Source organism: Photobacterium sp. DA100, from assembly GCF_029223585.1.
Classification (GTDB): Bacteria; Pseudomonadota; Gammaproteobacteria; order Enterobacterales; family Vibrionaceae; genus Photobacterium.
Genome location: NZ_CP119423.1, coordinates 1,899,224 through 1,956,370, shown reverse-complemented (window position 1 = coordinate 1,956,370; position 57,147 = coordinate 1,899,224). Strand labels below are relative to the sequence as shown.

The 57,147-nt window shown below is 44.7% G+C and carries 64 protein-coding genes (1 of these 64 running past the window's edge); 33 read left to right on the top strand and 31 right to left on the bottom strand.

The window, feature by feature from the left end; genetic code table 11:
* Positions 1-36: 36 nt before the first annotated feature.
* Entirely contained in the window at positions 37-1,521 is a 1,485-nt protein-coding gene (locus tag PTW35_RS09170; protein ID WP_281024721.1) for a carboxypeptidase M32, read from the bottom strand.
* 309 nt (positions 1,522-1,830) lie between these two features.
* Here PTW35_RS09170 and PTW35_RS09165 point away from each other — a divergent pair, with 309 nt between their 5' ends.
* The 6 genes from PTW35_RS09165 (at position 1,831) to PTW35_RS09140 (ending at position 7,109) form a co-directional block, all read left to right on the top strand.
* Entirely contained in the window at positions 1,831-3,006 is a 1,176-nt protein-coding gene (locus tag PTW35_RS09165) for a D-alanyl-D-alanine carboxypeptidase family protein (RefSeq protein WP_281024720.1), read from the top strand.
* A gap of 246 nt (positions 3,007-3,252) precedes the next feature.
* A complete protein-coding gene (gene ttcA / locus PTW35_RS09160; RefSeq protein ID WP_281024719.1) occupies positions 3,253-4,146 on the top strand; it encodes a tRNA 2-thiocytidine(32) synthetase TtcA in 894 nt (297 codons plus the stop codon).
* 242 nt (positions 4,147-4,388) lie between these two features.
* The gene (locus PTW35_RS09155) at positions 4,389-4,931 is read left to right on the top strand and encodes a mobilome CxxCx(11)CxxC protein (protein ID WP_281024718.1); all 543 of its coding nucleotides are present in this window, start codon (positions 4,389-4,391) and stop codon (positions 4,929-4,931) included.
* Between the two features lie 241 nt (positions 4,932-5,172).
* Positions 5,173-6,093 carry a LysR family transcriptional regulator gene (locus PTW35_RS09150; protein ID WP_281024717.1) on the top strand — a complete coding sequence of 307 codons (921 nt, stop codon included), beginning with the start codon at positions 5,173-5,175 and terminating at the stop codon, positions 6,091-6,093.
* Positions 6,094-6,291: 198 nt separating this feature from the next.
* Positions 6,292-6,567, top strand: a complete 276-nt coding sequence (locus tag PTW35_RS09145; protein ID WP_281024716.1) for a hypothetical protein — start codon at positions 6,292-6,294, stop codon at positions 6,565-6,567.
* Between the two features lie 281 nt (positions 6,568-6,848).
* Positions 6,849-7,109, top strand: a complete 261-nt coding sequence (locus PTW35_RS09140; protein WP_231569014.1) for a hypothetical protein — start codon at positions 6,849-6,851, stop codon at positions 7,107-7,109.
* 33 nt (positions 7,110-7,142) lie between these two features.
* Here the strand turns inward: PTW35_RS09140 and uspE are convergent, their stop codons facing one another.
* The 10 genes from uspE to ccoN all read right to left on the bottom strand — a co-directional run bounded on the left by uspE (position 7,143) and on the right by ccoN (position 16,267).
* On the bottom strand, positions 7,143-8,084 hold the full coding sequence (gene uspE / locus PTW35_RS09135; protein ID WP_281024715.1) for a universal stress protein UspE: 942 nt from the start codon (positions 8,082-8,084) through the stop codon (positions 7,143-7,145).
* 260 nt (positions 8,085-8,344) lie between these two features.
* Positions 8,345-9,100 (bottom strand): FNR family transcription factor, encoded by a 756-nt coding sequence (locus PTW35_RS09130; RefSeq protein WP_039461230.1) that lies wholly within the window; start codon positions 9,098-9,100, stop codon positions 8,345-8,347.
* 75 nt (positions 9,101-9,175) lie between these two features.
* Positions 9,176-9,853 carry a sulfite exporter TauE/SafE family protein gene (locus tag PTW35_RS09125; RefSeq protein WP_281027474.1) on the bottom strand — a complete coding sequence of 226 codons (678 nt, stop codon included), beginning with the start codon at positions 9,851-9,853 and terminating at the stop codon, positions 9,176-9,178.
* Positions 9,843-10,052, bottom strand: coding sequence for a cbb3-type cytochrome oxidase assembly protein CcoS (ccoS, locus tag PTW35_RS09120; RefSeq protein WP_044623360.1), 210 nt, complete (start codon positions 10,050-10,052; stop codon positions 9,843-9,845). Before ccoS ends, PTW35_RS09125 begins: the two co-directional genes overlap by 11 nt.
* Positions 10,045-12,438 carry a heavy metal translocating P-type ATPase gene (locus PTW35_RS09115; RefSeq protein ID WP_281024714.1) on the bottom strand — a complete coding sequence of 798 codons (2,394 nt, stop codon included), beginning with the start codon at positions 12,436-12,438 and terminating at the stop codon, positions 10,045-10,047. Before PTW35_RS09115 ends, ccoS begins: the two co-directional genes overlap by 8 nt.
* Entirely contained in the window at positions 12,435-12,926 is a 492-nt protein-coding gene (locus tag PTW35_RS09110; RefSeq protein WP_039461225.1) for a FixH family protein, read from the bottom strand. Before PTW35_RS09110 ends, PTW35_RS09115 begins: the two co-directional genes overlap by 4 nt.
* A 120-nt stretch (positions 12,927-13,046) precedes the next feature.
* Positions 13,047-14,027 carry a cytochrome-c oxidase, cbb3-type subunit III gene (gene ccoP / locus PTW35_RS09105; RefSeq protein ID WP_281024713.1) on the bottom strand — a complete coding sequence of 327 codons (981 nt, stop codon included), beginning with the start codon at positions 14,025-14,027 and terminating at the stop codon, positions 13,047-13,049.
* Between the two features lie 5 nt (positions 14,028-14,032).
* On the bottom strand, positions 14,033-14,206 hold the full coding sequence (locus PTW35_RS09100; protein ID WP_039461220.1) for a CcoQ/FixQ family Cbb3-type cytochrome c oxidase assembly chaperone: 174 nt from the start codon (positions 14,204-14,206) through the stop codon (positions 14,033-14,035).
* 9 nt (positions 14,207-14,215) lie between these two features.
* Complete coding sequence (gene ccoO / locus PTW35_RS09095) at positions 14,216-14,827, bottom strand: cytochrome-c oxidase, cbb3-type subunit II (RefSeq protein ID WP_281024712.1); 612 nt, start codon at positions 14,825-14,827, stop codon at positions 14,216-14,218.
* Positions 14,828-14,839: 12 nt separating this feature from the next.
* Complete coding sequence (gene ccoN / locus PTW35_RS09090) at positions 14,840-16,267, bottom strand: cytochrome-c oxidase, cbb3-type subunit I (protein WP_281024711.1); 1,428 nt, start codon at positions 16,265-16,267, stop codon at positions 14,840-14,842.
* A 234-nt stretch (positions 16,268-16,501) separates the two neighbouring features.
* Here ccoN and PTW35_RS09085 point away from each other — a divergent pair, with 234 nt between their 5' ends.
* Complete coding sequence (locus PTW35_RS09085; protein ID WP_281024710.1) at positions 16,502-16,996, top strand: hypothetical protein; 495 nt, start codon at positions 16,502-16,504, stop codon at positions 16,994-16,996.
* 100 nt (positions 16,997-17,096) lie between these two features.
* Here the strand turns inward: PTW35_RS09085 and PTW35_RS09080 are convergent, their stop codons facing one another.
* A complete protein-coding gene (locus PTW35_RS09080) occupies positions 17,097-17,819 on the bottom strand; it encodes an SDR family oxidoreductase (protein ID WP_281024709.1) in 723 nt (240 codons plus the stop codon).
* A gap of 291 nt (positions 17,820-18,110) precedes the next feature.
* Here PTW35_RS09080 and PTW35_RS09075 point away from each other — a divergent pair, with 291 nt between their 5' ends.
* Together PTW35_RS09075 and PTW35_RS09070 are read left to right on the top strand one after the other, a co-directional pair.
* On the top strand, positions 18,111-19,289 hold the full coding sequence (locus PTW35_RS09075) for an FIST N-terminal domain-containing protein (RefSeq protein ID WP_281027403.1): 1,179 nt from the start codon (positions 18,111-18,113) through the stop codon (positions 19,287-19,289).
* Positions 19,290-19,292: 3 nt separating this feature from the next.
* Positions 19,293-21,380, top strand: a complete 2,088-nt coding sequence (locus tag PTW35_RS09070; RefSeq protein ID WP_281027402.1) for a PAS domain-containing hybrid sensor histidine kinase/response regulator — start codon at positions 19,293-19,295, stop codon at positions 21,378-21,380.
* Between the two features lie 280 nt (positions 21,381-21,660).
* Here PTW35_RS09070 and PTW35_RS09065 read toward each other — a convergent pair whose 3' ends face one another.
* A complete protein-coding gene (locus tag PTW35_RS09065; protein ID WP_281027401.1) occupies positions 21,661-22,017 on the bottom strand; it encodes a DUF3693 domain-containing protein in 357 nt (118 codons plus the stop codon).
* 115 nt (positions 22,018-22,132) lie between these two features.
* On the opposite strand from PTW35_RS09065, the gene PTW35_RS09060 reads away from it, so the two are divergent.
* From PTW35_RS09060 to PTW35_RS09005, 12 genes are all read left to right on the top strand, one after another.
* The gene (locus PTW35_RS09060) at positions 22,133-22,342 is read left to right on the top strand and encodes a hypothetical protein (protein WP_281027400.1); all 210 of its coding nucleotides are present in this window, start codon (positions 22,133-22,135) and stop codon (positions 22,340-22,342) included.
* Positions 22,326-23,597: a replication initiation factor domain-containing protein gene (locus PTW35_RS09055; RefSeq protein ID WP_281027399.1), complete on the top strand. Its 1,272-nt coding sequence runs from the start codon at positions 22,326-22,328 to the stop codon at positions 23,595-23,597. Before PTW35_RS09060 ends, PTW35_RS09055 begins: the two co-directional genes overlap by 17 nt.
* Positions 23,598-23,619: 22 nt before the next feature.
* Positions 23,620-23,922 carry a hypothetical protein gene (locus tag PTW35_RS09050; RefSeq protein WP_039461205.1) on the top strand — a complete coding sequence of 101 codons (303 nt, stop codon included), beginning with the start codon at positions 23,620-23,622 and terminating at the stop codon, positions 23,920-23,922.
* A 210-nt stretch (positions 23,923-24,132) separates the two neighbouring features.
* On the top strand, positions 24,133-24,333 hold the full coding sequence (locus tag PTW35_RS09045) for a hypothetical protein (RefSeq protein ID WP_281027398.1): 201 nt from the start codon (positions 24,133-24,135) through the stop codon (positions 24,331-24,333).
* 38 nt (positions 24,334-24,371) lie between these two features.
* A complete protein-coding gene (locus tag PTW35_RS09040; protein WP_281027397.1) occupies positions 24,372-24,593 on the top strand; it encodes a hypothetical protein in 222 nt (73 codons plus the stop codon).
* Between the two features lie 182 nt (positions 24,594-24,775).
* Positions 24,776-26,371, top strand: coding sequence for a hypothetical protein (locus PTW35_RS09035; protein ID WP_281027396.1), 1,596 nt, complete (start codon positions 24,776-24,778; stop codon positions 26,369-26,371).
* Complete coding sequence (locus tag PTW35_RS09030; protein ID WP_281027395.1) at positions 26,371-26,772, top strand: DUF2523 family protein; 402 nt, start codon at positions 26,371-26,373, stop codon at positions 26,770-26,772. Before PTW35_RS09035 ends, PTW35_RS09030 begins: the two co-directional genes overlap by 1 nt.
* 2 nt (positions 26,773-26,774) lie before the next feature.
* On the top strand, positions 26,775-28,205 hold the full coding sequence (locus tag PTW35_RS09025; RefSeq protein WP_281027394.1) for a zonular occludens toxin domain-containing protein: 1,431 nt from the start codon (positions 26,775-26,777) through the stop codon (positions 28,203-28,205).
* 137 nt (positions 28,206-28,342) lie between these two features.
* Positions 28,343-28,579, top strand: a complete 237-nt coding sequence (locus PTW35_RS09020; protein ID WP_281027393.1) for a hypothetical protein — start codon at positions 28,343-28,345, stop codon at positions 28,577-28,579.
* Between the two features lie 608 nt (positions 28,580-29,187).
* Positions 29,188-29,850 (top strand): hypothetical protein, encoded by a 663-nt coding sequence (locus tag PTW35_RS09015; RefSeq protein ID WP_281027392.1) that lies wholly within the window; start codon positions 29,188-29,190, stop codon positions 29,848-29,850.
* A gap of 110 nt (positions 29,851-29,960) precedes the next feature.
* Positions 29,961-30,482, top strand: a complete 522-nt coding sequence (locus PTW35_RS09010) for a hypothetical protein (protein ID WP_281027391.1) — start codon at positions 29,961-29,963, stop codon at positions 30,480-30,482.
* Between the two features lie 128 nt (positions 30,483-30,610).
* Positions 30,611-31,276, top strand: coding sequence for a hypothetical protein (locus tag PTW35_RS09005; protein ID WP_281027390.1), 666 nt, complete (start codon positions 30,611-30,613; stop codon positions 31,274-31,276).
* Between the two features lie 314 nt (positions 31,277-31,590).
* On the opposite strand, the gene PTW35_RS09000 is transcribed toward PTW35_RS09005, so the two are convergent.
* The 3 genes from PTW35_RS09000 to PTW35_RS08990 all read right to left on the bottom strand — a co-directional run bounded on the left by PTW35_RS09000 (position 31,591) and on the right by PTW35_RS08990 (position 33,405).
* Positions 31,591-32,217 (bottom strand): hypothetical protein, encoded by a 627-nt coding sequence (locus tag PTW35_RS09000; protein WP_281027389.1) that lies wholly within the window; start codon positions 32,215-32,217, stop codon positions 31,591-31,593.
* 107 nt (positions 32,218-32,324) lie between these two features.
* Positions 32,325-33,002, bottom strand: a complete 678-nt coding sequence (locus tag PTW35_RS08995; protein ID WP_281027388.1) for a hypothetical protein — start codon at positions 33,000-33,002, stop codon at positions 32,325-32,327.
* A 181-nt stretch (positions 33,003-33,183) separates the two neighbouring features.
* Positions 33,184-33,405 carry a DUF3653 domain-containing protein gene (locus PTW35_RS08990; protein ID WP_281027387.1) on the bottom strand — a complete coding sequence of 74 codons (222 nt, stop codon included), beginning with the start codon at positions 33,403-33,405 and terminating at the stop codon, positions 33,184-33,186.
* Positions 33,406-33,788: 383 nt separating this feature from the next.
* Here PTW35_RS08990 and PTW35_RS08985 point away from each other — a divergent pair, with 383 nt between their 5' ends.
* Both PTW35_RS08985 and PTW35_RS08980 read left to right on the top strand, forming a co-directional pair.
* Positions 33,789-34,115: a helix-turn-helix domain-containing protein gene (locus PTW35_RS08985; RefSeq protein WP_281027386.1), complete on the top strand. Its 327-nt coding sequence runs from the start codon at positions 33,789-33,791 to the stop codon at positions 34,113-34,115.
* Positions 34,116-34,450: 335 nt separating this feature from the next.
* Positions 34,451-35,140 (top strand): hypothetical protein, encoded by a 690-nt coding sequence (locus PTW35_RS08980; protein WP_281027385.1) that lies wholly within the window; start codon positions 34,451-34,453, stop codon positions 35,138-35,140.
* A gap of 37 nt (positions 35,141-35,177) precedes the next feature.
* On the opposite strand, the gene PTW35_RS08975 is transcribed toward PTW35_RS08980, so the two are convergent.
* Together PTW35_RS08975 and PTW35_RS08970 are read right to left on the bottom strand one after the other, a co-directional pair.
* Positions 35,178-35,573 carry a hypothetical protein gene (locus tag PTW35_RS08975; protein ID WP_281027384.1) on the bottom strand — a complete coding sequence of 132 codons (396 nt, stop codon included), beginning with the start codon at positions 35,571-35,573 and terminating at the stop codon, positions 35,178-35,180.
* Positions 35,574-35,794: 221 nt separating this feature from the next.
* Positions 35,795-36,205, bottom strand: coding sequence for a hypothetical protein (locus tag PTW35_RS08970; protein WP_281027383.1), 411 nt, complete (start codon positions 36,203-36,205; stop codon positions 35,795-35,797).
* 287 nt (positions 36,206-36,492) lie between these two features.
* Here PTW35_RS08970 and PTW35_RS08965 point away from each other — a divergent pair, with 287 nt between their 5' ends.
* The 7 genes from PTW35_RS08965 (at position 36,493) to PTW35_RS08935 (ending at position 41,167) form a co-directional block, all read left to right on the top strand.
* Entirely contained in the window at positions 36,493-36,747 is a 255-nt protein-coding gene (locus tag PTW35_RS08965) for a hypothetical protein (protein ID WP_281027382.1), read from the top strand.
* A gap of 602 nt (positions 36,748-37,349) precedes the next feature.
* Positions 37,350-38,018 (top strand): outer membrane beta-barrel protein, encoded by a 669-nt coding sequence (locus PTW35_RS08960; protein ID WP_281027381.1) that lies wholly within the window; start codon positions 37,350-37,352, stop codon positions 38,016-38,018.
* Positions 38,019-38,114: 96 nt separating this feature from the next.
* Positions 38,115-38,462, top strand: coding sequence for an antibiotic biosynthesis monooxygenase family protein (locus tag PTW35_RS08955; RefSeq protein ID WP_281027380.1), 348 nt, complete (start codon positions 38,115-38,117; stop codon positions 38,460-38,462).
* A 12-nt stretch (positions 38,463-38,474) separates the two neighbouring features.
* Positions 38,475-39,137: a hypothetical protein gene (locus tag PTW35_RS08950; RefSeq protein ID WP_281027379.1), complete on the top strand. Its 663-nt coding sequence runs from the start codon at positions 38,475-38,477 to the stop codon at positions 39,135-39,137.
* Positions 39,138-39,270: 133 nt separating this feature from the next.
* Complete coding sequence (locus PTW35_RS08945; protein WP_281027378.1) at positions 39,271-40,047, top strand: winged helix-turn-helix domain-containing protein; 777 nt, start codon at positions 39,271-39,273, stop codon at positions 40,045-40,047.
* The gene (locus PTW35_RS08940) at positions 40,040-40,486 is read left to right on the top strand and encodes a hypothetical protein (RefSeq protein ID WP_281027377.1); all 447 of its coding nucleotides are present in this window, start codon (positions 40,040-40,042) and stop codon (positions 40,484-40,486) included. Before PTW35_RS08945 ends, PTW35_RS08940 begins: the two co-directional genes overlap by 8 nt.
* Before the next feature lie 297 nt (positions 40,487-40,783).
* Positions 40,784-41,167, top strand: coding sequence for a response regulator (locus PTW35_RS08935; RefSeq protein WP_281027376.1), 384 nt, complete (start codon positions 40,784-40,786; stop codon positions 41,165-41,167).
* A gap of 18 nt (positions 41,168-41,185) precedes the next feature.
* On the opposite strand, the gene PTW35_RS08930 is transcribed toward PTW35_RS08935, so the two are convergent.
* Complete coding sequence (locus tag PTW35_RS08930) at positions 41,186-41,629, bottom strand: flagellar brake domain-containing protein (protein ID WP_281027375.1); 444 nt, start codon at positions 41,627-41,629, stop codon at positions 41,186-41,188.
* A gap of 262 nt (positions 41,630-41,891) precedes the next feature.
* Between PTW35_RS08930 and PTW35_RS08925 the strand changes: the two genes are divergently transcribed.
* Entirely contained in the window at positions 41,892-42,155 is a 264-nt protein-coding gene (locus PTW35_RS08925; RefSeq protein WP_281027374.1) for a hypothetical protein, read from the top strand.
* Here PTW35_RS08925 and PTW35_RS08920 read toward each other — a convergent pair.
* The 4 genes from PTW35_RS08920 to matP form a co-directional block, all read right to left on the bottom strand.
* On the bottom strand, positions 42,152-42,640 hold the full coding sequence (locus PTW35_RS08920) for a hotdog fold domain-containing protein (RefSeq protein ID WP_281027373.1): 489 nt from the start codon (positions 42,638-42,640) through the stop codon (positions 42,152-42,154). The two genes, PTW35_RS08925 and PTW35_RS08920, sit on opposite strands and share 4 nt — an antisense overlap.
* Before the next feature lie 79 nt (positions 42,641-42,719).
* Positions 42,720-43,124 carry a PPC domain-containing DNA-binding protein gene (locus PTW35_RS08915; RefSeq protein WP_281027372.1) on the bottom strand — a complete coding sequence of 135 codons (405 nt, stop codon included), beginning with the start codon at positions 43,122-43,124 and terminating at the stop codon, positions 42,720-42,722.
* A gap of 93 nt (positions 43,125-43,217) precedes the next feature.
* On the bottom strand, positions 43,218-43,523 hold the full coding sequence (locus tag PTW35_RS08910; RefSeq protein ID WP_281027371.1) for a DUF3634 family protein: 306 nt from the start codon (positions 43,521-43,523) through the stop codon (positions 43,218-43,220).
* Between the two features lie 170 nt (positions 43,524-43,693).
* Positions 43,694-44,146 (bottom strand): macrodomain Ter protein MatP, encoded by a 453-nt coding sequence (matP, locus tag PTW35_RS08905; RefSeq protein ID WP_281027370.1) that lies wholly within the window; start codon positions 44,144-44,146, stop codon positions 43,694-43,696.
* Between the two features lie 220 nt (positions 44,147-44,366).
* Between matP and PTW35_RS08900 the strand changes: the two genes are divergently transcribed.
* Entirely contained in the window at positions 44,367-46,055 is a 1,689-nt protein-coding gene (locus tag PTW35_RS08900) for a Lon protease family protein (protein ID WP_281027369.1), read from the top strand.
* Positions 46,056-46,123: 68 nt separating this feature from the next.
* Positions 46,124-46,639 (top strand): 3-hydroxyacyl-[acyl-carrier-protein] dehydratase FabA, encoded by a 516-nt coding sequence (gene fabA / locus PTW35_RS08895; RefSeq protein WP_281027368.1) that lies wholly within the window; start codon positions 46,124-46,126, stop codon positions 46,637-46,639.
* 220 nt (positions 46,640-46,859) lie between these two features.
* Here fabA and rmf read toward each other — a convergent pair whose 3' ends face one another.
* From rmf to PTW35_RS08855, 8 genes are all read right to left on the bottom strand, one after another.
* Positions 46,860-47,033 (bottom strand): ribosome modulation factor, encoded by a 174-nt coding sequence (gene rmf / locus PTW35_RS08890; RefSeq protein WP_082008520.1) that lies wholly within the window; start codon positions 47,031-47,033, stop codon positions 46,860-46,862.
* A 170-nt stretch (positions 47,034-47,203) separates the two neighbouring features.
* Entirely contained in the window at positions 47,204-49,261 is a 2,058-nt protein-coding gene (locus PTW35_RS08885) for a DUF3466 family protein (RefSeq protein ID WP_281027367.1), read from the bottom strand.
* Positions 49,261-51,183, bottom strand: coding sequence for an ABC transporter ATP-binding protein (locus tag PTW35_RS08880; RefSeq protein ID WP_281027366.1), 1,923 nt, complete (start codon positions 51,181-51,183; stop codon positions 49,261-49,263). The genes PTW35_RS08885 and PTW35_RS08880 overlap by 1 nt, the downstream gene beginning before the upstream one ends.
* Entirely contained in the window at positions 51,170-51,427 is a 258-nt protein-coding gene (locus tag PTW35_RS08875; RefSeq protein WP_039461158.1) for a glutaredoxin family protein, read from the bottom strand. The genes PTW35_RS08880 and PTW35_RS08875 overlap by 14 nt, the downstream gene beginning before the upstream one ends.
* Positions 51,428-53,566: a bifunctional 23S rRNA (guanine(2069)-N(7))-methyltransferase RlmK/23S rRNA (guanine(2445)-N(2))-methyltransferase RlmL gene (gene rlmKL, locus PTW35_RS08870; protein WP_281027365.1), complete on the bottom strand. Its 2,139-nt coding sequence runs from the start codon at positions 53,564-53,566 to the stop codon at positions 51,428-51,430.
* 1,127 nt (positions 53,567-54,693) lie between these two features.
* The gene (locus tag PTW35_RS08865; protein WP_281027364.1) at positions 54,694-55,239 is read right to left on the bottom strand and encodes a cell division protein ZapC; all 546 of its coding nucleotides are present in this window, start codon (positions 55,237-55,239) and stop codon (positions 54,694-54,696) included.
* Between the two features lie 264 nt (positions 55,240-55,503).
* Positions 55,504-56,514, bottom strand: a complete 1,011-nt coding sequence (pyrD, locus tag PTW35_RS08860) for a quinone-dependent dihydroorotate dehydrogenase (protein WP_281027363.1) — start codon at positions 56,512-56,514, stop codon at positions 55,504-55,506.
* Between the two features lie 293 nt (positions 56,515-56,807).
* On the bottom strand, positions 56,808-57,147 hold the 3' end of the coding sequence (locus tag PTW35_RS08855; RefSeq protein WP_281027362.1) for an NAD-glutamate dehydrogenase. Its footprint extends 4,490 nt past the window's final position; only the last 340 of its 4,830 coding nucleotides appear in the window; its start codon lies beyond the right edge, outside the window; it ends in the stop codon at positions 56,808-56,810.

The following is a 57,147-nucleotide window of genomic DNA, read 5'->3' as shown; positions in this document are numbered from 1 at the left end:
CTATTGTTTAGCGGCTTTTTATTATCAGACAAGGTGTTATTTCAAGTAGCGCTGTTCTAAATGCTGCTTGAAGAACTGGGCATTGAGTCTTTCGCCGGTTGCGTCAATCAGTAGCTGATCGGTTGATACTGTCGACGCACGCTTCCAAACATGGCGATCAAGCCAGTTGAAGATTGGTTGAAGGTTGCGCTCACGAATTAAGCTATCAACATTCATTTCTTTTTTGATCGCCGCCATAAACTGCGCTGCATAGATGGCACCTAGGGTATAAGAAGGGAAATAGCCAAAAGCTCCCATGGTCCAATGGATGTCCTGCATGCAACCGTCAGAGAAGTTACCCTTCGTTGATATTCCCAAGTACTCGGACATTTTTTTGTCCCACAGCTCGGGAATATCTTCGACTTCAATTTTACCCTCTACCAGATCGCGTTCGATCTCGTAGCGCAGAATGACATGTGCCGGATAGGTCGCTTCATCAGCGTCAACGCGAATAAGCCCGGGTTTTACTCGGGTGTTGAGCAAAGTGAGATTTTCAGAGGACAACGCTGGGTCATCATTGCGTTGGAATATATCAGCGGCCAGCGGTGCCAAAATATCGATAAAGAGCTCGCTTCTGGACAATTGCATCTCAAAAAACAGGCTTTGAGATTCATGAACTCCCATTGAACGGGCTTTGCCAGCGGGCAGGCCGGCCCACATTTCCGGGAGGCCTTGTTCGTAACGGGCGTGACCGGTCTCATGGATAACGCCCATCAGTGCCGATGTAAAATCGGATTCATCATAGCGTGTGGTAATACGTACATCGGTTGGCACGCCACCGCAGAAAGGGTGGATACTCTTATCGAGTCGGCCGTGATTGAAGTCAAAACCCAGCCGAGCCATTAAAGTGTGGCTCAGCGCCTGCTGCTGTTCGACAGGAAAAGGTCCAACAGGCTGCATAATAATATCTTGGCTCTGCCGTTCCATGATTTGTTGTATGAGCTCAGGCAACCAGCTTTTCACATCACTGAACAGCTCATCAAGCTCAACGGTTGTCATACCCGGCTCATACAGATCGAGTAGGGCGTCATAACGGCTTAGGCCAGTCGCTTCAGCACGAATCTGTGCCTCTTGCCTTGTCAATGCGACGACCTCTTTTAGATTCTGGCTAAATCGTTGCCAGTCATTGTTTTCCCTTTGCGTGCGCCAAGCATGTTCACACTTGGAACAGGCCAATGACTTCTTTTCTACCAACTCGGCCGGGACAACATTGGCTTGTTGCCAGCTTCGCTTCATTTCTCGGAGGTTGATTGTTTCATCTGCGTCTAGTTCTTCGCTGGCTGCTTGCCCAAACCATTCGCCGAGGAAAGGAGCGATGGATAGTTCATGCTTGATAACGGCCAGCTCGGCCAACGCTTCTGAGCGGGCGGAATTTCCGCCTTCAGGCATCATCGCAGCCTGATCCCAAGAACAAATTGCCTCGAGGTGTTCGAGCCGTGAAATTTTCTTATTATGGTGTACTAATTTTTGATAGAAAGTCATTGTCATTCCTTAAGTTGACTCATCTCTGCCTGAGAAAGTGCCTCGTTACTTCATCCTAACGGCATTTTAGCGCATCCGCCATGCCTTGATAGTTGGGTTCCGGTCTTGTTTGAATCCATTTAGCATCGAAATACGCGAAGTTAAGCAGGAAATCTTGCTCAAAATTTTATATCTTGGGTTAAAAAACACGCTAACTTAAATGCCCAGTTGTAACGGATTTTACAATAACGTAAGACTTCGTAAAGCATACGAGATTTCATGCTTGGGTTAGATATACTGCTCCCAATGACACCATCGACGGCGAGAAAAATGAAAATACAACTGAAACACACTTTTCGCACCTTAACTGCAGGTACACTCTGTCTTTCGGCCTCTGCCTTTGCTGCACCTACAGTCATTCCTGATGCACCGGTTCTGGGGGCAAAAGGTTATGTATTGATGGATTACCATACAGGTCAGGTATTGGTAGAGAAGAATGCCCACGAGCAACTTAACCCGGCAAGTTTAACAAAACTAATGACTAGCTATGTGGCCGGCCAGGAAATGAAAAGCGGCAACATTAGTGAAGATGATCTTGTTGTGATCAGTCGCAATGCTTGGGCCAGGAACTTCCCGGACTCATCAAAAATGTTCATTGAGGTTAACACCGAGGTTAACATGATGGATTTGTATCGTGGCTTGATTGTTCAATCAGGCAACGATGCCAGTGTTGCCATTGCAGAGCATGTTGCGGGTTCAGAAGGGGCGTTTGTTAGCCTGATGAACTCTTGGGCCAAAAAACTCAATATGAACAACACGTCATTTTCAAACCCGCACGGCCTTGATAGCGATAAGCTGTATTCGACACCGTATGATATCGCGTTGCTGGGCCGGGCCTTGATTAATGACTTGCCAAATATCTATTCAATCTACAGCGAGAGGTCGTTTACCTATAACAACATTACTCAGCGAAACCGCAATGGGTTGCTAGGTGACCGTAGCCTTAATGTTGATGGTATGAAAACCGGCTATACGGGTGGGGCAGGTTACAGCCTTGCGAGCTCTGCAACCGAAGGGGACATGCGTCTGATTTCGGTTGTAATGGGATCGAGCAGCCCGAAAGCCCGAGAGGCAGAAAGTAAGCAGCTACTGAATTATGGCTTCCGCTTCTTCCAAACGGTTTCTCCGCATAAACAAGGTGATGAGCTGATTAAAGAAAAAGTGTGGATGGGCAATACTGATACCATCTCGCTGGGCACAATGGAAGATACATACGTGACCTTGTCACGCCGTGACGTGAGCAAGATGAAGGCTTCCGTAGAACTGACATCTGAGTTGACAGCACCGATCAATGAAGGGGAAATTGTCGGCAAGATTTTCTACCAGGTAGATGGTAAAGACGTTGCTGAAGTGCCTTTGGTTGCGCTGGAATCCGTTGAAAAAGGTGGGCTGTTCAGCCGTTTGATTGATTACATCAAGCTTTTCTTTATTGGCCTGTTTAAGTAACCGATAGCCCTAGTAGTCAAAGAGTAGAGAGCCGTATCAGTTTGGTACGGCTTTTTCGCAAACATGCATTACTTGTGGTGGGCTGCCCGTCATGTAAATGCTGGTTGCATATCAGGGCGTATCGAGGGATCGCACCTATCGCAGACAAATATTTCAACTGGCTTAAAAAATCCGTATAATCCACGCCTTACGAAAATCCAATCAGGAAATCAACAGCCGGTACTATCGGTAGTGTGAGAAATCGCAATGAATCAAACAGATACTAGAAAAGAAACACTTGAGTTCAACAAACTTCAGAAGCGCCTTCGAAGGAATGTTGGTAATGCCATTATTGATTACAACATGATTGAAGAAAATGATGTTGTGATGGCATGCATCAGTGGTGGCAAAGATTCATTTGCGATGTTAGATATCCTATTGAATCTTCAAAAAGCGGCACCAATTAAGTTTGAAGTTGTCGCGGTAAACCTTGATCAGAAACAGCCGGGCTTCCCTGAACATATCCTGCCGGACTATTTTGAGACCCTCAATATTCCGTACTACATTGTGGACAAAGATACCTACTCTGTTGTTAAGGAGAAGATTCCTGAAGGCAAAACAACTTGCGGTCTTTGTTCTCGCCTACGCCGTGGTACCTTGTACTCGTTTGCTGAAAAAATTGGCGCGACAAAACTGGCTTTGGGCCACCATATGGACGATATCGTAGAAACTATGTTCTTGAACATGTTCCACGGCTCGCGTCTAAAAGCGATGCCGCCTAAGCTACGTTCTGATGATGGCCGTAACGTTGTGATCCGCCCTCTAACATACTGTCGTGAAAAAGATCTGATCAAGTACGCAGAGCATAAGGAGTTCCCAATCATTCCTTGCAACCTATGTGGCTCGCAAGAGAACTTACAGCGTCAGGCGATCAAGGCAATGCTGATTGATTGGGACAAGAAGACGCCGGGTCGTGTCGAGAGTATCTTCAAGTCGATTCAAAATGTTAGCCCAAGCCAGCTGGCTGATAGAGATCTGTTTGACTTTGTGAATCTTCCGCTAGATCGTGAAGGTGAGCGAGAAGAATACCAATTCAGTGAAGCCACTGTTTCGTCTACGAATATTGACGAGTCTATGTTCATTGATGTGACAAACATCTAATATTGAAGGGGAGAATAGTCATTATTCTCCCTTCTTTTATCCCGCTTCATGCAATTCCTTTGCAACTAGTCGGTTTTTAATGCCTGTTAAGTTAACGATAGCCAGCTAATTGCCTCTTCTTCTTCCGTTTAGTGAAGTGCAAGATGTTATACCAAGTAACTTGAAGTCACTTGGGTATATATGACATATAATCTAATAATTACTGGACGTTGCGTTTCAGCTATATGTCGTTTGAGGTGGGTATGCCTATACATCTGATGGAAATGAGGTTTCATACTTATGGGGCAATTGAAATCTTTGAGAAAAGAAAACGAAGGCTGTGTCGACTGCGTAACGTTATTGTGTATTTGGGACTGGCAATCCCAGTCTCTTTACTATGTTTAGTATTATTTGATAATGAACATCCAGCGATTAAAAGCACTCTTATCGCGATTATATCTATAATTTTGTTGGTTCAGCTTATAATGTCCCTCTGGGCGCTTATTGCCAAATGGGAAGAGAAATACGAGTATTCAATAAGTGCCATGACCTCAAGCCGAATCATTTATGAGCGATTGAACTCTCTAATTAACAGTAATAAATCCATTCCTAGCGATGTTATGTTGGCAATAAGCGATGATTATCACTCACAGTTTTCTGATGAGTTAGCGCATGAAATAACAGCCAAAGAAAAGTGCTATGGCTATCGAAAAAGCTTGATAAAATTTTCTAAGGTTTGCCCTCTATGTCAATCTAAGCCAATAGATATGAAGCCTTCTGGTTGTAAACTCTGTGGGAAGTTTTAGCGGTAAAGTCTCTCTACAGCTGGCCCCCAATAATAAATATATTCGGCTTATCGCTATTGATAGCTTGAGCGAATAGCTCTACAGAAAACCAGCCAGGGGGTGAATATATTAGATTATCTTGACTCTACTCGCATAGGCGATGAATTAATGGTCAATCAATGTTTATGGCAGTGATTAGGCTGGATATCACTTTAATAATACGCTTAGTATATAAAATCAGCATGGGATGAAAGGGATATGAATGAACCTCAATAACCTTGACCTTAATCTGCTTAAGGTATTACTTGTTTTACTGGAAGAGAAAAACACCCACCGTGCAGCAGACAAACTGGATACCAGCCAACCGGCAGTGAGTAGGGCGCTGGGGCGTCTTCGTGAAGCGTTTGATGATCAGCTTTTTGTTCGCCATAATCGGGGACTTAAATTAACCCCTCGAGCAGAAGAGCTAGCTGCTGTATTGCCAGGGATCTATACACAACTTGAGAAAGCATTAGAAAGCAAGCAATTTAACCCCGCTGAAATGGAAGGCCGGTTCCGAATAGCACTTAACGGTTTCTTGATTGAGAGTTATGGAACTGAGATATATCACTTATTTAATCGTCATTGTCCAAAAGTTGAACTTGAGTTATATAGTTTTGGTTCCAGCACTTTAAGCCAACTCCAAGATGGCCGCTGCGATTTGGCGATCACTTACCAGCCTTTAACGACACCAAAAACTATCTACCAGAAGAATATTGCTAAGAGCCAATTTGGTTTTATCTGTCGTCGCGGACTCATTGAGGAGCACAGGACGATTCCCATTGAAGAGCTGGATAACTACCGCTGGGCCGGTATGGTAGTGCCAGGGTTTAATGAACAAATGGAGCTGGTAAGAAAGTATGTAAATTTGAATGTTAAGCCAGCATTTCGTAGCCAGCACGCCATACCGATCCTGCAAGCTATTAGAAGTGAAGATATGCTGTTTATCGCCCCGCGCGAGCTTTATCATATCGTCGACCAAAATAAATACCAATTCGTTGAGATGGATGAGCAGGGGCATGCATTTCGACGTGACATTATGGATATTGTCATCGCCTATAACCAGAAGCACTGGAATACTGAAAAGTATCGCTGGATAGAGCAGTTGCTCAAGGAGATCAAGGTAACTCGGCATAATGAGTGAAAGTGAAATAGCAAATTAGCATTAAGCTTTCATTCAGAGATGCGTTGATGATATTTCACTAATCCATTTCTGCCATGGGTTTAAGACACGAGCCACCATACAATGTGTACATCAAGTGAGGGAGTTCAAAACTCACTGAAAAAATTTCTCAACACTCTCATGGACAGAGGGTACTGATAATACACACAGAGGTAGGTTATGAAAAAATCAGCTTTCGTTATCATCAGCGCTTTGGTTCTGTCTTCTCAGGTAATGGCAAACGATGTACTTGACTATCACCTATCAACAGCAGGCGAACGTAGTGCACCAACAACACATCTCATCCAGCAGGCTAACACACCAGCGATGAGTGTACTGCAAGCCCAGTTGAACACTTCAGGTGATGCATCGATGCCTGCTGGCCATGTTGGCGATGCCCGAGTTCATGATTCAAGCAAGTCAGTGTTTGAATACCACTACAATACTGCTAACTAAATCCCCAAAATCGAATCCTTTTTAGGGCTGATGTGTGCTCATCAGCCCTTTTTTATCGGCAATATTTGATGCTATGCCGCTGGCTCATAGCAAAGAGACTAATTAAGATTGGATGTAAGTCGTAATCGGTTATAATGGCGAAAGACAACAAATCATTATAAATCAATATTATGCTTATACCATCCATGATTCGCCGCTCAAAGCCTATCAAAACAGCGCTTGTTGCATTTTGCTTATCTATCTTGGCAGGCTGCTCATCATCTCAATCCCAGCAGCTAGGTATGCGCAGCAGTACTGTGACCAAAACACCTCAGCAAATGACCAACCTTGAAATATGCGAAACTTACGCCTTTGGACGTCGATCCACGCATACTCGGGTTGCTATTGCCAGTGAGTGGAACCGTCGAAACATCAGCCATGCTTACTGCAATAAGATTCGTAATGAACTCTACATAACGGCTTTCTTGAAAAAACTGGCTGATGCAGAAGAAAGGCCGCCGAGTAACCAGGTTCAACCGGTACAGCCCATCGAATTACAGTAGTTATAAAAAAAAGCCTCTTGCGAGGCTTTCTTCTTACGGAAGGTTAGGACTCAAAGGGCTGATATAGCCTTCCGGTTTTAATGCTAGCAGGTCGCAATTCAGACTGTCGATGGTGTGCTCAGCGGTATTACCAATGAAAACAGCAGAGAGTCCAGTACGTCCTGTTGTCCCTAAAATCACCAGTTCTGCATCGATATCTTCCGCAACCTGGGGAATGATGTCTTCAGGCAGCCCTTCAAGGACATGGGTCTGCTCTTCGGGTAATCCGTGCTTATGACGAAGTGCTTTCATGGACTTGAGATGGTGCCCTCTGACAGCATCGGTATAAGAGGCTGGGTCAAACTCCGGCAACTCAATAGTGATGTTAACCGGGGTTGCAGGATAGGCATTCACCAAATTAACTTCAGCCCCGAGTAGATCAGCGATAGACTTAGCTTCTTCTACAATGGCGTCGTTAAGCTGTTCATGAGTTTCATCATCAGCGGCAAGATTCACGCTGGCTAGAATTTTTCCGTTTTCCGGCCAACTGTGATCCTTCACCATCAGAACTGGACAAGGGCACTTACGTAACAGGTGCCAATCGGTCGGGGTAAAAATCACCGAGCCAATCTTATCGTGATCATGGGTTGCTTTGATGAGCAGGTCGTGGTGGTTGCTAAAGATTTCTGCAATGATGGCTTCATAAGGTCGGTTATGCCATACAACAGTGAGTTGGATGTTGAAACCGTCGTCCGTGTAAGGACGGATAAGATCTTTGAGCCATTCTTCTCGTTGCATCACGACACCGCGGCGCATAGCCTGGCGCTCATCTGCGGAAAGCATCGAGGTCATCTCGTAGGAGAAGTCATAGATTGCAAGGAAAAGGGTAATTCTTACATCGTCTGAACGACGAGCAAGGTGTATAGCGCGAGACAATGCTGGTTGATGATCCTGTGCAGGATCGGCAACAACGAGGATATTGCTGTACTTGGTCATAACTGCCCCCTTACACTAACCGTGTTGGCATCTAAACCAGTCTCTGTTCCCTCAAAGGAATGATATCAATCTGTCACTTTTGGGCAGAGAAACATTCAGAGTTATTTTACCCAAATCAGGTTCTTGTTATGAATATGTCACAAAAAGCGTCTTTGGATACTAATAACTTTAACGTAAAGGGAAAGAATAGGGGAGTGACGGTATGAAATTAATATAAAAAAAGTGATACGGCTCGCGTATCACTTTTTACAATCATTCACTTAGGCGATAGTGTTTTTATTTACACCAGCAAGCTTCGCTAGCTCTTCGTGGTTAAGGATCGTGATGTACTTACCTTTGACACTCAACATTTCAGACTTCTGGAAACGACCGAGTAGACGGCTGATTGTTTCAACGGTTAGGCCTAAATAGTTCCCGATATCACCACGTGTCATCGTAAGGCGGAATTCACGCGGTGAGAAGCCACGCTGTGAAAAACGAAGAGACAAGTTGTACAAGAAGGCAGCAAGGCGCTCCTCGGCATTCTTTTTGGAGAGCAGCAAAATCATTTCCTGATCGCCTTTAATCTCATTACTCATCAGACGCATGATTTGCTGACGAAGTTTTGGCATTTTCCCTGACAGATCATCCAGAATTTCAAACGGAATTTCACATACCATCGAAGTTTCCAAAGACTGGGCAAAGCTCGGGTGCATCATTTCATTGATAGCATCGAAACCGACGAGATCGCCGGCCAAGTGAAAGGCAGTGATTTGCTCATCACCTTGCTCAGTAATGGTGTAGCTCTTGATGGTACCCGAACGAATTGCATATAGCGATTTCAGCTCATCACCGGCTTTGAAAAGTTCTTGGCCTTTCTGGATGGGCTTCTTGCGTTCGATAATTTGATCTAGCTGATCTAGCTCAGACTCATTCAACGTAAATGGAATACACAACTGACTGATGCTGCAATCCTGACAGTGGATCGCACATCCGCCTGATTGGATACGTTTGGTTGTTAGTTTGTCTGAAATCATAAGCCTGTCTAACCAATTTGATGTAGGTCAATATTTTAACATAATATGAATCATTATGACGAGTATTAAAAAAGCCTACATTATTTGTTTGATTGCGATATAACCAGTATGAACCCCGTAGGCCAATAACAGCAAGGCGCTCGCTCTCTTAAAGTATAGATTTTTAAGCCACTTTTGCAGATGACTCGCCATTGAGCCAACCGCGAACATAGCGGGCAATGTACCTAATCCAAAGGCCAGCATCACAGTAGCGCCTGATGTGGCACTACCTGCAACCGCTGCCCAGCTCAGCGTGGAATACACCAAACCGCATGGTAGCCATCCCCAGATCACACCGAAGGGGATAGCCGCCAATGGGGTGCGTAAAGGTAGCAGGTTCTTGGCTGCCGGCGATAGGTATCGCCATAGACCTTTACCCAGCCCCTCGATTTTGCTGACACCATGCCACCATTGGCCTATATATAACGCAAGCAAGATCATCATAGCCGCTGCAAGCAAGCGCAGTGATGCTAGAGCTGCTGCTTGCCCACCATAGTTTGCCAAGCTTGCAAATGCACCACCGATAATCGCACCGGCAATCATGTACGACGCGATTCTGCCGAAATTATATAACACTAAATATGGCCAACGTGAAGACTGTTGATTGTTCTGTATGCCCAGGGTGATAGCAGCAGAAACACCTCCACACATCCCTAAACAGTGGCCAGCCCCCATCAGGCCTATGATGAAAGCAGCATAAAAATCAACGCTCACCATGGGAACCACTTATTTTAGATGCAGGCTTTTCCGTAGTGCTTTCGGTTGGTTTTGACTCATCTTCATCAAACAGAATGTCGTATCCTTGTCGCTCAAGATCTTCAAACTGCTCGCTGCGAACAGCCCAGAGAAAAATCCCTACGGCTATACATACGAAGACAATCGCGATTGGGATTAACAAGTAAAGACTAGCCATTTTCTTTTAATAACCTTAAAGAATTTGAAACAACGATGATAGAACTGCCAGACATGCCTACGACCGCGATATAAGGGGCCACAAAACCTGCGACGGCTAGGGGCAGGATGATCAAGTTGTAACCAAGCGCCCAAGCCAAGTTTTCTCGGATAATCTTGCGCGTTTTTTGTGCCAGCTTTCTAGCACGCAAAATGCGAGACAACTGATCACCCAGTAATACCATATCAGCCGATGATTTGGCTATATCCGTGCCTCCACCCATAGCAACAGAAAGGTGTGCACCAGCGAGTACAGGGGCATCGTTAACACCATCACCGATCATTAGGGCAACTTTATCTTTATCTAGGCTTCTCAGGTAATCCAGCTTACCTTCCGGAGATACGCCGGCTTCAAGGTGATCAACACCCAATTTATCAGCCACAAGTTTGGCTGATGCAGAATGATCGCCTGTCAGCATCGTAACTTGCATCCCTTGGGCCTGAAATTGCTTGATAAGCTCAGGGCTGTCTTCGCGGATTGGATCATCCAGCATAAAGCCTGCGACTAACTCGGCATTGCAACTTAGCCAAACTTGAAGGCGGTTGTCACATGCAGCAAGGAGTTGCTCTTTATCGGGATTCAGCTCTAGGGCAAAACTCGCTTTACCAATTCGCCACTCGTTACCATCTAGCGATCCCTTTAGGCCACTACCGATGACATTCTCAACATCACTGAATAGGGGAACCTCTTCGCGGTAAATTGAAAATGCGCGGGCAATTGGGTGATTAGCAAAACGCTCCAATTCAGCAGCGATGATTAGGGCCTGCTCATTACTATGGTTATTGAAGACCTGTGTTTGGACAAGTCGAATATTACCTTCGGTCAGGGTACCCGTTTTATCAATCACGATCTGATTAACATTACACAGGGTTTCCAACACATGCCCGCGTCTTAACAGTATTCCCAGTCGTCCCAAACTAGACGTTGAACAGGTGAGCGCTGTAGGCGTTGCAAGGGAAAGAGCACACGGACAGGTTGCAACCAATACCGCCAGCGTGATCCAGAGAGCATCTTCTGGGCGGTGCTGGTACCAGTAAAGCCAAGTAGCCGCAGAAATGATCAAGATGGCAGCAACAAAATAGCGGGCGACAATGTCTGCAATCTCTGCCACTTTGGGCTTAGAGCTCTGTGCTTCGTCCTGGAGGCGAACGATATTGGAAATCAAAGAGTTCTGCCGATCTTTGGTTACTTTCAGCGTAATATGGCTGTCGCCATTGATCGTTCCGGCAAAAACCGCATCGCCAACTGTTCTGGTAACCGGCATTGATTCGCCGGTCAGCATTGATTCATCAATAGCCGTTTGGCCTTTCACTATCTCCCCATCCGCAGGCAGGCTTTCACCTGGCAATACCGTGACAACGTCACCGACCTTCAGTGTTTTTGCTGCTATCTGGGAGCCATCTTCCAATGTGGCCATTGCAGGAACAAGCTTGAGCAGGTTGGCACTGGCTGCTGCTGCGTGGCGACGAGCTCGCATCTCGAGAAAACGTCCTAGCAAAAGGAAAAATGTAAACATCGAAATCGATTCGAAGAATACTTCGCCTTTTTCCATTACCGTAGCGTAAAGACTGGCGACGTATGCGAACAGTAAGGCAATGGAAACAGGGACGTCCATCCCTAGGGTTCGCGCCCTCAGGTTACGCCATGCGTTGAGATAAAAAGGAAGCGCAGAATAGAGAAGCACCGGTGTAGCGAAAATCAGGCTTACCCAGCGAAGGTAGTTTTTGAACTCGGCATCTAGATCACCAAAGATTTCAAAATACAGGGCTACTGCCAGCATCATCACCTGCATAGTGGCGATTCCGGCAATACCGAGACGATAGAGGTAGCCCTTCATGGTGCGGTGGTACTGCTGTTCTTGAGCGTCTGCTTCAAAAGGAGCCGCTTTGTAGCCTAGGCGGTGGATAACCCCCAAAAGATGGCTGAGTTTTACGCTGTCAGGATCCCAAGCGAGTAGAGCTCGGTGCGTGGTTGTATTGACTTTGATCGAAACAACACCAGGCTCACGCATTAACTGTTTTTCAATCAGCCATGCACAGGCCGCACAGGATACGCCATCGAGAGAAAGCGATGCTTCTTTGCAATTTTCGTTGTCACGGACGAACTCTTGCTGAATTTCGTCATGATCATAGAGGAGGAGTGATTGTAGTTGCTGTGGTACCAAGTCTGCTTTTTCTGCCGGTGCAGTGCGGTACTCGTAATAAGAGGTGAGGCCACTATCAACAATGGTTTGTGCCACGGCTTCACAACCTGGGCAGCACATTTCACGAGTTTGGCCAAGAATTTCTACATGGTGATGGCAATCCTGTGGAACAGGATCGCCGCAGTGATAACAGTCTTTCGTCATTCCTTAATCTGCCCGTACAGCGAAATCGGGTCGGATGTTGGCAGGTTAACACGTCCTTGTAACATCCAGTCTCCATCAAATGGTTCTAGCTCAACAAACCATGGACCTTCAATAACCTCTGGAGATTCAAAGCGATAAGTCCCTGATAAATCGGCGCTCACCATTTGAGTAAAATCTTTATTAGCTAGAGTACGGTGTGTGAATGTCACACGCAAATTTGGATAGTTATCTAGATCACCTTTATTGAAAAAAACGTTGATGTCTTTGTCACTAACAGCAACTTGCGCTTTTAAGTTCAATGCATCGGCAACGCGAAGGCGTGATAGGTCGAGGTTAATCGCCTTGCCTTTTTTGTAATAATCTTCAGCGACTAGATCGACTTTGTTCTGAGAAAAGATATAGACAGCTGTCAGGCTATAAACAATTGAAGTAGCAGGGATGGCAAAAACGAACCATGGCCAGAACTGCTTATACCAAGGTTTACCCATATTGATTACCTATGTCGCTTAGAGGGATTTAGCCCCTGAAGATAACAGGGGCTTGTCGTTAAGTCTCAGGTATTTGTACAAAAAGATTGAACAAATTGTAACTGAGTGTTGTTTGAGTTGTTACTTTGATGTGTCGTTACTTAGGTTCCAAACGTAAGCAGAGATAACCTGAACTTTTTCTTCACCCAGAATATCTTTCCACGCTGGCATCACGCCCTGGCGACCGTGCGCAATGGTTGCTTCAACCGCGCGACGAGAACCGCCGTATAGCCATGTGTTATCTGTCAGGTCAGGCGCCCCAAATGCTGGATTACCCTTACCATCCGTACCATGACACGCTGCACAAACAACAAACTTCTGCTTACCAGCCGCCGCTTCTTTGGCATTGACACTACGTCCAGACATGCTTAGCACATAGCTAGCTACTTCTGTCACACCATCTTTACCCAGCGTTTCAATCCAACCAGGCATCACACCTTGGCGACCTTCCATAATGGTTGTCTTGATAGTTTCGGCTTCACCACCGTACAACCAAGCACCATCAGTTAGGTTAGGGTAGCCAAGCTGGCCACGGGCGTCTGAGCCGTGGCACTGAGCACAGTTCTGCAAGAACAATCGCTGACCGACTTTGATAGCCTCTTCACTTTCAGCAATCTGCGTGATTGGCAATAGCGTATTACCAGAACCATCATATGCCAGTGTCTTGAAGGTCTCGCCAAAACGCGTTTGGGCATCATCCAGCTCTTTTGCGTACTGGTTCAAACGTTGCTCTTTCTGGGCATTGGCAATTGCCAATTTAGACTCCTCGATAGAGCGAACTGTTTGATCTGAGCTCTGCCAGCCCAGGAAGCCTTTGTAGTTACCCAAACCTGGGAAAAGGAATAGGTAAAGCAGGCCGAAAATAATGGTGCCCCAGAACATGTAGGACCACCATTTAGGCAGTGGGTTGTTGATCTCACGAATACCGTCGTATTCATGTCCCATATCCTCACCATCTTCAACACCCATTTTGTCCTTGCTACACCAGATTAGTAGGGCAGCAATACCGGTTAGGGTACCTAGCGTGATGATTGTTATCCATAGACTCCAAAACGTAGTCATGTTTCCTAACTCCTGTCATTCTCACGCGTTGCCAAATCTTTTTCTTCGTCTGCGAAAACCAGGTTTGCAGCCTCATCGAAACGAGATTTTTGGCGTTTACTGTAAGCCCAAAGGACAATACCAATAAAGCTACCGAACAGTATCAGTGTCCAAATGCTATGAATGGTTCCAATATCCATGGCGTCCCCTTATTTCATTGCGTGACCGAGTGACTGGAGGTAAGCAATGATTGCATCCATCTCAGTCTTGCCTTTCACTTCCTCGCCGGCATTAGCCACCTGCTCGTCGGTGTAAGGCACACCGAACTGATTCTTGAAGATTGCAAGCTTCTTCGAGGTCAGTTTGCCATCCAGCACATTCTCTTCCAGCCATGGGAAGCCCGGCATGTTTGACTCAGGAACCACAGCACGAGGATCGCGAAGGTGAACACGGTGCCAGTCATCTGAATAACGTCCGCCAACGCGGGCTAGATCAGGACCTGTACGTTTTGAGCCCCAAAGGAAAGGGTGTTCCCAGACACTTTCACCAGCTACAGAGTAGTGGCCATAGCGCTCGGTTTCCGAACGGAAAGGACGGATCATCTGGCTGTGACAAACGTTACAGCCTTCACGGATGTAAATATCACGGCCTTCCATTTCCAATGCTGTATATGGGCGAAGGTTCTCAACCGGCTCAGTTGTTTGGTCTTGGTAGAGCAATGGGGTAATTTCCACCAAGGCACCGAAACTGATAGCAATCACGATCAGGATTGCAAGAAGGCCGACATTTTTTTCTACAATTTCATGACGATTATTAGCCATTGTCGGTACTCCTTATGCTGGTTGCTCTGTGGCTTTCAGGCTTTCTTTTGGCGCAAGAATTGTCTTATACGCGTTGTATGCCATTAGGAACATACCCGCCAAGAAGATTGCACCACCTACAAAACGCACGAAGTAGAATGGGTAAGACGCCTGTAGTGACTCAACAAAGCTGTAAGTCAGCGTACCGTCTGTGTTGACCGCACGCCACATCAGACCTTGCATCACGCCAGAAATCCACATAGCAACGATATACAGCACAGTACCGATAGTTGCTAGCCAGAAGTGTACGTTAATCAGTTTGATAGAGTACATACGCTCTTGGCCGAACAGTTTAGGGATCAAGTGGTAAACCGCACCGATAGATACCATCGCAACCCAACCTAACGCACCAGAGTGAACGTGACCGATAGTCCAGTCGGTATAGTGAGAAAGGGCGTTTACAGTCTTGATTGACATCATCGGGCCTTCGAAGGTCGACATGCCGTAGAACGACAGAGAGACAACCAAGAAGCGCAATATAGGGTCATAGCGCAATTTGTGCCATGCACCAGATAGCGTCATGATACCGTTGATCATACCACCCCAAGATGGGGCAAATAGGATCAAGGACATCACCATACCCAAAGACTGAGTCCAATCAGGTAGAGCGGTGTAATGTAGGTGGTGAGGGCCTGCCCAGATGTATAGAGAAACTAATGCCCAGAAATGGACAATAGACAGACGGTATGAGTAAACAGGACGACCTGCTTGCTTAGGTACAAAGTAATACATCATCCCCAAGAAGCCTGCTGTTAGCAGGAAACCAACCGCATTGTGCCCATACCACCACTGAATCATGGCATCGACAGCACCAGAGTAAACCGAATACGATTTAGTCATTGATACCGGGATGGCCATACTGTTAACAATGTGCAAGACGGCAACGGTTAGAATGAATGCTCCAAAGAACCAGTTAGCCACATAGATATGTGACGTGTTCCTTTTGATCATTGTACCGAAGAAAACGATGGCGTAGGCTACCCAAACAACGGCAATGGCGATATCAATCGGCCATTCCAGCTCTGCGTATTCTTTACCAGACGTCCAACCTAACGGCAGCGAAATTGCTGCAGATAGAATGATGGCTTGCCAGCCCCAGAAGGTGAACGACGCTAATTTCCCACCAAAAAGCCTTGTTTGACATGTACGCTGTACTACGTAGTAAGACGTAGCAAATAGCGCACTGGTACCGAATGCGAAGATCACTGCATTAGTGTGCAATGGTCGTAAACGGCTGTATGTCAACCAAGGAAGGTCGAAGTTTAGTGCCGGCCATACCAGCTGAGCGGCAATCAATACACCAACGGCCATTCCGACGATTCCCCACAGGATAGTAACCAGGGTGAATTGACGAACGACCGTATAGTTGTAGTTTTGTTCAAGCTGCTTTACTTGGCTCATGTTGCATGCTTCCAATTTTAATTGTTCAACTACACTCTTTTCCTTGTGCGAACAACAAGTTGTCGCAATACCACCCAAAGCTTCAATAATTACTGTGTTGTTTTTTTGAACACCCCAGTAATTAAATTGCTATTTTGTTGTAAAAGTGGCATTTTCAGTGCCTTATACTACTTTAGATAACTAATGATTGACAGAGTCAAGCCCACACAATGTTTACGGTTAAGCAACATTTATGTGAAAACTTTGACCTCTGTAACATGGGAAGCACGTAAAATCATGGCTGCAGAAAAGCTCACCAAAGGTAGATTAATCCAAATTCTTTTTCTTTTAGCTGTATTAATCACGGCATTTGTATGGAGAACAGTCACCTATAACAACAACCAGGCTGAAGATGACACTGCATTAACATGCCAGTTATCAGCAAAACTATGCCATCAAAATGATAGCGGAGAATCGCTAAATATCTCATTAGCACCTTATCCAGCCGTTGCAAATCAAGAGCTCACGATACAAATTGATAACACAAATGTTAAACCGACTGCGTCTGTAGAAGGTGTAAACATGTATATGGGGATTATCCCTGTTACTTTTGAGCAAACATCAGAGGGATGGCTAGGGCGTTTTACGGTTCCTGAATGCATGCATGATGAAATGGAATGGGCTGTTGTCATTGAGCAGGGGAATAGAAAGATAACTGCAACTTTTGTGGTGAAAAAACAAGCAGAATAAGCAGGTTATATTAATATGTTTGTGTTTATAGGGTTTGGCTTTTCAAACCCTATAAATGAGGGATAAATGACAATTGTAACAAGCTTTGATTAAGCCTTAATTACTCACGGTAAATCATTTTTTTTGTCATTCCACCATCGATCACAAAGTTTTGACCAGTAATGAAGCCCGCTTCGTCAGAGATCAAATAGCCGACCATTGAAGCAATGTCTTCGACATGTCCTACACGACCAACAAGGTGCTGCTGATGGTCTAGATCTCGCAAAGGCTCATCGGTCGTGTGAATCCAGCCTGGCGAAATACAATTGACGCGCACATCAGGACCAACACTGGCTGCCAAAGAATGAGTTAAAGCAACGATACCACCTTTTGAAGCACTATAAGCTTCTGTATTAGGCTCCGATTGGATGGCTCGCGTTGATGCAATATTTACAATGCAACCCTTTGTATCTCTAAGTAATGAAACTGTGTGTTTGGCTATCAGCATTGGTGCCGTCAAGTTAACGGCTAATGCCTTGTTCCAGTCGTATATATCTAGTTGATGGAGTGGGGCATTGTAAGGGTTAGCAATAGCGGCATTATTGATAACCGCATCCAGTCTTCCATGCTGGTATTTTATCTCGTCAATGAGCGATGCAATCTGCTGTTCACTGGTAACATCGAGTTGCTTGAAGCGAACTAACGGATTTTCTGACACCAGTTGGAACCCGGCATTCTCATCAATATCAGCTGCAATCACTAACATCTTTTTCGCAAGGTAATTCGCGATTCCTTTACCGATCCCATTAGCTCCGCCAGTGACCAGTACCACTCTATTTTCCATTGTTCCCTCACCATCCATACAACTTGAGATGTCAGCCCCAAATAACGTCAAAATACTTAGGGATATAACTATCATTAACGGTCATTAAGTGCAGAACTTTAATTAATTACAATAAAAAAGCAGACACTCCATGTGATGCATGTAAGAATACCATCTAGTGGCCGCAAGAGGCATGAAATTCCATTTGGTTATTTTCCGTAAGCCGCATTTAGTGATTTCGTGCAAAAAAAACAATCTTGGGTGCACAGAGTTATAAGTTACAATTCAAATTAATCTATAGAAAAATTCCCCATGGATATCGCTACAAGCTTTTCTTCACAGGCAACAGCATCTGATGCCATTCAAGAGGCCATCACCCAATTACAAGCAAAGCTTGCTAACCCTAAACTGATCCTTGTTTACTTTTCAGAAAAATATGACGCTGTCACTTTTCAAGAAGCTTTAGCCGTTGCTTTTCCTAATGCACAAATTTTGGGTTGTACTTCTTGTCAGGGGGTAATGACCGAAGGTGGCTATCACCATGGTTTGGGCGTCGCTCTCTGGGCTATTTCAGATTTTCATGGCGCATACGGAACAGCGATTGTTTCGACTAATAATTCTAAATATGACATGGCAAGACAAGCTTTATTGAAAGCGATCGCCAATAGCGGGCGTGCTGGAGAATTGCCCGCTCTTATTGTGTTGCACGCGAGCCCTGGTCATGAAGAAGAAGTGATTCAAGGGATTGAAGATGAACTGTGTACATCGGTACCAATCATTGGCGGTAGTGCTGCTGATGATCATATTCAAGGCAACTGGAAAATATTTACACAAGAACAGTATACGCAAGAAGGTGTGGGGATTAGTGTAATATACCCATCTTGCCACATCAGTTATTCTTTCCATTCGGGCTACGCAAGCACCGGCTTATCAGCCAAAGCGACCAAAGTTGAGGGCAGGGAGCTTATCGAACTAGATGGCAAACCGGCAATCGAGGTCTATCAAAATTGGATGAACCAATCTTTGGATGAAGCAGAAAGCATTAGTACCAATAGTAGCTTGAATCCATTGGGGCGTGTAGCCGGTGTTGTCCATGAATTGCCGTATTTCAAATTGGCACACCCACTAAAGACAACCGATCGCGGTGGAATCATCTTATTTGCCAAAGTAGAGGTAGGAGAGACCCTTTATTTCATGCAAGGCACAGAAGAGCGATTAATCACCCGGGCCGGACGAGTCGTGAATGCAGCAAGTAATATTTATGCCAAAGACACGAACCTTAACTCAATCGGGGGGATAACCATCTATTGCGCGGGGTGTATGCTCCGAGTGCAGCATAGAATGGATGAGGTTGCCCAGTATGTTAAAAGTGCAATGCAAACAGCACCATTTGTTGGGCCTTTTACTTTTGGTGAGCAAGGGCAGTTTGTAGGGGGTGAAAATGCCCACGGCAATTTGATGATTTCTGCAGTGTTGTTTCATAAGGATTAAGCAATGGCGAACTATGAATCTGAAAAACTTCAAGAAACATTGCTTGATTTACTCCGCACTAGAGAGCGAGAAAAGCAGTTACGCGATGAAAATACCGCTATTCTAGCCGGCATCGCAGCAATGGCCGGGGCGAACAATAAACGCCAGGTATTCAATAGCTTACTTTCAGTGCTCCGCAAATATATCGGTTTTGAACATGCACTGGTACTTACACGAGAAGATGAGACCGCGTCATTGCAAGAACTCGTCACCACGTGTCGATTCTTTGAATCTAGCATTTGGCCGATCGGAAATGCATTCATTCGCTCGATGAACGGTGAAAGTATTGCGCTTTACGATCCTAGCCAAGTGTATGAATTCCAATCGCTTTCACCTGAGATGGTTCCATTTTGCCAATCTGTACTATTAACCGGTGTGAAAGTAAGCTCGGGCGATGCGCTTTTGCTATTTTTTCACTCTCAGAAAGGGCAATTCACACCCAATTGCAGAAGGGTACTGGAGCGATTCAGACCGCTTTTAGAACGCGCAATTATTGATATTGACTACCGTGAGAGGCTTCAATCATTAGTCACAGCCCGTACCCAGGAGCTAACCCACAGCCAGCAGCGATTTAAAGATTTCGCGAAAACGGTTGGCGATTGGTTCTGGGAAGTTGATACAGACTATCGCTTTACCTATATTTCATCGCCTAACCTGGCCAACCATACCGTTGACAGTAACTGTATCCTAGATATTTTTGGTGAAACTCTAGAATACCGGAAAAAACTGAAGTTGATTTTCGACAGGCAGAGCGCCTTTGAAGATCTTGAATGGCAATTACCTGAAGACGAAGGCGGATTGTGGATCAGTCTCAGTGGAACACCTTATTTTAATAAACAAGGCCAGCTTCTAGGGTATCGTGGTACAGCAAAAGATATCACCAGCCGAAAACAGCAAATCGAAGAAATAAAGCAGGCTAGGCGGCAAGCTGAAGATGCCAACAAGGCAAAATCAGAATTTTTAGCCATGATGAGTCACGAAATCAGAACACCGTTGAATGCGGTTCTTGGTTTGTTGGACATGCTCAGTGGTTCAGGGTTGGATCATAAGCAGCAAAGCTGGATTGGCCAAATGGATCAATCAGCTCAATTACTGTTGACTATCATTAACGATATTCTGGACCTATCTCGTATTGAATCAGCCAGTTTTGAACTGTTCAATAGCCAAATCCGCCTGTCAGATTGTACTGATTTGGTTATCACACAATTGCAAGACCAGGCTCGCAAGAAAGGGATAAAGCTCAGCAGCAATATTGAGCCTGATGTACCGGATCGCATTATTGGCGATAAAAACCGAATTTCTCAGGTACTGTTTAACCTTGTGGGTAATGCAATTAAGTTTACTAATGAAGGCTCAGTTTCGGTCGATATCAGTCGGATGGGCAATAAACTGTACCTCAAGATTTTTGATACCGGCATCGGCATTTCACCCGAAGCACAAAAGCAGTTGTTCAAACCATTTAAGCAAGCCGATGGCAGCATTACCCGTAAGTATGGTGGCACCGGTTTAGGTTTAGCAATCAGCCAGCATTTAATCAAAAAGATGCAAGGTGAAATTCAGCTAGAAAGTCAGCTGCATGTCGGCAGTTGCTTTACGGTAATCTTGCCTCTGGACAGTACTGAAATAGCAGCACCAGAAACAGAAAGGCCTGTTATCGATATAGAGCATTTACCAAAGCTCAATATTTTAGTCGCGGAAGATAGTCCAACTAATCAATTGGTGGCAAAGTTGATGCTGGAGAAACGAGGTCATAAGGTCATGATTGTGAATAACGGCCAGGAAGTGTTGGATATTAGCCAGCATGGACTGAACGAGTTCGACATGATTCTAATGGATATCTCTATGCCAATTCTTGACGGTATAAGCACAACGAAAGTACTACGAGAAAATGGTACCGTCATTCCAATCGTCGCATTAACCGCTAACGTAATGAAATCAGATCAAGCGGCATACTTTGCTGCGGGGATGAATGATTTTATTGCCAAACCGATCATTGCCGACGAGCTCGAGAAGATGCTAGCCAAGTATCAATTATTGCTAGCCAACGAGTAATCAAGAAAAGACGAACGAAAGCGCCGAGTTGAGAAACTCGGCGCTTTTTCTTTAGGCTTGATAGCATCAAGCCTAGTAATTAACACCATGTTTTGAAGTACCAGGCAAACTGACCATTTGCAGCAGTACTTAAAAATAGGTGTTAATTACCTATTTTATGGTAAATAGCCAATACTGTTAAATTGTACAGTAGTTTGATGAATGGGTAACCATCAAAAGAAAGAAGGGGGAAACCAGCATACTGGAAAAGCAACCAATGGTACGTTTACAGATACTCTATTTAACATAAGGTACATAATGCGTACTGAGGGATGGTTGGCACCAGGGCTAAAAATCCTGTCAAACCAAGGACTAAGCCCCTAAATCCTTGGCGACTTAACTTTGCCGTTATGTCCTGCCACGCTTGCTGCGCCTTGTGATCCTTGGCCTTGTCGGCTGCCAGATAGATCAATGCCTCGTGAATATCGATGTTTGCATTTTCTGCTAGAAAAATTGCCTGTGTATCAGACATTTGGCGCTTACCACTTCGGAATTCTGAAATTCTTGATGGTCCTACACCTAAGTCATGGGCAATTTGCTTGTCTTGTATGTAGTTTTTCGATGTTTTGTAGGCATCTAACAGTTGATTTGCATACATAAGAATTCCTCCGTTTCTACCATTTTAGCCGGATAATTCCCAAATTTGGTATCTTGCAGTTCCCACTATTGGGAATTAGGATTACCACATCTGGTAATTATGTGGTTTTAAGCATATGTCTGCGCAGCTCTACTACGAAATCAACGACGACGGGACTGGCTTTGCCTTCATTGATGGCGAACCCGAGTACTTCCGTTCGTTGGCTGAGCTGCACCAAATCGGACAAGAATTTTACCCCGCCGGCTATGAGCTTCATCTGGTCACGGCGGACAACTGGCAATCACTTTATGACTCGGGGGTTTTCGACAATGGCTGCGATTATTGATTACCTGTCCTTCTCGTGGACACCCGAGGAACTGAGCCAAATCTTCGACCTCGCTAAAATGGGCGCTTCCATCAAGGCTATCCGTGGTTTTGAATTCAATGAATATGGTGACAGCGTAACTCGTGACGCCTTGGATACTGCCGCCATTGATTACAAGGCCGCTATCCGCGCCAAACTCCGCGATACTGAATTTGCTATCGGTGCTGACTCGCGCAAGTTCCATGAAATCAAACGTGACATGCTCGACCACTTCGGCCTGAACACCTTGGACTGTCTTTGCCGTGGTGAAGTTGACCGCTTCATCAATCGCCTTAATCACGGCCTTGGCCTGTTCGGCAATGACTGGTCTTTCTCCCTGCGTTCCGGCGGCTTCTCTGGTTACTCGCATTCCGCCAACATTCTCGTTAACGGCCAACAAGCTGGCCTGTGTGCTTGGGGCGCAAAAAACCACGGCTGCTATGTGTCGTTCTCCGGTACGGGTACGGCTGTGTTGGATTTGAATGAAGTTCATAACGCACTGCACCAACTACCAGGTGCAAAAATTACTCGCGTAGATATCGCATTCGATTCTCTCGACGGTAAATACAACATCCAGACAGCGCGCAAAATGGCTGAGCATGGTCAGTTTGTTACCCGTGGCCGTCCGTCTTCTTACTGTTATATCGAGTCGGGCCATATGTCCCAAGTGGCCTGCTACCAGAAAACCTCTGGCAACAGTGAAACACTCAAGAAACGTTTTGGTTTCGTGGCTGACAAAGGCAAGTCGCTTTATGTCGGTACTCGTGATGCTGGCAAGATGCTTCGCGTGTACGAAAAAGGCAAACAGCTCAAGTCCGAGCACAAAGACTGGGTACGCTGGGAACTCGAGCTACGCGCCAAAGATCGTGTACTGCCGTTTGATGTGCTGCTTGAACCCGACAAGTATCTGGCAGGCGCTTACCCTGCCCTTAGCTTCGTCAGCAAGGAAAACCAATGCCGCATTGCTACCCATAAGCGCAAATGGTTTACCAGCGTTGATAACGCAGTGCGTAACGGTGCTACCCAATGCGGCAAGCTGGTTAACTTCATGCGCCAATGTCTGGATATGGATGACTCCCAGATTGTCCGTTTGCTGACTAACCATCTCGAATCCCATGAGATACCAGACCGACTCAATCAGCCTGTCTATGAGGATACGGACGAATCCAGTGGTATCCGGCTCCGATGTATGAAGTTCATCGAACCCGATAACCACGACATTTATTCACTAGCGTAATGACATACAGGGAAATAAGACAATGACAACTTTAAACGTAATGGTAACGGGCGCTGTATTGGGCAGCGGCGTATCAAAGAAATCCGGCTCACCGAAGCCTTACCAAATGGCAAACGTGATGTACTTGGCGTCGGCTGAATCTTTCGTCAACGACGACCACAACATCCAGCGCTGCGGTATGCAGGAAAAACAAATCCCGATGGCGTTCAACCAGAACCTATACGCCCAGTTCGCCGGACTCTCCTATCCTACCCAGCTCCAGCTGGTCTTGGAGCCTGACCCGCAGAACCCGACCCGTAATGTTGTTGTGGATTTTAAGGACTAACCAACATGGCTAACTTTGTACCTGATGCTTATCTACCAGTTAAAGACCAATGCGTGTTTGTCCGGTATTACACCTATCAGGCACAAATGGGCAAAGAGCTACCGATATGGATTTATGACAAATACATACTTCCATACCTCAAATGATTTCGGCTTGGGGCGGCTGCGCGAAGGCTGAGCGCAAAGCCCCAGAAACAAAAGAATTGAATATATGCGCTGCTTATCTGATGGACAAATAACGGATACCCCAATATCCCAATGTGCGGGTTACGTTCTATTACAGCCCGATGATGTAGCCATGTATCAGAATTTCGATAACGAATTATTTATCGAAGTCTCCGGCATTATCTTGCTGAGCTTTTTTACAGGCCACGCTGCTGGCCGATTAGTTCGCTGGCTAGGTAAAGCCTAATTACTTACTGCTTGTGTATCAACAAAAGGAAAATTGTTATGAAATACCTATCTACTGCTAAGAAATATAGTTCTCGTTTGGCTGTTGTTGCGGGTACGGCTGCTACTTCTGCCGCTGTTCATGCTGGCGATTACTCTTCTCAGATTGCGACGGCCAGTTCCGAGGCCAATGGTAACCAAACCGCTGTTATCACCGCTGTTGTTGGTTTGGCTGTTATCGGTTTCGGTGTGAGCATGTTCCTGCGTTGGCTCAATAAATAATGGGTGGTTTGCCCCCAGAAATATTGCTTGGGGTTGCATACTCCATGGCTGTTATATACGGCTTTGTTTCTGGGGTGCAATCCCATTAGTTAAAGGGCGGCCTAGGCTGCCCTTTTTATCATTTCTCATTGGTGAGCTTGGAATGTGAAATTTTTTGCTATTTTATAGGTTGTAGGTATTTAATGCGTATTATAGTTTTGTTTTTTTCAATTTTATTATATTCAGTCAACGCCTATTCATCTGATTTTCATTGGAATAGTATATCCCCTCAAGTTGATGGGTATTTAGCATTAGATAAGTATTCTTCCTGTGGTGCTTGGTTTGAAAAGAACAAACCAGATTTTTCATTATATCCTGATGCAAAGCCACTTATTCATGTATGTGAACCTTCGGCAATTCCTAATCATCCTTATTTGCGAGCAACTTTATCATGGGTCTACCCTTCAAAGTCATGTTCTGATGGAATGAAACCTGCTCAACCTCCAAGTACAGAATGTATTCCTGATGATAATTATTGTTCATCCAGTTCATTTGATACAGATAGACAAGCAGCAGAAAACCAATGCTATGCCAATAGGCCAGTAGACCATGATATGAATTTTTCTGCATCATGTAATGCAGAAACCCAATCAGCAAATTTCCAATGTGATTATTTTCCAAGTTGTACTGGCCCAGATTGTGATGATATTTGTATTGGGCCTGATCCTAATTGTGATGGTGGAATTGGTGATGGAGATGGTGGTGGCGATGGTATTGATGATGGCGGTGGTACTGGTGATGGTGGCGATGGTACTGGTGATGGTGGCGATGGTACTGGTGATGGTGGCGATGGTACTGGTGATGGTGGCGATGGTACTGGTGACGGTGATGTTGATAATGGCCTACCGGATGGTGAGAAGCCTGATGATGCAGGCAGTTCTTTTTGTGAAGAGTTTCCCGAACTTTGTTTGGACTATGAAGATTGCCTGACTCCTACTGCGCCTTGGCTTTGTGATACACGGCCAGATTGTGACCCCTCGCAAGGTGATATCTGTTTGGATTGCGACCCAGCAACCGACGGTAGTTGCCTAGAACTTGAAGGCGTTATATCGGCAATTAATGGTGTTCAACAAGCTGTGCGTGATCATAACAAAACGTCTTATGGCGTTGAGAAAAATACTGGCTCTACAGTAAAAAACACAAAGATTATTGCGGATAACACCAGCAAGTCTAATGAATTATTAGCACAGTTACGTGATTTAAATAAAACTGGTAACGAGATTTTAGATAATAAAATGATTGAGCTTATGGCTAACCTTGATGGTATTGGTGACCAAATAGGAAAAGGTACGGGCGATATTGTACAAGCTATAAAAGATAGTGCATCAGGAGGTTCAGGCTCGGATTCAGGTGAAAATCAAGGTGGAATAGATTGTAGCAAGCCAGAAAATTCCAATTCTCTTATGTGTAGTTCGATTAGTGGAAGTATTCCCAATAATCGCCCTGACCCATTTAAAGGAATTTTGGATGATGAGGATATTAGTACGATTGAAAGTGAAATAGAAGATTTGCGCCTTGATATCAAAGAACAACTTGATAGGTTCGCTTCTGAGCTTGGAAACGTAAATATCAGTGAATCAGGTTCTGTACCAAGAATTACCCATAATATTACCAAAGCTGGCAAGACATTCACTATTTCAAATGATGTTTGGATTGAAAATGCTGGCGTAATTAAAACAGTGGTTATTGCTCTCGCGTCATTGGTGGCTTTTGCCATTATTCTTGTTAGGAGGAAATAATGAAACGGATTTTATTAGTACTGGTTGGCCTAGTTGCCCTGCCCGTTCTTGCCAGTGAACAAGCCAGTTCAGGGATATTTCAGTTCTTTATTGATGTAGCAGCACGGGTTGATGACTTTTTCCAATACACGCCCAATTTTATCGAGCGTCTTTATGCCTATTACATCAAATTCGCTATTAAGTTGAAGCTCGTTGCCCAGCTTGAAACCATGAAGTTTGCTTTCACTGTAGCGCAGGAACTATTAGCCGACCTCAGCATATACCAGTTTATTGATACCGCTTTTGCTTCCCTAGATTCTGATATTCGAGGTGCGATTGGTGCCTATGGGGTTGGCACTGCCATCATGCGTATTGTCGAGGCAATGACTACCCGCTTCGTTCTTGATTTCATGGGAGTGTAACCATGGCAACGATTATTAGGCACGGTGCGGCGGGTTCATATAAAAGTGCCTGCGCGGTGTGGTTCGATTTGTTACCGGCATTGCGTTCTGGCCGTGTGGTCGTGACCAACGTCGAAGGTATGCAGGACATCCAGACCATTGAAAAGCGTCTTGGTGAACGCTTTCCCGTATCTGCCCGCATCATTCGCATATCATCAATGAGCGAGAACGGCATCAAGCTCTGGCAGAACTGGTATAACTGGTGTCCGGTTGGTGCCATGATCTTGATTGATGAGGCGCAGGATATTTATAACAAGACGGTGGGTTTTGATATGGCCCGCAACGTCTTTCAGGGAATCGACGCCTTTAGGGAGCAGCTCCCCAAAGGCTATAAAGATTTCTACCAGGCACAACTCAATGACTTCAAACCCGATGCTGTGCCCTTCGACGATACTGGCGAATCCATCATTGATATCAGCGGCAATGTCATCTTGCCTAAGAACTTCAACATGGCATTTATGCGCCATCGTAAATACAACTGGGACATCACCCTGTGTACGCCGGATATCAAACAGATACCTTCCGAAATCAAAGGTGTATCCGAACTGGCGATACACCACAAATCAAAAGACAGCTTTGCCTTGTTCAAGCGGCGCCCTAGGCTCTGGGAACATGATCCCCGCTCTGCCGCTACCAAACCGAGCAAGGATGACTCCACCAAAACAATTAAGGTGCCTGTAGCTGTTCACCTTATGTATTCATCCACCGTAACAGGCCAGATAACCAAGTCAGGCGCTGGCACTTCCATCATGCGCCAACCTAAGTTTTTGCTGTTCCTGCTGACCTTAGTTGTTTGCGTCTTCTTCTTTGGGAAATCCGTCTATGAAATCGCTACGCGTGATAATACTAATGATGCTGTACAGGCTAACCAAACTTCCCCAAACTCGCCCGTTCCTGATGGTTCGCCAGCTAATGAGGCCGATACGTTACCTAGTCAGCAAGTTGAAGCCGCTAATCAAATGGCTGATGTTCCGGTTAATGATATTCGCGCTCGTTTCAATCGCGCTGCGGTTAGTGCTCCGGTTTTCGACCGTCCTCATGTAGATACTCCTGTCCTGCAATGGCCGTATGACATTACCCAGCTTTATGTGTCGGGTGTACATGTCGAACTGACCGACTACAAGAAAGCAATTACCACCATTGTGTTTGAACAAGTTTCTCGTGACGGCCAGCGCGGATATGTTCACAGCACACACCTAAAGCCGATGGGCTTTAAGTTCCAAGTGATAGACCCCTGCTTTGTGCTGGTTGAATATGGCAAGCAGCAACAAGTGTTGATGTGTAACCCGGTCAACACCCAACAGGAAATCAGACAAGATGAAAGGTATGTCATCACCGAACAAGAACCATCACCGCTTGGTGATTTGATTGATGACGGCCAATTCAAGATCTAGCGGATATTTGAATTGGATCGATACGCTAGTTAGGTTTTGTGAAAACGTCAGATAACTATCTGGAATCATTACGCAAACACGGCATCCTTTCATTTCAAGCCTAGCAAAATTACGCATAGTGCTCATAGGAGGTATCTATGCGTTTATTTATTATATTGATTGCCTGTCTGGCAATGCCAGTCACGGCATCATCAGTTCAGTCCTACAAGATGAAATTTAAGCATTTACCTTGCACTGGCCTGCAAGGTGTTGTTACTGATATTGAAACAAAATACAACCATGTAAATGACTCAAAAAAGAAAGAGTATAGGAAGAAAGTTAAAGCTATCAATCAATTACGAAGGGATAAGAAGTGCCATCGTAGTTTTAATTAGCTTTTAGCTCGATGCCGTAGGCATGCTAGGCCAGTGCGATGAAGCTGAGATCTTTGACGTTATAGACCAGGTGCGAATCGGCAAAATTTCATGCATCCCCCCATCCTGCTAAGCCATTAAAATTGGGTTGCTTCGGACACTCAGCACTTGGAGAACTGGATAGTCGGAGACACTGCACTATGAGTAATGGCAACCACTAAACAAGTTATTGAGCCTGAAGGAGCATTATGGATTTTGTCGCTGTTCTACATATATGGATTGGATTTACTGTAGCAACCTTCTTGTTCCTCATGCTTTACCTTTTCAAATAGAGATCTCTTACCTTTTTGGCCTCTTCGCCCCAAATCAGCCCTCAAGCTCAAACCGCTTTTTCACTATGTGATATGAGCCAGATTGTGTAACTAACTTTCAAGTCAGTAGAGTATGCTTTTGCTTACATTTGGGTGTAGAATTGTCGGCATTATGACGTTAAGTGTCCGAATACCCTGTTTTAGTGTGAAAAATCGGCTATTTAACGTAATGGATATAATGTCTACCTGATTGCTTAAGGGTGGATATGCGAAACAAGATCGCAAAATAAAATGTTAGGGCTATTTAGAAGGAGCGTCATGAAAAGGGATTTAGTATCGTTACTGGTACACGATGATAACGTCAAGGACCTCGCAGGGTATTTGTATACAAACCCTGTCGAAAAATACTCATTACGTATCGCCATCATTCTCGCTGGGGCTTCACTTCCATTAATCTACCTAAATCTTTCAAGGGAAACTGGGGGCTGGTTAAGCTTGATAGCGGCGGCTATGTTTCTTTTATACTCAATATCCTATTTTGTTTGGAATCTACGATATATTGCGTTACCAACCAAAAGTTACTTTTTAGACCTTCAAAAACGTGTTTCTAGCGAAGAGAGAATCATTAATGCGCTATCCTTGGAAAATAGGTATCAACTTTCCGAACTATATAGAAGATTAAAGTTTGAAAGAGAAAGACTTAATGCTCGAATCGGATTTTTAATAGGAGCAATTGATAAGTTAGGTTTGCTTCCGGCGGTGATTGCTTTGTACTTTACATATGTTAAAGCAATGAATGATAAGTCACTTGATACAATCCCTTACCCGATTTTAAGTTTCATCGTTGGTATTTATATAGGTTGTATCATAGTGAAAAAAATCATCGACCGTATAGATCATATGTGTCTGGCCGTGGAAGTTGCAATGGAGCGTTCTGAAGCTATCGAGGACATCAGACAGCACGCCCTAACAAAAGCATGAACGGGACGTTTACTCGTAGCACATTTTTCTAAAAACGGTGATTTAGCCGTTTCAATCAATTTGGGCTAGTAAACGCCCGTTATGCTGACGTTATGTTTTTAGAGGGAAAAATGTATTTACTCGAATTATTCTCAGATAAAAATGATCAGGTAAAGTTAGTAACTTTTCTTTTATCAGCATTGTTAGCTGTTCTGGTTTTGTTACTTAATCAGTACTTCTCACAGCGTAGAGTTCGCCAAGAGTACCTTTTGAAAAAAATCGAAGAACTCGCACAATTCTCTATTGAGTATACAGATCTTTGTGCTGTGATTTTAGATGATATAAGAGACCAAGCTGCAAGTAAGCATATTGAGCACCCAGAAGTAAGTGATGAACACCGAAGGAAGGTGCTTGCAGTAATTCGGAAAATGGAACTGATTGTTGGGCTTTATTTCAAAGGTTCAGGTTTTGACCCAAACGATTATTACCTTTGGAATATGCAAATTTTAGAAGCATTAGAAAAAGGTAACTTTTCTGAAGAAGATGAGGTCCATATACTGTTTCAAGATGCAAGGCAGCATATAGTAGATAGTGATGCAAAGTTAGCAGTCTTGTGTTCTAAGTTAGTCACCCGTTATGGACACAAAACATAACAATACAATCAAGGTGATTCGTTACACTCGGCGGTTTTGGTATGGAGTTCAGTGTGCTTGGCTCGTTCAATGGGGCACACCTTATTGCAGGCGTTAGCCGCAAAAATTAAGACATTTAGGAGAAATTAGTGAGAAGAAAGCACGAGCAGTCTGTTGTGGATGCCTTTTCTAATCAGTTCGCAAGGCAAGCAACTGATAGAGGAAGAGCAATGAGTCGTTGTTCTTTGGATGGTCAAGACTCTATCTTAGGTGCAGACTATATTTTTACTACAACGACAAATTTTGCATTAGTTGAGTTTAAATATGAAGAGCGTGATATTCGCGCTGAAGGTAATAAAAGTTTAAGAGAAAGACTCTGCTTACTACTTGATGATGACGTTAGTCGACGTTCTCAAAGTCTAAAGTGCCACTATATAGCATGGTCAAAAAAAAGACAGCAGAGGTCTGTTGTATTTAATAAATATTATCCAGAGGTTTGCAATAAAAATATATTTCCTCAAGCACTTCAAATGGTTCAAGATGAAGGTGATATAACTTCAAGACAGAATGCGAATGAAGTGATTGATAAGTTTTTAAATGGAGAAATAGGCTCAAATTATTATACTTTCAAGCAGTATACTAATTGGCTACTTTCTATTGGTGGCCATGAAGGTTCTACTGTAGAGGTCATGCTTGATAACCCTGATAGTGATCAACTAGAGATTCTTGATTTCCCTTCGTTAGAATTAATGAAAAACTGGTTGGATCATAACCGGCCAAACAGAAGTGTTACTTATTCAACTCCAAGTCCATAGAATCCAGCGGCTAACAAAAACATCAAGGTGACGCGTTACACTCGGCGGTTTTGGTATGGAGTTCGGTGGGCTTGGTATGTTCATCGTGGCACACCTTATGCTCACGTTATAAATCTTAGGTTCTGCATGAACATTGTTACAGTGTAGCGGCTTTGCTTTCATGCCCCGTCTAGTAATACGGGGTGAAAGTTTAACTATTGCAACGTACAGAGTTAGTTGACTTAAGCCCCATGCTGGGGCTTTCTTCTTATTGATCCAAGTTTTCTTTCAACAGTCATCTTCAGCATTCACGCTCACGCGGCTAATATGTCATACTATATTTTCACACCTATGTCATTGAACATACTTTCCTCTATACGTGAAGTCTCAATTTGAGTCTTTGTGAAACCGAGGCTGCTTAGTACTGGTGCCGTAGCTTTGTTTGAATCCAGGTTATCACGATTTTTAAAGCGTTCTCCCTCCTGCCTTAACAGGTTAATCTCGAAAACTAACTTACAAGATAATTTGATTGTGTTTTTTGTAGACTGCACACAATAGATTTCTTGGTCAAGAATCGAATCTATACCTGTTTGTGAGTGATACATGACCTGCTCTATTGAACTTGGTATCCGCTTAATCGCAACTCTCTGAGGTGAAGTTAATATGGTTGAAGATTCGTTATAAAAATGGGAAAGCACATCAATATCAATTTTTCGAGGCATAGGTACCGGTAGCTTTCCAGTATTGACAAGCTCTGTTTGTGTTCTGAGGTTCAGCAAAAATTGAAAGTGTTGCTCTATGTGTTCACTTAGTTCATTTTGTATGTCTTCAAGCTCAACCATTAAGCCTCTATAACTTTGTTTTCGCTTGAAATCGGCCTTTTGCTTCTCAATAAGAGGTACTAAAATCACCGAAAAAACAGCGCCTAGCAAAAACAAACCGATTTTAATCAAACTATCCATTAACACCTCTTTTAGTACTAATGCCTATCATTACATGTATCTCGATAAGCTGACTGAACACACTGGTTTCAGTGTAAACTCGCAGACTGTAAAGCATCCTTTTTTCATTAAGTTGCATTGTAAGCCACTGCTCGTATCCAATCATCGAGGTTACTGCTATACCGTTTGATAAACTCAAGCTGTTGTTTAAACAACTCCTTTCTTTCGTTGTCATAATTCCCAGCAATGTATAGCTGCTTCGTTGATAGTTTTATTTTTGAATGAAGCAACAGATATGATGCATGACTATAACCATTGTAGAAGTTCTTGGCCCCCTTCAAGAAGTCTACCCCTTCTGAATTCAAACCAAGAAGATCTTTATTTTCAACAACTAAGCCTACAACCTTATCGGCTCTAGTGTGAGCTGATTTTTTCATATATTCTTCATAAAAGTTAAATTGATGCTTCCCTTTGGCCACCTTCAATTTGTCCTTTCTCTTGAGCAGAGCAGAAAAACAAAGAGATTCATAAGAAATACGCATTGAGTTGCCAGCAGGAGCTACGTGACCAAGTGATAATAACTGAGTTGCTGTTACTGCAGATTCAATAGCTAAATATATGTAACCTGAAACAGTGCAAGCTCGATTAGATGGGTCATTATTACATGGTGACTCTTCTAGAAGATTGAATGCTTGTGAAAATATATCTAAAAGTTCTACGACTTCATCACGAAAGTCACTTAAAAACAATGCTCTAGATTCACTATTATCAACCATAATATGCTCGAAAAGTTCTGAGCTATTCACGTACTCTCCTTCTATCTAACAATTTACTATGATCTATCTACTTTATCATTTTTTAGTGTGTGTAAGATACTGAAAATGAAGAACAAATATCGTATAGAAATCGTGATATGTTTAGTGATTTTTCATATCACGATCTACTTGATCAGCTTTAATTAAGTAATTTTTGGTGGTGGGATAAAAACTAAATTGTAGGTAATCGCTTCAACATCCTAGCTGTTCTGATGATCGCGGCCTTCATCTCCCTATCGTTCTCGGCACTGATTTGTAAAAGCGCATTCCCCGTTACGATCCTGTCTGGGGTTAAAGTCCATCCGTTCGGCGTCACCAACTCACCTTGTTTAATTTGCCACCCTCTCCAGTCGTCATTAATCGCTGCAAGATCTCTACATGAATAGAGCTTCATTAGTCGTCTGCACTCCGGTGGTATCTTCTGACCCGAGTCCCAACGTGTGATGGTTCTCACAGATTTGAAACATAGCTCAGCTACCCTTTTTTTACTCAGTCCACAGACAAACTTTCGAAAAATGTAGTTTTCGGTCAACTTACTAGTCATAGCGCTTATTTATTCAATCTATCATTAATCAACCGATTGAATAATAAATCCCCTAAACTGTTGATGTTTCGAGTTATTTAACAACTTTGCCAACGACTGTATTTAACATAACGCACCCATAATGCGCACTGAGGTGTAAGATCTAGTTAGAAATGTCAGGTTTGAGCCAGATTGAAATGTCATGTTGTTCTAGCTTCAAAACACGCTTTCTTTGCCGTGTTTGGAGCCTTTAGATGCTATTGACCATGACTGACAATGAATTACAGAGCATCAAACTAATCCAAGACATCTGTGATAAACGGATCACCGGTGTCGATGCTGCCCGCTTACTTAAACTCAGTCCTCGCCAAATTTATCGCTTGGTCAAACGCTTCATCGAATTTGGTGCTGCTGGTTTGGTTTCCTTAAAACGTGGTCAGCCTGGCAACCATCGCCATGATAAGAAATTAAAATTACAGACATTAGCTATGCTCCATCAGCAATATAGCGATTTCGGCCCGACACTGGCCCATGAAAAACTGTCCGAGGCTCATAGGTTGAAACCTTACGCCAATGGATGATCGCCGATGGTCTTTACAGGTTCCCCCAGACTAAACGCAAACCACTTATCTATCAGTCTCGTCATCGCCGAGATTATCTGTTGCTTGTTCAAATGTCGTTACGCAGCTGCCGTTCCGTGGCGGCCGCCGACTCAAGCAACCTCGGCATGAGACGATTAGCAAGGATAAAAAGAAGCAACAACGCAAAATTATGGCGAAGCATGCAGCCAAGAAGCAAGCTCCCTAGCCTTTGCAATTTGATCCGTTAACTGACTCTAACCTAAACACTTTTATGGTTTCCAATCGGTTATTTGCTTGCATACTAAAATCCCTTATTCACTTTCAAGGATGATCCAATGAGAAATCTAGTTGTACTGTTACTCGCTATTTTTATCACTGCATGTGGCGGCGGCTCTGGTGGCAATGCTGACAGCTCAGGCAAAGAAACCGGCACGAAGTTCGATGGTCTATTTCAATCTGGTGAAGTTGTCATGCTGGTTGATAAAAACAATGCAGGCAAAGTGCTTATCTCAGATGGCACCACCATTTTTTACTTTGACAATATCTACACGCTTGCCAATGAACTCAGGCTAACGGGAGCAGCTGTTATTTCTGATGGGCTCTATTTCTATGAACCTAGCCAAGTTGTCAGCATTTTCTATGAAGGTAATACTGCTAGAGTTTCAACGACTATCAACGGCGACCCGTTTGTATACTCGTTTGATCGACAAACCGATAAGCTTGAACCATTGGATAGCCTTGTTGGTACCTTCACTGATCCAATGACTGGTGACTCTTGGTCACTGGACAGTGCCGCGAACCTGACAATCAACGCTGACTGCACATTGTCCGGCAAGCTAATCAGTGAAGTGTCGTTCTATCACACGGTCGATGTTGATGCTTCGGGATGTCCAAACTCTGGATTTGATGGCAGCTACGAAGGTATGGCATTTAATGTGACTGTCGACAGCACTAAATACTTGGCAGGTTTCATCTATAACGATGCTAAAGAAGCCTTCATGTGGGGTTCGGTTCCGCTAAACTAATAAAAACACAAAGCCCGCAGTCATGCGGGCTTAAAACTTATGAAGTTTGAACAGAAGAACCTTTGAAGCGATAAATTCTTTTACTTACTCGTTTTCCTTCACCACTTGCTCCAATATTCATACTTTGTTGGTCCATTGCCACCCCCAATTTACCTGAGCCGCTGTAATCGTAAAACTCTTCCATTTCTACTTCTTCAGCAGTCTCGATACGTTTTGCAATAGCAATCTCCTGAGCTACTTTAGCTTGCGCTTCGGCAATTCTCATTTGTAGTTCTTGCCGTTCACTTTCCAAACGAAGTTCATCAATTTCACTAACAGGTCCTTCAGGATCAGACATATTCCCCAAGGTTGACTGAACAATTTGATTTAGTAGGTAACCTGTTGGATTTATGGCAATTTTAGCTGCTTCTGCCAAAACTTTTTGTTTTTCCATTTTTTATCTCTAACTATTATAGAACGCCATACCGTAGCAGCTTTTTACTAGCAATCCTAATGACTTAGATCATCACTTTTCCATTCTAACTTTAAAATCCTCTTTTCATGCTGCGCTAGCTAACATTGACTTTAACTCACTCCACACCGATTCATGAGACTTAACTGACACATAGCAAATGAACAGCGTTGGCGGATTCACACCCAGTTCATTAACCAGTATCAGCAGCTCTCCCGCGCAAGCCCCCTAACCTTTTTTTGCAAACTGTGTAGAACAGGCCGATAAAAATCGTGGCAATGGCCGGAGTCGTGCCACCAAGTTGCGCGCCAGGTTCTCCGATTGTCATGGTGACTAGTGCACTGTGACCAGTTAGCAAGCCTGCGACAGCAATTCACGTAATGTTTTCGCTGTTCGCCAGCCGCGACTATCCAACCAGTACCGAGCGTGATCGCATCAGTGCTGGTTGAGCTGGCTTTCAATAAAACGTGACAGCGTGACGTTTTGGCGTTCAGCTCTGCCATGCCTTCGCTGATAGTCAGCAAGCTGGTTGCCATGCTTTCTCCGCCGACGGGTTTGGTGAGCATCGGCGTTGTGGTGTAGACGCGAACCGCTTGCCCGGTTTCCAGTTTCACGTTACGGCCACTTGTTGACCTTCTGCCAAATTATCGCTTGGAAGTTGTGACGCGGTCACGGGCTTTCTTGGTCTTCATTCTAGTTGAAGGTGCCGTTTTTATGCTATTAGCAAATAGAGTTATCTGTCGCCATTGGTGGTTTTAATGTTAATTAATCTTCTTTTTACTTTTAACTGCGAGAATTTTCGCAATAATTCACATCTCAAACGCAGATTAGTAGCACGCTATATTGTGGCGAATTCTTAATCTGTTATTAGTGGTGAATTATAAATCAGCAGGAATTATGCATGGCTAAAGAAATTGAAAAATACTGCCCTTTGTGTTTTTACAAACTCAATAAAATCAAAGAAAAAAAGCTGTCGTGCCCTAATACCAGAAATTGTAATTATCAATGCGATGTTAGTAAGAGTGACTTATCATTAACTCATCAACAAATGCTGTACTTTAAACGATTGAGTTTAGAGCGAGAATTTGAGCTCATTAAGTCAAGCTACCAAAAGCGAATCCGCCTACTAACTAAATGGATTGAAGCTGCAAAATAATCATTTCATATTAACTATCAAAAGAAAAAAATCCTGCATACGTTGGGACATGTCGATTCCATTAAGGCTAAATTGCGCGGATAAAGTGTGCCTTGTTAGCTTATTACTTTGTCCACGGTACCTTTAATAAGGTTGCTATGCTCAGCTACTTATTCGCATTGTAGTTGTTAGGTTATCGGCTTAGTTAGATTACGAAAAAAGCTACCTTGTCACCAATCCAATTAAGTGACACTGTAGCTTTTGGCTTGTTGAAATACTCACCTAGCCCCAACAAGACGATTTACCGCTTTCTCAAATAGATCATCCTCAGCCTAACCGGTACAGCAAGCTTGGATATTAAGTGTGATTTTTTCGGGTTTCAGCATGTTGCTGCAGCTAAGAATGTTTATGTCTTGTGATGCTTCTAACTGAGGTTTACGGATGTTTTTTTGTTAAGCCTTGAAATATAAATTATAGTGCGCTAGGTTTGATGTCAATCAATACCCTTTAAAATCAACAGTATATGGGTATTGAGAAATTAATTAATATGAATTATCACCTTCAAATGTTTCAATTTGTCATATCATCACTTAGTCTCCCCACCGTTTTTGGAGACTTATACTATGAAAAACGCTTTCACTCTTTTTGCCCTGGGCTGTGCCATTACAACATCAGCAATTGCTGGTCCTGTTGAGCTTCAGCAAAACTATTCTTATGTCTCTGCGGGTTACCAATACTCGCTTTACAGTGAATACCTTCCGACCGATATCTACAGTAGTTACGACAACATGTCTGGTTACTACGCCCGCGCAAGCATCAACCCTGTTGGCCAAGTCTTTTTAGAAGGTCGCTATGACGATGTCTCCCGAGACCGCCTTGGCTTTAGCCACTCGCTCATTGGCCTCGGTTACTACATGCCTGCAGGCAAGAACAGCTCGGTATACGCCCTATTGGGTGCCGAAAAACTGACCGCGGAAATGGACCTATCGAACCCATTGTTCTCGAATATCTCGATGAGCTATTCCGATACCGCTTTTACCGCTGAACTCGGTGCCAAAATCAATATTATGCAGCGCTGGACTGCTGAACCAGCTATCCGCATTGCAACATTCGATGAGCCTCTGTACGAACTTCGCCTAGATAACCAGATCCATCTGACTGAAGACTGGAGCGTTGAAGCGAACATCGCCCATCGCGCTATGGATTTAGGTAATACTCAATTTGGTGAACTTCCGGTGCTAAAAGAAATGAACTTCCGGCTAGGTGTACGATACCAGTTCAATATCTCGTAATTCAGTAATAATTAATATTAATTAACTGAGCATTTGAGTTTTCTGTTTTTTGTATGTGATAAATTTTGAACGCCATACAATAACAAGGAAATTCAAATGCTCAATAAAGTCATGCCTAGCCTAGTGCTTCTACTTGCTGCCACATCGGCAAGTGCTGAAGTCACTCTTATTAATCCTTTTCACGTACCTGAATCTCACCAGCAAGCCGTGCTCGAGCATTGGGAAAAAGCTAGAGACTTCTTGGCTGAACAACCAGGTTACATCTCAACGACCTTGCACCGCTCTATCCAACCAAATAGCCAGTTTCATTACATCAATGTCGCTAAGTGGGAATCAGAATCCGATTTTAAATCGGCTATTTCCGCAATGAACAAGTCATTGCCCCCTCTGAATATCTCAGAAGTTGAGTTCTACCCTGCACTATATGAAGTTATCAGAAACTAAAAGGAATATAGTATGAAGCACAAGAAATTAATTCCATTGGCGTTTGGTTTAGCCATGACTGCAACTCAAGTACATAGTGCCGCCTATGGTGTTAGCCTTGAATGGAAAACAGACGATGCGTTGACCGTATTCGAAGGTATGAATGCCCAGCGCAATGCATTTTCTGAATTAATCGAACAAGGCGTCATTCACGATCTATTTGTTCGACATTCTACTATTGATGATAAGCAGTTTCCGATCATTAACTTTGTCATGGAAGCCGACTCGGCCGATCAAGTTCTTAAACGTTTGGAACCTTTGCCTTTCTTTAAAGAAGATATCGTCAAAGTGAGCGAAATTAGAGATATTGGCACTAAATGGCTGGATAAAGAAGTCGTCCAAAACACCTATGCACTAGAACTTACCTGGCTAGAGCCCCAGCAAAACCTTTTGGTCGATCAAATTCTCGGAAAAGACCTCCAGAAAGTCGTTAACTGGAATGCGCAAGGTATTGTCACCTCTGCTTACCTCAGCATTCAAGAGTTCGATGGCAACATGAAGCAGCCAACCTACTCTATTGCAATTCAAGCTCGGGATGAAAACCACGTCCAGGACATAGCCAAAGAGCTTGAAGCAGTCAAAACAGAAAGTGCCTCTTACAACATTATGTACCTTGGTTATAAGTTGAACATTTAATCATTCACAGGCCGAACTGTACCTATCGTTCGGCCATACAAACCTTTGCTTATTCAGCTCCTAGTTTTTTACCCTTCACAGCATTGTTTTGAGCTATACATTCCCATAAAATCCCCAGCTCAAAGTGGTGAATATGAGGAAATTTATGCATGACATGACAACACCGGTTTTACTGGGGGATTTTAAGATAGACCCTGTAACACAAGTGCTGATCCGCACCACTGATAACCGGAGCGTGAAACTATCCCGCTCAGAATCCCTGATTATCTGTATGCTGGCAGAGCAGCCCAATGTAGCCGTCAGCCGCGATACCCTGCTTGAAGCTTGTTGGACCGGTAAGGTTGTAACCAACAGCTCGTTGACCGTGGCAATTAAACATATTCGTTCGGCTTTTTCTGAACTCGGTGCAGAAGATGTGATTGTGACTGAGCCAAAGAAAGGCTACCTCATTCGCTTTCCTTCGGCTGAAAGCAATTTACCGGAGCAAGCTGAAACGCCACCAGCACAGGACGAGATCCCAGCAGCTATCAGTAACCCAGATTCAGCGACTCCGTTATTACGAATGCAAGTTGGGAAAAGCAACGTTCTCAACCTGTTACCATTGATCACTACCCTATCAAAGCGTTACCTTGTAACAGCGGTGGCATTTTTCGTTACGGTATTAACCCTTTATCAAATGACACTCTTTGTTGAAAGTACGCGTGTAGATAAACATGAGATACTTTTTGATGGCCAACATATGCCACCAGCGATTGTAGAGGCAATCAGAGCATACCCCGATCCAAAAGCAAAAATGATTGCCTATCCGCTTGGCGGCATTTGCGGTAAGTATCAATTAATTGCTATCGACCAACAGAGTGGCTTTATCGACGTGACTTCAACGATTGAGCAAGGTGAATGCCATGGCTAAGTCCCTTACAAAAGCGGCAATCGGGGTTCTTCTCGGGTTGTTATTTACAATCAGTGTCGGTATTTTTTCTGCTTTAACGACAAAAGATCGATATCAGTTTGATTCTAATTACCCAGGCATTGGCCATGAAAGACTTTCAACCGTCTTCACTCATGGGCGGATCAAGATGCAATTTTTGGGTTATAACACGGCTGATAAGATCACGATTTCAAAGCAGTTCTATGGCATCTTCTTACGCTATGGCGCTCATTATCTCGTCCTTGCCAAGGAGCAAGACACGGCAGAAAACCGGCAATCTCTCACTGCCCGTAGTTTTTACATCGTCGAGTCTGCAGACAAAGCGGCATATATTTCAGATCAACGCGGTGTCTTTATCACTAAAGATAACCAACTGCTGAACCTAAACAGTGTGTTACTCGGGAAACCACTCACCGGTTAACTCAACTAGGCTGCATGAAATGTGCAGCCTGTCATTCGACCTTTCCTTTCGTACTGCCCTTACCGAAGCGCTCTTTTTTGCCAGCCAAGTGTGATTAAATTTTAGACACTCATGAAATTATAGTGCGCTAGAATGATGAATGATAAAGAGGAAGATCACAGATTGACTTATAGTTAATCAAGTTGAACGTTAATTTTCCCTATCATACTAGGTACCAGAGCACCTTATAATGACTTATATTTATTAGTACTTTTGTTATTCTTAGCAGGAACAGGATGAGTTTAAGGAAGAACCAATATGAATAAATTTCTCATCATTGAAGACAATAAAATGATGGCTAAGATCCTGGCCGAATTGCTAAGAAAAAGTATCCCGATTCAAAAGCTCCTTTATGCACCCACAGCACAGCAAGCCTATAGTACATTGCTAAAAAGTAAGGTTGACTGCATTTTTCTCGATCTAAACCTGTGCAAGCCGCTGGACGGGATTGAGGTCTTGCAATATATCCGGACACAATACCCTTCATTGCCGGTTGTGATTGTAACCGGTGATAGTGAAATGGATACCGTTAAACGTGTTATTTCGCATAATCCGAATGACTACCTCGTCAAGCCCCTTTCTATGCAGAAAGTTCAGCGCTGCCTCGAAAAACTCGGGATTTTTCAGCCAAGTGATAGCTAGTTTCCGTGCTGCTAATGGTTAGACCATCCCCCGTTTGACCTCGAGATTATCGTCATAACGGGATTCCTTTTGTAGTTGCACCACATCAATTTTAAGCGGAATATCTACAACTAGCAGCGGAACGGGTTCGGTAATGATATGGCTAATTTGGGTTCTAATTCTTACCAAAGCGCCCTCGCCTTTGTCAGAAACCGCTTTTATTGTCATCCGATAGCCAAGCTGAAAAAATTGATCCCTTTCCGCCTTGTTAACCTCAGGCAATTCAATAAATAGCTTGTCTTTACCATTGGTACCGATAAAAACCGAATTAACTTGATAGAGTTGCCCTACCGGGGTTTTAACACTGAGTGTGATCTCACTTCCGTGCGTAATTTCCATCAGCCCTGGTAACGAAGGTTTTGATAGCTGCCTAATACGATTTTCCATCGCTCGACGTTTAATCTGACTCAGTTGCAGGTTCACGACTTTCCTTACGACCACTATTTGTTTTGTAAGTGGATTCTAATCCTTGTCGAATAGTGACTACAATAGTTTCAACAACCTAGTTAAGCTTAATTTTTAATATAAACGCTCTAGCCTCACGATAAATTGAAGCTGGACCACTTATAAGTGTGATAGCAAAATTCATTTTCAGAAAATATTTACCCTGCAGAAAAAGCCATCAGAAATATTGACAGCCATACAATCTGATAGATAATGCTATCTTTTAAGCGTTATTAAACACATGGCAATTACAATAAGAGATATCGACAAACACTATTTCATGATTGAAGAGTTAAAGTCGATTACTGAGAGCAACGTCACAACCAAAGCATTAATCAAAGGCGGCTATATGGCTGTTGAACTTGGCAAGGAATTGGAACAGGAAAAAGAAAAAAGAATAAAAGCAGAGCAAGCCTTGAACGAGCTACAACAGAAAATCCAACTCTATCTTTCTAGCCACCAGGCCCTTGTCGATATTGCAGCATCCAAAACAACTCAGAATTAAGCCTTAGCAGACATCCATTGTTCTGGGACCCTAACAGCCGTTAGCTTAGCTTCGACGGCTGTTTTACCATCTGCAATAAGGTTGCACACCAAATGGGTTGTCCGCGCTTCCACAGCCGAAATATGCGCTTCCAATACAATATCAGCATTTATCAACACCGGGCGAAGATATTTCAGCGACAAACTCCCGGTTGCAAACCATATCGCCTCTCCCTGACCGATTCCTCTGCCTGCACGCCTATAGGCATCGGCCATGGCGGTACAGATACAGTGGCAATCAATCACAGTGGCAATAATACCGCCATTAAGAAAGTGAGTCGGTGCAGCACAATGATGGGCCTGTGGGATAAACTGACACGACGCCGTATCTCCTGCTGCCCAGAAGCTTTGAATATGAAGCCCATGGGGGTTTTCAGTCCCACAACCAAAACAATGATTCCCTTTAAGCTGAGCCTGAAATGACAGCTCCCCAGTCGCTTTCCCCATAGCTCCACCATCTAATTGTCAGAATTCTTGTACTTACAAGTATATACAGTAGGCCTGGGATTATAGCTTTAGCGACTATCTAAAGTTCCACTTCTTTGACCACCAGCTCGGTAAAACCGGTTGTTGTATCAGGCTCACGGCTGAATGAGAGATTGGTATACTCTGCCAAGCAAATCTCTGCGGTATGGGACACAATCGAACCGTCTTGTAGATGACCGCCATAGACACGGCCCAATCTATCGGCCACTGAAATATGCAAATGGACATGCTCTGGGGTTAGGGTTCCACTGAGCGTCAGGATCTCTAATGGGCCTGCCAGCTCGAGGCTCTCGGATTCATTCGCCAGCCTTATCGAGGCCTGGGAAAGACAACCGACACAACTTAACAATGAACCGGCTTTCATTTCCTCTTGCTTCACGTATGCCAAAATAGACTGTTTTAAATCCATACCGAGTGTTAAGCGAAAAGCATGTGGCATGATCATGATAGATACCTGTATTGTTGCCAGAGAAATGAAGTGCTTATGATACAAAAAAGCTCCCCTTAATGGAGAGCTTTTAGACAGCAAATGATTAAATTAGGCGCGTCTTCCACGCTTCTTCGAGCCACCGCTATACGGAAAAACATTGTGGACCCGTTGTTTGACTTTTGCAGGCACCGACTTAGAAAAAACCAGCTTAGTGGCAAATCGGTTCTTATAGACTTTGATCTTGCCTGAAAATGGCTGCTTGTGCGCAATATCTTTGCAACCAACCAAAAACCCATTTGGGATCTGGCCTTTCTGCTTGGTCAACTTTCCCTCTTCAAATACCAGCACCATCACCGGACGGTCTTTAAACACAAGAATAAATACAACGACAGCAAGGACAATGACATATTCCATGCTCGGCTCCTTTCTAAGTTCCTTTTTCTGGCCCAGCCCTACAAAATGGTTTGCTAAATGGTATTCGGGTAGAAGCTATGGCATCTCAGTTATATTTTACAACATGTTAGCGACTCGCGCCTGAGTCAAGTTAACAACTCTGAAGCGAAACAGGCTTGTGGCTCAAGCTCCTATTCAAAGTCCAGCAGCTCGTGAAGATCATTCTTGAGATCCAGCACCTTCTTGCTCGCCACTTCTGTCTTGTTCGACTCACCGATTAAATACTCGATAGTGTCAGACAAGGTACAATCCAATTCTTTGGATTTTTCCGCCAACTTTTCCCAAACACGGTAATCGAGGTCGATCGATTTCTTGCGAGTATGAACTTGCTCGGCATTAAAGTGGCGCTTGCGCTTAGCACGAATGGCCTGCTTGAGCTTCTTATCAAGCTCTGGCGACATGTGCTTATCAATCCACTTCAGTACCTTAGTCGGCTCATGCTCGAGTGATAGAAGCTCATCTACAGCTGCTTTCGCTTCACTGGTATCGATGTACCCGGTGATCGCTTCACCTTCTTTCCATTTTTTTACTAAATAATTCCATTTCCATCCGGCTTCAAGGTTTTCAAGCTGCTGATATTTCATAGTCGTCAGAGATTCTCGATAAGTCTAAACTTAAGTGGTGACAGTGTAACTGCTGGACTTCCAAAGCTCAATTCCCTTTTGAACTTTAAGCGGTTGTTTTTAAGTCGATCTCAACTGAACTGCAAATGAAGTCAATAACATTACACACTAAGCTATTATGCGGCCATTGATTCATTTATACTGCTGACTTTTTCACACTAACGAAATAAAGCACACGCCCATGCATGAACAAAACTGGCGCTCGATGACTCCAGACTACTCCCAGTACCAAGCCATCCTTGAACAGTACGATGATCTCGCTCCCGCTATCACAGGAACCTTGCAAGATCGTCTCACAGATGCTGTGCGCCGGTTTACTGCTGTCGAACTTCAACCTCGTGTTTTGCGAATTACAGCGCCTGACAACAAGGTGTACCGTGATTATGTCATTGAGCTGATTTCACAACAAGCCAAAGCCAAAAATGAATCCCCGGTTATCGTTGCCGGTGAAAGTGTGACAGAGCAAAGCCTGTTTGGTGCCGTGTATCCACCAGTCGAAGAAAACAAGATCAACAAGCAGCAGGTCAAGCACGGACTGGTACACCAGGCCAACAACGGTTACCTGGTTCTATCTGTCGGTGCTATCCTCGCCAATCCGAGCCTATGGCCGCGTTTGAAAAGTATTTTGATGAACGGCACCCTTGAGTGGCAAGCAGCTTCAAACAAAAGTCTTTACCCCCTGCCACCAGCAGAGCAGCTCAACATCAAGCTGGTATTGATTGGCGACCGGTATCTGATGGCAGAGCTTGAAAATGCCGAGCCGGATATCTCTTCGGGCTTCACCATGTACGGCGAATTCGAGCAAGATATGGTGATCAACGAAACCAACCTGCCGCTCTATCTTGCCTACCTGAAAGCCATCATCAAAACGGCCAAGTTGCCTGAGCTAGCAGATGCCGAAGCGCTGGAGATGGTACTTAAAACTGGCGCCCGCTACGCAGAAGACCAGACCCGAGTACCGCTGTGCCCAATCTGGCACCAAAGTCTACTCTGTGAAGCCGCTCTGGAGTCCCAAGGGCAAAAGATCACCGCCCAGCACCTGAAAGACTCAATTCAAGCCCGCGAATACCGCGAGTCATACCTGCCTGAACGTGCCATCGAGGATATCCACCATGGTCAGGTAGTGATTAACTGTCAGGGTGAAGAAGTCGGTCAGGTCAATGGACTTACCGTGGTTGAAGTACCGGGCCACCCTCGCGCCTACGGCGAGCCGGCTCGTATCTCGTGTGTGGTTCACTTTGGTGACGGTGATATCTCTGATGTTGAGCGTAAAGCAGAGCTGGGCGGGAATATCCATGCTAAAGGCATGATGATCATGCAAGCCTTCCTAAGTACCGCATTGGACCTAGATCAGCCATTGCCCTTCTCCGCCTCTATCGTCTTTGAACAGTCGTACTCGGAAGTCGATGGCGACAGCGCCTCGTTAGCAGAACTCTGCTCTCTGGTCTCAGCCCTGTCAATGCAACCGATCAACCAACAAATCGCCGTTACCGGTGCCGTAGACCAATTCGGCCGTGTACAGGCCGTCGGCGGCATTAACGAGAAAATCGAGGGCTTCTACAAAGTTTGTGCGTTCCGAGGACTGACCGGTAGCCAGGGTGTCATCTTACCGAAAACAAACCTGACTAACCTATGCCTTAACGACGAAGTCCTAGCTGCCATTAAAGCCGATAAATTCCATCTATGGACAGCTGAAAGTGTCGATGACGCTCTGCCTCTGCTTACCGGACAAGCCTTCCGTAGCGATGATGAAGATGCAGAGACCTTATTGGCAAAGATTGCAGAGCGTATTGATCTCTTTCATAACGGTGAAATAGTTAAGCATGTCGGCTTATTAACACGACTACGCCACTGGTTTGTCCAGAACTGATCCGAGTTGTCTGGCGTACATGTGTAAGCTAAATTGCCTCCATACTTTTTAAGGAGCTTTAAAGTCTGATGAAACGCCAGCAATCTTATAATTACGACGAACTTGTTGCATGTGGTAAAGGCGAACTTTACGGTCCTGCTTTTCCATCCTTGCCATCTGACAACATGCTGATGATCGACCGTATTGTAAACATCACCGACGAAGGTGGTGAACACGGTAAAGGTTTCATCCATGCTGAATTAGATATCCGCCCTGACCTATGGTTCTTTGACTGCCACTTCAAAGGTGACCCTGTAATGCCAGGTTGCCTTGGCCTAGATGCTATGTGGCAGCTAGTAGGCTTCTTCCTAGGTTGGGCTGGCGGCGAAGGTAAAGGTCGTGCTCTGGGTGTGGGTGAAGTGAAATTTACAGGTCAAATCCTGCCAGATGCGAAGAAAGTAACGTATGAAATCCAGCTTAAGCGCGTGATTAACCGTAAACTGATCATGGGTGTTGCCGACGGCCGTGTATTGGTTGATGGCAAAGAAATCTACGTTGCTAAAGACTTGAAAGTTGGCCTATTCAAAGATACGTCATCATTCTAAAATTAACTCGCTTTCGAGTTCTGAAGGTCGCCACAGGCGGCCTTTTTTGATCTTGGGGTCTGGGGAGAATCGGCTCATGATCATTACGTTGTCACGTACTAATCACATTAGCTCTAGTATTACTTCCTAGGGCCCTGGGCCTCGTATCTAGGATCGCTAAAATAGAAAGAGCCCCTGTTCCTAATAGGGGCTCAATAAGGGAGATATGAAGGGAGGTTTATTATTTAAACAGGCCAGATTGCAAATCTTCTCTTGCTTCTCGCCAGCCACCTAGCCAGTTCGTACGGGCCTCTGTCGATTGGTACGGACAGTCTTCACTGGAACGACCATTTATGCCAGCCTTGTAGCCTTGAGATTGTGCGCGTTCCAGACGATCCCGCTTTTGTCTCTTCATAAGTTCGATCCTCATCCTTATCATTTACATTCATTACTATTGCATAATGATGGAGATTTTGTGTCTCCACTATTAAGAATTAGCTAAATAGGAGCTGAGATCAACTCACAAAACAAAACAGGCTCACAAATTGTGAGCCTGAGTGTATTTTGACCAATTTTGACAAAAAATCACTTTCTGCGACGGAACCCTAGGAACCCGAGGAAAGCCATTGCCAACATACCAAGCGATGCACCGCTACGCTCAATATTCGCTTCTGCCTCTGGACGCTTCTGTACCGTAGGTTCTTCTGAGGCCGCAATCGGGATAAGCTTCACGGCTACCGTGCGTTCTACACCCGGTTCCCCACCCTGACAGTAAGAGTCTGTGGTGAGATCATCATAGCCACCTTCACACTTGTAGGCGGTTGCAGAAATCACACCAGCATCATTAATGCCTGTGGCTTCAAATATACGGTACTTGTTCGCATTTCCGCCTGTTTCACCATCGTTGGTCAAATCATCAAGGAAATACGCATCGCCTTTCTTCAACGCCGCTGAACCGTCGATGTCACCCATAGCATAAGTGAAGGCACGCTGGCGACGGAAACGACCATCCACCTGGTTTACCGACTCGCTATCTAAGCGACCAACAATCTGGTTACTGTTGTTGATTGCCGCCGGGTAACCATTGGCCCCATCAAAGAAGATCGATGAAATCGAGCTATTCAGGAAAGTAGGCGCATCAGGTTTAGTCGCATTGTCATAAACAAACATGCGCTCAACGTAAGAACGGTTATCGGCACGGAAGTTCTTCGCCACGCCAATCACCTTGTTGTTGGCATTAACGCCCGTTGCCAACGTGTAGGTCAGCACTCGGTCACCGCCACTTTCCAATGCAAGGCCCGGAATCAAGGTTCGCTCAAAGCTCTCTGCTGACACACTGGTAGCGTCCGCAGGCAATTCCCAAATTGACGCGCGCATTGCATAGTAGTCATTGTCGTAACGGTCAGTGGTAAAACCGACCACCACAGGTTGGCCGTTCACTAGCTCAACGGCACGGGCCCCCGCCTGGAAAGAGCGATCATTCTCATCGGGATCTAAAGTCGCCAGGTCGTTCTTCGCCAGCAGCTGCGCTTCAACATTACCTGACGTGCTGCCATCAACCGTCCAGAAAACACCGTCGTTGGCAAAGACCGAAAGCTGACACTCCTTGGTAGCGTAGAAGCTCTCTAGCCCTTTCTCCTCAAACGTCTTAGGACAATCTCTGAATGTGCTCTCATTAAACGTCGGGTCACCACGGTCGCCGTAGTTATCCGGTACCTTGTTGTCTGTGTCATTGAACGAACTGCGATCGTAAGAGGCACTACCAACAACCAAAAGCTGATTGTTATATTCAACAGCATCCCATGCCAGAGACTGGCCGGCAGTTGTGGTCAGCGAATCAGAACCAGCAGGAGACAGACCAACCTTGTTGTCACCCAGGTTAACAAAGCCGCGCTTGTTGAATTGGCGGGCATAACGCTGGCCATCGTAAAAATACGCTCCACTAGAAATACCTAGGACGTAATCGCCAGCGACAGAGGTGCCCTGGGCATTGATGACAGTATTGGTGGTTTTATGGTTGCCCGAATCGACAATAGTACCCAGTGCTGCACGGACATCGTCATCATATCCCGCAGAGATATCAGCAAACGTTTCTACCTGTGCCAAAGACGACGAGCCGCTTACCGCTGTCGCATTGGAGAAGAAGTTCTTGCTCCACGCTTCCTGCTCACGAACCAAGCCACCAAATCCGGTACGGTCACCCAAATCGTTGGTATTGTAACCGTTACCATAATATTGCGTACGTGCCCATTCGCGACAGGTATTCGGACCTAGGTTGCTGTCACAATAGCGGTATAGGTTGTCTTCATCGTTAATACGCTGCAAGTTATCAAGGATAAATGCCACTTCATCACGATAGTTGATGCCATCGGCACCAAAGCGGCTCTCACCGAATACTAAATACCCCGCCTCATTACAACTGCCGTCGAAACAGTTCTCATCAGCACCAGATGCTGTAATGCCCTGCCCATAAAATGCTAACCGCTGGGTAATGTCAGACTGATTTACCTCAGGGAAATATTGTTGAGACGCAATATCAGTGCCATCAGTCACTTCAACTACACGGTAAACAGCGGCATTGGCTCCTGTTGCACCGGCAACCAATACGGCCAGTGCAGACAGTTTTAAAGTCTTATGTTGCATTAAGCTTCCTTCTGCATTGCTTCAAGCTCTTCCCAACGTTCAAATGCCAGCTCAAACTCGGCTTCTGCTTCCGCCAAGCGGTTCAGCGTACCCTGAGTATCATTTTTCACGTCTTGGAAGAAAGCAGGATCGTTGATCAACTCCTGCAATTGCGCAATTTCGTTTTCCAGTTCTTCAATTCGTAGCGGCAGGTCTTCCAGTTCCTTCTGCAACTTGTAAGAGAGCTTCTTACCAGTTTTAGGACGGGCAGCCTGGCGCTGCTTGTTCTCTTCTTTCTTTTTTGCTGCTTCAATTTGAGCAGCCTGCTCTTTCGCGATTTGACTCAGCGAATTAGCACGTTGTTCCTGCGCATCATGGTAGCCGCCGACATATTCATCAATGACACCGTTCCCTTCGAAAATCCAGCTTGTTGTCACTGTATTATCAACAAACTGACGGTCGTGGCTCACTAACAATAATGTGCCCTGATAGTTGGCAAGAATTTCTTCCAAAAGTTCCAATGTTTCGATATCTAAATCATTGGTTGGTTCATCGAGCACCAATAAATTATTAGGCTTAAGGAAAAGTTTCGCCAACAGTAGGCGGTTTTTCTCACCACCAGACAGCGCCTTGACCGGAGTGCGGGCACGACGAGGGTGGAACAGGAAGTCTTGTAGATAGCCAAGAGCATGGCGAGTACGGCCATTTACCGTAACTTCCTGCTTGCCATCAGCAAGGTTGTCCATCACGGTTTTTTCTGGATCCAGCACTTCGCGATACTGGTCAAAATAGGCAACTTCGAGCTTGGTGCCACAATGGAAGTGACCCTGTGACTTCAAGTCGCCCAGCATAATTTTCAGCAATGTACTCTTGCCACAACCGTTGGGGCCAATCAGTGCGATACGATCACCGCGCATGACATTAAAACTGAAATCTTTGATGATTGGCTTATCACCGTAGCTGTAGCTGATGTGCTCGGCTTCAAACACAATCTTGCCTGAACGCTGGGCCTCCTGAAGCTGCATGTCGGCTTTACCCATGACCTCGCGGCGCTCGCTGCGTTCACGGCGAAGCTGCTTGAGCGCCCTAACCCGGCCTTCGTTACGAGTACGACGGGCTTTGATCCCTTGGCGGATCCAGACTTCTTCCTGAGCCAGCTTTTTATCAAATTCGGCATTTTGCTCGGCTTCGACACGCAACTGCTCTTCTTTCTCTTCAAGGTACTTATCGTAATCCCCAGGGAAAGAAACCAACTGACCACGGTCAAGGTCGACAATACGCGTGGCCATAGAGCGAATAAAGGCACGGTCGTGCGAGATAAACACAATGGCGCCTCTGAACTCTTTCAGGAACCCTTCAAGCCATTCGATAGTCGAAACATCAAGGTGGTTCGTTGGCTCATCAAGCAACAAGATGTCAGGGTCGCAAACCAGCGCACGGGCCAGAGCCGCCTTGCGCTGCCAACCACCCGACAAATCTTTCAGCAAGGTTTGCGGCTGAAGCTGGAGGTGCTCCAGTACCGAGGTGATCTTATTGTCGAACTGCCACGCATCAGCATGATCAATTTTCTCTTGTGCACGATTCAATTTCGCAAAGTTTGACTCGGACGGATCATTGGTGATCAAATCCAGCAGACGGTGGTAATCTTTTAGCACCTGGCCGATTTCAGCCAAACCTTCTGAAACGAAATCAAACACGGTCCCTTCTGCATCACGCGGTGGATCCTGCTCCAATCGCGAAACACGCAATTCAGACTCGCGCTGGATGCTGCCGTCATCAAGCAATACATCACCGGCAATCACTTTCATCAAAGTTGATTTACCGGCACCATTGCGGCCTACCAAACACACACGTTCATTAGGCTGTAGAAGAAACTCTGCTTTATCTAGCAGCGCATGATCACCGTACGCCAACTGGGCGTTACTGATATTAATTAATGCCATTGTTGTTTAACCATAGTGCCAGCTCGTCAGCATCAAAAGGCCAACCGAGTTCAGGGCTGTTTGAATCTGAATCAGGATTGAAAATGGAAAGCACAGGAATTGTGACGCCGTAACGAGAAAAGAGCGCGTCATCGAAGGCAATATCTACCACCTGAACGCGCTCTTCAACACCGGCTTGTACGAGCAGGCTATATGCCTGCTCGCAAAGGTGACACCCTTCTGTGCTATACAGAGTAATTAGCACTTAACCTTCCTTGTGGGTAATGATCCAGCAGTTATGAATCTGTTTGTTGCGACTAAAATCCATTGGCAACGTTTTATCAGAAATGTTCTTCGCTTGTAAGCCAAGTGCTTCAAGTTTCTCGAAGTCCATCTTGAAATGGCGTTTATTATTGGAGAAAACAATCTCGCCATTCGGACGAAGCATGCGTTTCAGGTTCTCAAGCAACATAATGTGGTCGCGCTGAACATCGAAACTCTGCTTCATACGCTTCGAGTTAGAGAACGTTGGCGGATCAATGAAGATAAGATCAAACTCGCCGTCGGCCTCTTGCAGCCACTGAAGGCAGTCCGCCTGGATAAACTGGTGCTGGCGGCCAACCTGACCATTTAGCTCCATGTTTTCCTGCGCCCAGCGCAAGTAGGTGTTAGACATATCCACTGTCGTTGTCGACTTCGCTCCACCGCATGCCGCGTGACATGTTGCCGAGCCGGTGTAAGCAAACAGGTTAAGGAAGTCTTTACCTGCTGCCATCTTACCCAACTGACGACGAGTCACTTTGTGATCAAGGAACAAACCGGTATCAAGGTAATCATAAAGATTAACCTTGAGATCAACACCGTATTCATTCACCACCATGTGACGCTCAGCACTGGATAGCTTCTGGTACTGGCTTTTACCCTTCTGGCGCTCACGCACTTTCAGGATAACCTTGTTGTTCTCAACGCCCGTTACCTGGATGGTGGCTCGCATGATATCCATCAGGCGGCGACGTGCTGTCTCTTCAGGTACCGATTTCGGCGCAGCGTATTCCTGAATCACCAAGTAATCTTTGTATTTGTCGATGGCTGCGTTGTAGTTAGGCAAGTCAGCATCGTACAAGCGGTAGCACTCAAGGCCTTCTTTCTTGGCCCATTTGCCAAGCTTGGCAATATTCTTCTTCAAACGGTTGGCGAAATCAGGCGCAATTTCGGCTTCTTCGATACGACCTTCTTTCTCACCTTCGACGTGCTTAACACCACCGGCAGTGATCAGGTAGGTTTTCAGCACACAATCCAGCGCACCATTGCGCAGTTTGAACTGCTTGTCTGCACGCATACGCAAGCAGCTTAGCAATTCATTCGACGATGAATAGATAGAAGCTGTCGAGCCCGCGAATGCAAGCTTCAAGCGGTTACCCAACTCACTATAAAGAGAGATCAGTTCAGGGGTAGTACCCAAACGCTCACCGTATGGAGGGTTACACAGGATCACACCTTCAGAAAAACCTTCTGGGCAGGTTAGCTGAGTGGCATCACCATATTCAAAATCAATAAGATCTTTAACACCCGCACGACCGGCATTATCACGGGCAATACTCAATACACGGCGATCCATTTCACGGCCGAAGAACTTAGTCGTCACATTACCTGGACCACGGCGTGCTTTAACCTTAGCTTCCGCATGAATCTCTAGCCAACCTTCACGGTCAAAGTCTTTGATCGACTCAAAACCCCAGCGCTTACGCTTGATGCCCGGGGCAATATCAGCGGCCATCATGGCTGCTTCAATTAGCAAAGTCCCCGAGCCACACATAGGATCAAGCAAAGGCTTTTCCGGTGTCCAGCCAGACTTAATCACCAATGCTGCAGCATGCGTTTCACGAAGTGGTGCTTTACCCGACTCGCTTCGGTAGCCGCGCTGATGAAGACCGCTACCGGCCATATCAAGACCCAACACGCCTTTCTCACCAGAAAGACGCATATGAATACGCAGCTCTGGACGCTCGCGATCGATACTAGGACGTCGCAAATCGGCTTTGGTAAAGCGATCGACAATGGCATCTTTAACCTTCATCGCACCGTATTGACTGTTACGGATTTCACGGTTGGTACCATTGAAATCAACAATGATACGGGTATCACTACCAAAATAATTCGGCCAGTTGATCGCGGTAGCACCCAAATACAAATCCATGTCATCACGAACGGTAAATTCGCTTAGTACCAGGATGATTCGTGATGCAATACGCGTCCACAAACAGCAACGGTATGCTGTCGCTTGTTCGGCCTTAAAACGGACACCAGCATTTACAACCTGTACGCTATCTGCGCCAAGTTGCTTAAGTTCTTCTGCAAGGAGGTTCTCAAGACCTCGTGAAGTGATAGCTAAATATTGATTCATGGAGTTCTTTTCACACTTATGTTGCGGTGAATTATAACTGAAAACCTAATAAATACCTTGTCATAAAAGGTTCTAACCCGGCTATTTAGCTAAAAAAACAGCAGTCAAACGCCACTATGGCTCTCCTGCGGATTGCCAGGCCATATTTTACGCTTCGTGACAGTGAACAGAGTTTACGCTCCTGTGTTTCCATTAGTGAACAATCGACGGGCGCATCATTGTCTACAGCTGTAAACAACCGATCATTATGAACGTCACCCTAGCAACTTTAGCATTGTTCACCGACAGAAACACAGCCATACATGCCGATAAGTATCAACAACTTAAGAACCACTACACGCTTGAACTAATTAGGTATAAGTATGCGCTGACTCACACCATAGCTCAGATAAAACCTGTTATGCCTGAATTATCTTACCGATAATTTCCTTTAAGGAATTAATCCCAATCAAGACAGAATCCCCAAGCTATCTCCAGCCAAACCAGCTTGTAAGTTAATTACACAAAGGTGGAAAACGAGGAAGTTGAGTACGAATTACTGTGTTTTCATGTGCAAAATTATGGTGTTTTTTTAATCTTAAGGCCGAAAATGAGGCAGAAAAAAAGTGATAAAAAGATAAGATTTTTAGACTTGCATCACTAAGAATGGTGCTTTATTAAACAGGAAAAATAAGAAAAGCCCTGTTTCAGGGCGTGATTACTGTCACATTCCCAATTTGGACACCCTGGGTTTGGACACAGAATCGGTCAATTACCGACCAATACTGAGTAAAATACCGACGTGATTTTCAAGGTCGAGATAAAACCTGGCAATGGCCCGGCTTACCTTAGAATGGATGAAAGCGCACAGTGGTCACCCTGCCCCTATCACCGCTCCTGATGATGGGCTTTCAATGAACAGGTTGGCAAGGTATAGACGGGATTAAAACAACGCTTGAATGCCAATGAAAAGAGCCTGACATGGCTGCTTTGAAGGTTACGGCAAAGGACCGCCTTTGAGGCTGGCGAAAGCGATAGAAGGTTAAATAGGAGTTCAAACAGCAGAGTTTGGCAGCTAGCCCAAGGCTAGCCTATATTCAAGCCACAAGCGGTTGGCCGTTAAATAACAGAAAGGCAGAAAAGACAGCTTAGCCCACTAAGGCAAACCTAACTGGCGCCTCTACGGCCCCTTCATAGGCCTTCATACGGTCGTTCATGACTTTTATCGTCTCACAGAACGCCATTTCTTTCGCTGCATTGAGCGCCAGCGAGGATGTATTGGCCATCATACACAGACTTGCCGTACCACTGTTTTCGATAATCAGGAACTGACCTTCGCCTAGATCGGTTGACAACGTGACAATGTCACCCAACTGCGGCTGATGAGCGCCTGATTGCTGATTGAAGAACCAACTTTTAGGCATAAGCGGCTTATGAAAGCGACTCGCAGCAACGGCATTTAGTGCCAGTTCGGCTTTGCGCGGTGCAGACAGTTCGAGAATTGACATCCCTTCAAGGAAACTTTGGTAGACCGATGCATCATCAACCGTAAAGGTAGAACGGGTGAATGCGCATGGAATGAGATTTTTGGTGGGAATTGCAACGCGGAAAAGCATGTCGTCGCCGAGATCCAACATAAGAGCATCGTACTTCTGGTCGTAATACCACATCCATGAATTATTGGGTTTCAACATAAGTACGCTCCATATCCGACTTCCGTTACAAAGCTTATCCACTACAACAAACAAATCTTTAGAACAAATTCTACTTCCCTATTTGCAAATAAAAAGAGGAAGTAAAATCAAAAAAACCCGAATAAAAAACCGTAAGTTTGACAAAAAACCTATTGATAAGGTGCTCGACATTAAATCGACATAAAAAAAGTACCTGCAAAATTCCTCTTGCAGGTACTCAGGTGTCTCACTCTCAAATGAGATGGTGCTTTACACCAATATTAACTAGATATTGGTTACGATATCTTTAACCAGTTTCGGACCGTGGTAGATAAAGCCAGAGTAAATCTGAACCAGGCTAGCACCTGCAGCCATTTTTTCACGAGCCGATATAGCGGAATCGATACCGCCAACGCCGATAATTGGCAACGCGCCGTCTAGCTCTTCTGCCAACATACGGATCACTTTCGTACTGCGGTTCTGAAGTGGACGACCACTTAGGCCCCCAGCCTCGTCACAATGCGGCATATCTTTAACCAGAGAGCGATCCAAAGTCGTGTTGGTTGCAATCACACCGTCGATCTCATTCTTGATCAAAGATTCAGCGATCTGCTTTATCTCATGATCTTCTAGATCCGGCGCGATCTTCAGCGTCAATGGCACATACTTCCCGTGTTTTTCTGCCAATTCCTTCTGTTTCTCCTTTAACTGAGAAAGCAGATCGTCAAGCATTTCACCGTACTGAAGCGTGCGCAATCCCGGCGTATTCGGCGAAGAGATATTCACGGTGATATAGCCTGCGTACGGGTACACCTTCTCCATACAGATAAGGTAATCTTCTGCACCCTTTTCAATCGGCGTATCTTTGTTCTTACCAATGTTAATGCCGATCACACCGTCATAGTTGGCTTTCTTAACGTTTTCAATCAGGTTATCAACACCTAAATTGTTGAAACCAAAACGGTTAATAATACCCTCGGCAGGAATAACACGGAACAAACGAGGCTTATCGTTACCCGGCTGTGGGCGTGGCGTCACGGTCCCTACTTCAACGAAACCAAAGCCCATCGCGCCAAATGCTTCAATACATTCGCCGTTTTTATCTAGGCCAGCAGCCAGACCAACAGGGTTTTTGAATTTGATACCCATCACTTCAACAGGACGATCAGGAACATGTTGGCGATAGAAAAGATCAAGAGGAGTGCCAGTAAAGCGAGAAAAGTTCTGAATAGCTAGATCGTGCGCTTTTTCTGCATCAAGCTTGAAAATAGCGGATCGAGCGAGGCGGTAAAGCATTGTACCTCCTAATAAAAGCCCCGTATAAACGGGAAGGTATTATTCACACTTTACTATCGAAATTCAATGACTAATTTGTCTTTATATCGAAAAATATGGCCTACCCCATAAGATATACGGTTAGATACTTGAAAATACTACTTTTATTTCACCCCCTCAAAAGCAAACGTTTATATGGCAAGCGTTTTATCAAAAAAAAGCCACCATCGTTATCATGGTGGCTTTTTGAACAGTAATTTTGTTATTTATCTGGCTTTAGAATAATTAATCAATATAAAAGCCAATTTATTACATTATGCTACTGTTTGGCAGTTAAGATTCAACAACATAAGCTCACGCAATGCCACAGAGAACTTAGCAAATTCATGCGTAGTACCCACTTTGAATTCTGCTAACACGGTATTCCAGCGATGGATAGCCGACTTATGTTCATCCATCCAGTTTTCTATCAGGCTTTCCGCATCAGGAGCTTCTAAACCACTGCTAATGACAGCTAGAGTCAATTGGCGTTGCTGCCAATCGAGATCTTCACGGAACGAGGCCCTGGCCAGCGCCTGCCAGTGGTTTTCAACTGGCTGGTTATGAACCTGCTTGAGGAACCAGTGCAACGACAGATCCGCACCGACGACAAAG

Coding starts and splice junctions, on each gene's coding strand:
- PTW35_RS08915 (WP_281027372.1), bottom strand. CDS start 43,124: ATGATCATGCCACATGCTTTTCGCTTAACACTCGGTATGGATTTAAAA.
- PTW35_RS09140 (WP_231569014.1), top strand. CDS start 6,849: ATGCGCAGCAGTACTGTGACCAAAACACCTCAGCAAATGACCAACCTT.
- PTW35_RS09010 (WP_281027391.1), top strand. CDS start 29,961: ATGTATTTACTCGAATTATTCTCAGATAAAAATGATCAGGTAAAGTTA.
- PTW35_RS08900 (WP_281027369.1), top strand. CDS start 44,367: ATGCATGAACAAAACTGGCGCTCGATGACTCCAGACTACTCCCAGTAC.
- PTW35_RS08950 (WP_281027379.1), top strand. CDS start 38,475: ATGAAGCACAAGAAATTAATTCCATTGGCGTTTGGTTTAGCCATGACT.
- PTW35_RS09035 (WP_281027396.1), top strand. CDS start 24,776: ATGCGTATTATAGTTTTGTTTTTTTCAATTTTATTATATTCAGTCAAC.
- PTW35_RS08985 (WP_281027386.1), top strand. CDS start 33,789: ATGCTATTGACCATGACTGACAATGAATTACAGAGCATCAAACTAATC.
- PTW35_RS09025 (WP_281027394.1), top strand. CDS start 26,775: ATGGCAACGATTATTAGGCACGGTGCGGCGGGTTCATATAAAAGTGCC.
- rmf (WP_082008520.1), bottom strand. CDS start 47,033: ATGAAGAGACAAAAGCGGGATCGTCTGGAACGCGCACAATCTCAAGGC.
- PTW35_RS08990 (WP_281027387.1), bottom strand. CDS start 33,405: ATGAAGCTCTATTCATGTAGAGATCTTGCAGCGATTAATGACGACTGG.
- PTW35_RS09110 (WP_039461225.1), bottom strand. CDS start 12,926: ATGGGTAAACCTTGGTATAAGCAGTTCTGGCCATGGTTCGTTTTTGCC.
- ccoP (WP_281024713.1), bottom strand. CDS start 14,027: ATGACTACGTTTTGGAGTCTATGGATAACAATCATCACGCTAGGTACC.
- ccoS (WP_044623360.1), bottom strand. CDS start 10,052: ATGGCTAGTCTTTACTTGTTAATCCCAATCGCGATTGTCTTCGTATGT.
- PTW35_RS08960 (WP_281027381.1), top strand. CDS start 37,350: ATGAAAAACGCTTTCACTCTTTTTGCCCTGGGCTGTGCCATTACAACA.
- PTW35_RS09000 (WP_281027389.1), bottom strand. CDS start 32,217: ATGGATAGTTTGATTAAAATCGGTTTGTTTTTGCTAGGCGCTGTTTTT.
- fabA (WP_281027368.1), top strand. CDS start 46,124: ATGAAACGCCAGCAATCTTATAATTACGACGAACTTGTTGCATGTGGT.
- PTW35_RS09165 (WP_281024720.1), top strand. CDS start 1,831: ATGAAAATACAACTGAAACACACTTTTCGCACCTTAACTGCAGGTACA.
- PTW35_RS09155 (WP_281024718.1), top strand. CDS start 4,389: ATGCCTATACATCTGATGGAAATGAGGTTTCATACTTATGGGGCAATT.
- pyrD (WP_281027363.1), bottom strand. CDS start 56,514: ATGCTTTACCGCCTCGCTCGATCCGCTATTTTCAAGCTTGATGCAGAA.
- PTW35_RS08920 (WP_281027373.1), bottom strand. CDS start 42,640: ATGGGGAAAGCGACTGGGGAGCTGTCATTTCAGGCTCAGCTTAAAGGG.
- ccoN (WP_281024711.1), bottom strand. CDS start 16,267: ATGAGCCAAGTAAAGCAGCTTGAACAAAACTACAACTATACGGTCGTT.
- PTW35_RS09045 (WP_281027398.1), top strand. CDS start 24,133: ATGCGCTGCTTATCTGATGGACAAATAACGGATACCCCAATATCCCAA.
- PTW35_RS09145 (WP_281024716.1), top strand. CDS start 6,292: ATGAAAAAATCAGCTTTCGTTATCATCAGCGCTTTGGTTCTGTCTTCT.
- PTW35_RS08965 (WP_281027382.1), top strand. CDS start 36,493: ATGGCTAAAGAAATTGAAAAATACTGCCCTTTGTGTTTTTACAAACTC.
- PTW35_RS09170 (WP_281024721.1), bottom strand. CDS start 1,521: ATGACTTTCTATCAAAAATTAGTACACCATAATAAGAAAATTTCACGG.
- PTW35_RS09100 (WP_039461220.1), bottom strand. CDS start 14,206: ATGGATATTGGAACCATTCATAGCATTTGGACACTGATACTGTTCGGT.
- uspE (WP_281024715.1), bottom strand. CDS start 8,084: ATGACCAAGTACAGCAATATCCTCGTTGTTGCCGATCCTGCACAGGAT.
- ttcA (WP_281024719.1), top strand. CDS start 3,253: ATGAATCAAACAGATACTAGAAAAGAAACACTTGAGTTCAACAAACTT.
- ccoO (WP_281024712.1), bottom strand. CDS start 14,827: ATGGCTAATAATCGTCATGAAATTGTAGAAAAAAATGTCGGCCTTCTT.
- PTW35_RS09020 (WP_281027393.1), top strand. CDS start 28,343: ATGCGTTTATTTATTATATTGATTGCCTGTCTGGCAATGCCAGTCACG.
- PTW35_RS09150 (WP_281024717.1), top strand. CDS start 5,173: ATGAACCTCAATAACCTTGACCTTAATCTGCTTAAGGTATTACTTGTT.
- PTW35_RS09070 (WP_281027402.1), top strand. CDS start 19,293: ATGGCGAACTATGAATCTGAAAAACTTCAAGAAACATTGCTTGATTTA.
- PTW35_RS08935 (WP_281027376.1), top strand. CDS start 40,784: ATGAATAAATTTCTCATCATTGAAGACAATAAAATGATGGCTAAGATC.
- PTW35_RS09050 (WP_039461205.1), top strand. CDS start 23,620: ATGACAACTTTAAACGTAATGGTAACGGGCGCTGTATTGGGCAGCGGC.
- PTW35_RS08975 (WP_281027384.1), bottom strand. CDS start 35,573: ATGGAAAAACAAAAAGTTTTGGCAGAAGCAGCTAAAATTGCCATAAAT.
- PTW35_RS09060 (WP_281027400.1), top strand. CDS start 22,133: ATGTCTGCGCAGCTCTACTACGAAATCAACGACGACGGGACTGGCTTT.
- PTW35_RS09115 (WP_281024714.1), bottom strand. CDS start 12,438: ATGACGAAAGACTGTTATCACTGCGGCGATCCTGTTCCACAGGATTGC.
- PTW35_RS09065 (WP_281027401.1), bottom strand. CDS start 22,017: ATGTATGCAAATCAACTGTTAGATGCCTACAAAACATCGAAAAACTAC.
- PTW35_RS08955 (WP_281027380.1), top strand. CDS start 38,115: ATGCTCAATAAAGTCATGCCTAGCCTAGTGCTTCTACTTGCTGCCACA.
- PTW35_RS09075 (WP_281027403.1), top strand. CDS start 18,111: ATGGATATCGCTACAAGCTTTTCTTCACAGGCAACAGCATCTGATGCC.
- PTW35_RS08885 (WP_281027367.1), bottom strand. CDS start 49,261: ATGCAACATAAGACTTTAAAACTGTCTGCACTGGCCGTATTGGTTGCC.
- PTW35_RS09030 (WP_281027395.1), top strand. CDS start 26,371: ATGAAACGGATTTTATTAGTACTGGTTGGCCTAGTTGCCCTGCCCGTT.
- PTW35_RS09080 (WP_281024709.1), bottom strand. CDS start 17,819: ATGGAAAATAGAGTGGTACTGGTCACTGGCGGAGCTAATGGGATCGGT.
- PTW35_RS09040 (WP_281027397.1), top strand. CDS start 24,372: ATGAAATACCTATCTACTGCTAAGAAATATAGTTCTCGTTTGGCTGTT.
- rlmKL (WP_281027365.1), bottom strand. CDS start 53,566: ATGAATCAATATTTAGCTATCACTTCACGAGGTCTTGAGAACCTCCTT.
- PTW35_RS09130 (WP_039461230.1), bottom strand. CDS start 9,100: ATGATTTCAGACAAACTAACAACCAAACGTATCCAATCAGGCGGATGT.
- PTW35_RS09055 (WP_281027399.1), top strand. CDS start 22,326: ATGGCTGCGATTATTGATTACCTGTCCTTCTCGTGGACACCCGAGGAA.
- matP (WP_281027370.1), bottom strand. CDS start 44,146: ATGAAATATCAGCAGCTTGAAAACCTTGAAGCCGGATGGAAATGGAAT.
- PTW35_RS08910 (WP_281027371.1), bottom strand. CDS start 43,523: ATGGAATATGTCATTGTCCTTGCTGTCGTTGTATTTATTCTTGTGTTT.
- PTW35_RS09015 (WP_281027392.1), top strand. CDS start 29,188: ATGAAAAGGGATTTAGTATCGTTACTGGTACACGATGATAACGTCAAG.
- PTW35_RS08925 (WP_281027374.1), top strand. CDS start 41,892: ATGGCAATTACAATAAGAGATATCGACAAACACTATTTCATGATTGAA.
- PTW35_RS08945 (WP_281027378.1), top strand. CDS start 39,271: ATGAGGAAATTTATGCATGACATGACAACACCGGTTTTACTGGGGGAT.
- PTW35_RS08940 (WP_281027377.1), top strand. CDS start 40,040: ATGGCTAAGTCCCTTACAAAAGCGGCAATCGGGGTTCTTCTCGGGTTG.
- PTW35_RS08865 (WP_281027364.1), bottom strand. CDS start 55,239: ATGTTGAAACCCAATAATTCATGGATGTGGTATTACGACCAGAAGTAC.
- PTW35_RS08980 (WP_281027385.1), top strand. CDS start 34,451: ATGAGAAATCTAGTTGTACTGTTACTCGCTATTTTTATCACTGCATGT.
- PTW35_RS08880 (WP_281027366.1), bottom strand. CDS start 51,183: ATGGCATTAATTAATATCAGTAACGCCCAGTTGGCGTACGGTGATCAT.